54 protein-coding genes and 2 tRNA genes (2 of these 56 cut by a window edge) are annotated in these 55,763 nt (G+C 72.5%); 17 read left to right on the forward strand and 39 right to left on the reverse strand.

From position 1 onward, the window contains the following. The 6 genes from AB0B63_RS11145 to AB0B63_RS11170 all read right to left on the reverse strand — a co-directional run. Positions 1-2 (reverse strand) — tRNA-Glu (locus AB0B63_RS11145) (it extends 71 nt beyond the left edge of the window). 143 nt (positions 3-145) lie between these two features. Further along, on the reverse strand, positions 146-934 hold the full coding sequence (locus AB0B63_RS11150; RefSeq protein ID WP_208565367.1) for a polysaccharide deacetylase family protein: 789 nt from the start codon (positions 932-934) through the stop codon (positions 146-148). Between the two features lie 63 nt (positions 935-997). Continuing rightward, positions 998-1,936, reverse strand: a complete 939-nt coding sequence (locus AB0B63_RS11155; protein ID WP_208565368.1) for a MerR family transcriptional regulator — start codon at positions 1,934-1,936, stop codon at positions 998-1,000. After that, complete coding sequence (idi, locus tag AB0B63_RS11160; protein ID WP_357016946.1) at positions 1,926-2,612, reverse strand: isopentenyl-diphosphate Delta-isomerase; 687 nt, start codon at positions 2,610-2,612, stop codon at positions 1,926-1,928. The genes AB0B63_RS11155 and idi overlap by 11 nt, the downstream gene beginning before the upstream one ends. Before the next feature lie 4 nt (positions 2,613-2,616). Then, positions 2,617-4,098, reverse strand: coding sequence for a phytoene desaturase family protein (gene crtI / locus AB0B63_RS11165; protein ID WP_357016949.1), 1,482 nt, complete (start codon positions 4,096-4,098; stop codon positions 2,617-2,619). Between the two features lie 28 nt (positions 4,099-4,126). Further along, positions 4,127-5,281: a polyprenyl synthetase family protein gene (locus tag AB0B63_RS11170; RefSeq protein WP_357016952.1), complete on the reverse strand. Its 1,155-nt coding sequence runs from the start codon at positions 5,279-5,281 to the stop codon at positions 4,127-4,129. Positions 5,282-5,345: 64 nt separating this feature from the next. On the opposite strand from AB0B63_RS11170, the gene AB0B63_RS11175 reads away from it, so the two are divergent. After that, positions 5,346-6,257, forward strand: a complete 912-nt coding sequence (locus tag AB0B63_RS11175; RefSeq protein ID WP_357016955.1) for a phytoene/squalene synthase family protein — start codon at positions 5,346-5,348, stop codon at positions 6,255-6,257. After that, positions 6,254-7,576: a deoxyribodipyrimidine photo-lyase gene (locus tag AB0B63_RS11180; RefSeq protein WP_357016958.1), complete on the forward strand. Its 1,323-nt coding sequence runs from the start codon at positions 6,254-6,256 to the stop codon at positions 7,574-7,576. Before AB0B63_RS11175 ends, AB0B63_RS11180 begins: the two co-directional genes overlap by 4 nt. A gap of 25 nt (positions 7,577-7,601) precedes the next feature. Here the strand turns inward: AB0B63_RS11180 and AB0B63_RS11185 are convergent, their stop codons facing one another. After that, a complete protein-coding gene (locus AB0B63_RS11185; RefSeq protein ID WP_357016962.1) occupies positions 7,602-8,396 on the reverse strand; it encodes a hypothetical protein in 795 nt (264 codons plus the stop codon). A 215-nt stretch (positions 8,397-8,611) separates the two neighbouring features. On the opposite strand from AB0B63_RS11185, the gene AB0B63_RS11190 reads away from it, so the two are divergent. After that, on the forward strand, positions 8,612-10,099 hold the full coding sequence (locus tag AB0B63_RS11190) for an FAD-dependent oxidoreductase (RefSeq protein ID WP_357016965.1): 1,488 nt from the start codon (positions 8,612-8,614) through the stop codon (positions 10,097-10,099). 269 nt (positions 10,100-10,368) lie between these two features. On the opposite strand, the gene AB0B63_RS11195 is transcribed toward AB0B63_RS11190, so the two are convergent. The 3 genes from AB0B63_RS11195 to AB0B63_RS11205 all read right to left on the reverse strand — a co-directional run bounded on the left by AB0B63_RS11195 (position 10,369) and on the right by AB0B63_RS11205 (position 12,555). Continuing rightward, a complete protein-coding gene (locus AB0B63_RS11195) occupies positions 10,369-11,124 on the reverse strand; it encodes a crotonase/enoyl-CoA hydratase family protein (RefSeq protein WP_357016968.1) in 756 nt (251 codons plus the stop codon). Positions 11,125-11,605: 481 nt separating this feature from the next. After that, positions 11,606-11,797 (reverse strand): DUF397 domain-containing protein, encoded by a 192-nt coding sequence (locus AB0B63_RS11200; RefSeq protein ID WP_357016971.1) that lies wholly within the window; start codon positions 11,795-11,797, stop codon positions 11,606-11,608. Beyond that, the gene (locus tag AB0B63_RS11205) at positions 11,788-12,555 is read right to left on the reverse strand and encodes a helix-turn-helix transcriptional regulator (protein ID WP_357016974.1); all 768 of its coding nucleotides are present in this window, start codon (positions 12,553-12,555) and stop codon (positions 11,788-11,790) included. The genes AB0B63_RS11200 and AB0B63_RS11205 overlap by 10 nt, the downstream gene beginning before the upstream one ends. Positions 12,556-12,753: 198 nt before the next feature. On the opposite strand from AB0B63_RS11205, the gene AB0B63_RS11210 reads away from it, so the two are divergent. After that, positions 12,754-13,032, forward strand: a complete 279-nt coding sequence (locus AB0B63_RS11210) for a flavin reductase (RefSeq protein WP_357016977.1) — start codon at positions 12,754-12,756, stop codon at positions 13,030-13,032. A gap of 151 nt (positions 13,033-13,183) precedes the next feature. After that, on the forward strand, positions 13,184-14,035 hold the full coding sequence (locus tag AB0B63_RS11215) for a Rieske 2Fe-2S domain-containing protein (protein ID WP_357016980.1): 852 nt from the start codon (positions 13,184-13,186) through the stop codon (positions 14,033-14,035). A 397-nt stretch (positions 14,036-14,432) separates the two neighbouring features. On the opposite strand, the gene AB0B63_RS11220 is transcribed toward AB0B63_RS11215, so the two are convergent. The 12 genes from AB0B63_RS11220 to AB0B63_RS11275 form a co-directional block, all read right to left on the reverse strand. Next, positions 14,433-15,755 carry a LysM peptidoglycan-binding domain-containing protein gene (locus tag AB0B63_RS11220; protein WP_357016983.1) on the reverse strand — a complete coding sequence of 441 codons (1,323 nt, stop codon included), beginning with the start codon at positions 15,753-15,755 and terminating at the stop codon, positions 14,433-14,435. A gap of 131 nt (positions 15,756-15,886) precedes the next feature. Next, positions 15,887-16,261: a hypothetical protein gene (locus AB0B63_RS11225; protein WP_244251708.1), complete on the reverse strand. Its 375-nt coding sequence runs from the start codon at positions 16,259-16,261 to the stop codon at positions 15,887-15,889. Between the two features lie 53 nt (positions 16,262-16,314). Continuing rightward, a complete protein-coding gene (locus tag AB0B63_RS11230) occupies positions 16,315-16,785 on the reverse strand; it encodes a TadE/TadG family type IV pilus assembly protein (protein ID WP_357017124.1) in 471 nt (156 codons plus the stop codon). Positions 16,786-16,928: 143 nt separating this feature from the next. Further along, positions 16,929-17,450, reverse strand: a complete 522-nt coding sequence (locus tag AB0B63_RS11235) for a pilus assembly protein (protein ID WP_307798955.1) — start codon at positions 17,448-17,450, stop codon at positions 16,929-16,931. Further along, positions 17,447-17,638: a hypothetical protein gene (locus tag AB0B63_RS11240; protein ID WP_208565381.1), complete on the reverse strand. Its 192-nt coding sequence runs from the start codon at positions 17,636-17,638 to the stop codon at positions 17,447-17,449. The genes AB0B63_RS11235 and AB0B63_RS11240 overlap by 4 nt, the downstream gene beginning before the upstream one ends. 28 nt (positions 17,639-17,666) lie before the next feature. Next, positions 17,667-18,527: a type II secretion system F family protein gene (locus tag AB0B63_RS11245; RefSeq protein ID WP_357017127.1), complete on the reverse strand. Its 861-nt coding sequence runs from the start codon at positions 18,525-18,527 to the stop codon at positions 17,667-17,669. Continuing rightward, a complete protein-coding gene (locus AB0B63_RS11250) occupies positions 18,527-19,426 on the reverse strand; it encodes a type II secretion system F family protein (protein ID WP_208565382.1) in 900 nt (299 codons plus the stop codon). The genes AB0B63_RS11245 and AB0B63_RS11250 overlap by 1 nt, the downstream gene beginning before the upstream one ends. Beyond that, positions 19,423-20,976 carry a CpaF/VirB11 family protein gene (locus tag AB0B63_RS11255; RefSeq protein ID WP_357016988.1) on the reverse strand — a complete coding sequence of 518 codons (1,554 nt, stop codon included), beginning with the start codon at positions 20,974-20,976 and terminating at the stop codon, positions 19,423-19,425. Before AB0B63_RS11255 ends, AB0B63_RS11250 begins: the two co-directional genes overlap by 4 nt. After that, positions 20,966-21,769 (reverse strand): ParA family protein, encoded by an 804-nt coding sequence (locus AB0B63_RS11260; RefSeq protein ID WP_219465617.1) that lies wholly within the window; start codon positions 21,767-21,769, stop codon positions 20,966-20,968. The genes AB0B63_RS11255 and AB0B63_RS11260 overlap by 11 nt, the downstream gene beginning before the upstream one ends. A 2-nt stretch (positions 21,770-21,771) precedes the next feature. Continuing rightward, on the reverse strand, positions 21,772-22,422 hold the full coding sequence (locus AB0B63_RS11265) for an SAF domain-containing protein (protein WP_219465618.1): 651 nt from the start codon (positions 22,420-22,422) through the stop codon (positions 21,772-21,774). A gap of 172 nt (positions 22,423-22,594) precedes the next feature. Then, the gene (locus AB0B63_RS11270) at positions 22,595-23,515 is read right to left on the reverse strand and encodes a hypothetical protein (protein WP_357016993.1); all 921 of its coding nucleotides are present in this window, start codon (positions 23,513-23,515) and stop codon (positions 22,595-22,597) included. Beyond that, on the reverse strand, positions 23,509-24,072 hold the full coding sequence (locus AB0B63_RS11275) for a hypothetical protein (protein ID WP_357016995.1): 564 nt from the start codon (positions 24,070-24,072) through the stop codon (positions 23,509-23,511). The genes AB0B63_RS11270 and AB0B63_RS11275 overlap by 7 nt, the downstream gene beginning before the upstream one ends. A 545-nt stretch (positions 24,073-24,617) precedes the next feature. Between AB0B63_RS11275 and AB0B63_RS11280 the strand changes: the two genes are divergently transcribed. Then, complete coding sequence (locus AB0B63_RS11280) at positions 24,618-25,346, forward strand: A24 family peptidase (RefSeq protein ID WP_357016998.1); 729 nt, start codon at positions 24,618-24,620, stop codon at positions 25,344-25,346. Positions 25,347-25,369: 23 nt separating this feature from the next. Here AB0B63_RS11280 and AB0B63_RS11285 read toward each other — a convergent pair whose 3' ends face one another. Beyond that, positions 25,370-26,020, reverse strand: a complete 651-nt coding sequence (locus tag AB0B63_RS11285; RefSeq protein WP_357017000.1) for a phosphatase PAP2 family protein — start codon at positions 26,018-26,020, stop codon at positions 25,370-25,372. A gap of 173 nt (positions 26,021-26,193) precedes the next feature. Between AB0B63_RS11285 and AB0B63_RS11290 the strand changes: the two genes are divergently transcribed. After that, a complete protein-coding gene (locus AB0B63_RS11290) occupies positions 26,194-28,539 on the forward strand; it encodes a glycosyl hydrolase family 65 protein (RefSeq protein WP_357017130.1) in 2,346 nt (781 codons plus the stop codon). Here the strand turns inward: AB0B63_RS11290 and AB0B63_RS11295 are convergent. Further along, a complete protein-coding gene (locus AB0B63_RS11295; protein ID WP_208565389.1) occupies positions 28,504-28,989 on the reverse strand; it encodes a hypothetical protein in 486 nt (161 codons plus the stop codon). The two genes, AB0B63_RS11290 and AB0B63_RS11295, sit on opposite strands and share 36 nt — an antisense overlap. 183 nt (positions 28,990-29,172) lie before the next feature. Between AB0B63_RS11295 and AB0B63_RS11300 the strand changes: the two genes are divergently transcribed. Further along, entirely contained in the window at positions 29,173-29,955 is a 783-nt protein-coding gene (locus tag AB0B63_RS11300; protein WP_307798957.1) for an SAM-dependent methyltransferase, read from the forward strand. Here the strand turns inward: AB0B63_RS11300 and AB0B63_RS11305 are convergent. Both AB0B63_RS11305 and AB0B63_RS11310 read right to left on the reverse strand, forming a co-directional pair. Then, the gene (locus tag AB0B63_RS11305) at positions 29,928-31,166 is read right to left on the reverse strand and encodes an MFS transporter (protein WP_208565390.1); all 1,239 of its coding nucleotides are present in this window, start codon (positions 31,164-31,166) and stop codon (positions 29,928-29,930) included. The two genes, AB0B63_RS11300 and AB0B63_RS11305, sit on opposite strands and share 28 nt — an antisense overlap. A 203-nt stretch (positions 31,167-31,369) precedes the next feature. Next, a complete protein-coding gene (locus tag AB0B63_RS11310; RefSeq protein ID WP_208565391.1) occupies positions 31,370-31,843 on the reverse strand; it encodes an Rrf2 family transcriptional regulator in 474 nt (157 codons plus the stop codon). Positions 31,844-32,152: 309 nt separating this feature from the next. Between AB0B63_RS11310 and AB0B63_RS11315 the strand changes: the two genes are divergently transcribed. Then, positions 32,153-32,545, forward strand: coding sequence for a transcriptional repressor (locus tag AB0B63_RS11315; protein WP_208565392.1), 393 nt, complete (start codon positions 32,153-32,155; stop codon positions 32,543-32,545). A gap of 270 nt (positions 32,546-32,815) precedes the next feature. Here the strand turns inward: AB0B63_RS11315 and AB0B63_RS11320 are convergent, their stop codons facing one another. Continuing rightward, positions 32,816-33,208 carry an SCO5389 family protein gene (locus AB0B63_RS11320; RefSeq protein WP_208565393.1) on the reverse strand — a complete coding sequence of 131 codons (393 nt, stop codon included), beginning with the start codon at positions 33,206-33,208 and terminating at the stop codon, positions 32,816-32,818. Between the two features lie 172 nt (positions 33,209-33,380). Between AB0B63_RS11320 and AB0B63_RS11325 the strand changes: the two genes are divergently transcribed. The 3 genes from AB0B63_RS11325 to AB0B63_RS11335 all read left to right on the forward strand — a co-directional run bounded on the left by AB0B63_RS11325 (position 33,381) and on the right by AB0B63_RS11335 (position 35,961). Next, positions 33,381-33,455, forward strand: a tRNA-Lys gene (locus tag AB0B63_RS11325). 606 nt (positions 33,456-34,061) lie between these two features. Next, positions 34,062-34,643 (forward strand): TetR/AcrR family transcriptional regulator, encoded by a 582-nt coding sequence (locus AB0B63_RS11330; protein ID WP_208565394.1) that lies wholly within the window; start codon positions 34,062-34,064, stop codon positions 34,641-34,643. 454 nt (positions 34,644-35,097) lie between these two features. Continuing rightward, a complete protein-coding gene (locus AB0B63_RS11335) occupies positions 35,098-35,961 on the forward strand; it encodes a ParB N-terminal domain-containing protein (RefSeq protein ID WP_219465635.1) in 864 nt (287 codons plus the stop codon). Positions 35,962-36,015: 54 nt separating this feature from the next. On the opposite strand, the gene AB0B63_RS11340 is transcribed toward AB0B63_RS11335, so the two are convergent. The 9 genes from AB0B63_RS11340 to AB0B63_RS11380 all read right to left on the reverse strand — a co-directional run bounded on the left by AB0B63_RS11340 (position 36,016) and on the right by AB0B63_RS11380 (position 46,758). Beyond that, on the reverse strand, positions 36,016-37,377 hold the full coding sequence (locus AB0B63_RS11340) for an aminotransferase class V-fold PLP-dependent enzyme (RefSeq protein WP_208565396.1): 1,362 nt from the start codon (positions 37,375-37,377) through the stop codon (positions 36,016-36,018). A gap of 90 nt (positions 37,378-37,467) precedes the next feature. Next, positions 37,468-39,012, reverse strand: coding sequence for a GMC oxidoreductase (locus AB0B63_RS11345; RefSeq protein ID WP_357017009.1), 1,545 nt, complete (start codon positions 39,010-39,012; stop codon positions 37,468-37,470). Between the two features lie 37 nt (positions 39,013-39,049). After that, positions 39,050-40,222, reverse strand: a complete 1,173-nt coding sequence (locus tag AB0B63_RS11350; RefSeq protein ID WP_357017133.1) for an acyl-CoA dehydrogenase family protein — start codon at positions 40,220-40,222, stop codon at positions 39,050-39,052. Then, entirely contained in the window at positions 40,219-40,962 is a 744-nt protein-coding gene (locus AB0B63_RS11355) for a class II aldolase/adducin family protein (protein WP_357017012.1), read from the reverse strand. The genes AB0B63_RS11350 and AB0B63_RS11355 overlap by 4 nt, the downstream gene beginning before the upstream one ends. Then, positions 40,959-41,702 (reverse strand): dihydrodipicolinate reductase C-terminal domain-containing protein, encoded by a 744-nt coding sequence (locus tag AB0B63_RS11360; protein ID WP_208565399.1) that lies wholly within the window; start codon positions 41,700-41,702, stop codon positions 40,959-40,961. Before AB0B63_RS11360 ends, AB0B63_RS11355 begins: the two co-directional genes overlap by 4 nt. After that, positions 41,695-41,964 carry an acyl carrier protein gene (locus tag AB0B63_RS11365; protein ID WP_357017015.1) on the reverse strand — a complete coding sequence of 90 codons (270 nt, stop codon included), beginning with the start codon at positions 41,962-41,964 and terminating at the stop codon, positions 41,695-41,697. The genes AB0B63_RS11360 and AB0B63_RS11365 overlap by 8 nt, the downstream gene beginning before the upstream one ends. Before the next feature lie 47 nt (positions 41,965-42,011). Then, positions 42,012-43,439: a class I adenylate-forming enzyme family protein gene (locus tag AB0B63_RS11370; RefSeq protein WP_357017018.1), complete on the reverse strand. Its 1,428-nt coding sequence runs from the start codon at positions 43,437-43,439 to the stop codon at positions 42,012-42,014. A gap of 3 nt (positions 43,440-43,442) precedes the next feature. Further along, on the reverse strand, positions 43,443-44,924 hold the full coding sequence (locus tag AB0B63_RS11375; protein WP_357017021.1) for a nitroreductase family protein: 1,482 nt from the start codon (positions 44,922-44,924) through the stop codon (positions 43,443-43,445). A gap of 202 nt (positions 44,925-45,126) precedes the next feature. Further along, positions 45,127-46,758, reverse strand: coding sequence for an FAD-dependent monooxygenase (locus AB0B63_RS11380; protein ID WP_357017024.1), 1,632 nt, complete (start codon positions 46,756-46,758; stop codon positions 45,127-45,129). Positions 46,759-46,971: 213 nt separating this feature from the next. Between AB0B63_RS11380 and AB0B63_RS11385 the strand changes: the two genes are divergently transcribed. Both AB0B63_RS11385 and AB0B63_RS11390 read left to right on the forward strand, forming a co-directional pair. Further along, the gene (locus AB0B63_RS11385; protein ID WP_357017027.1) at positions 46,972-48,006 is read left to right on the forward strand and encodes a ketoacyl-ACP synthase III family protein; all 1,035 of its coding nucleotides are present in this window, start codon (positions 46,972-46,974) and stop codon (positions 48,004-48,006) included. Positions 48,007-48,040: 34 nt separating this feature from the next. Then, the gene (locus AB0B63_RS11390) at positions 48,041-49,183 is read left to right on the forward strand and encodes a ThiF family adenylyltransferase (protein WP_208565405.1); all 1,143 of its coding nucleotides are present in this window, start codon (positions 48,041-48,043) and stop codon (positions 49,181-49,183) included. Between the two features lie 88 nt (positions 49,184-49,271). On the opposite strand, the gene AB0B63_RS11395 is transcribed toward AB0B63_RS11390, so the two are convergent. After that, positions 49,272-49,772: an FBP domain-containing protein gene (locus AB0B63_RS11395; RefSeq protein ID WP_357017031.1), complete on the reverse strand. Its 501-nt coding sequence runs from the start codon at positions 49,770-49,772 to the stop codon at positions 49,272-49,274. 110 nt (positions 49,773-49,882) lie between these two features. Between AB0B63_RS11395 and AB0B63_RS11400 the strand changes: the two genes are divergently transcribed. Next, positions 49,883-51,304 (forward strand): MDR family MFS transporter, encoded by a 1,422-nt coding sequence (locus tag AB0B63_RS11400; protein ID WP_208565407.1) that lies wholly within the window; start codon positions 49,883-49,885, stop codon positions 51,302-51,304. 116 nt (positions 51,305-51,420) lie between these two features. On the opposite strand, the gene AB0B63_RS11405 is transcribed toward AB0B63_RS11400, so the two are convergent. Beyond that, on the reverse strand, positions 51,421-52,647 hold the full coding sequence (locus tag AB0B63_RS11405) for a 3-deoxy-7-phosphoheptulonate synthase (RefSeq protein WP_357017035.1): 1,227 nt from the start codon (positions 52,645-52,647) through the stop codon (positions 51,421-51,423). 291 nt (positions 52,648-52,938) lie between these two features. Continuing rightward, a complete protein-coding gene (rfbA, locus tag AB0B63_RS11410) occupies positions 52,939-53,832 on the reverse strand; it encodes a glucose-1-phosphate thymidylyltransferase RfbA (protein WP_357017038.1) in 894 nt (297 codons plus the stop codon). Between the two features lie 529 nt (positions 53,833-54,361). Here rfbA and AB0B63_RS11415 point away from each other — a divergent pair. Continuing rightward, entirely contained in the window at positions 54,362-55,231 is an 870-nt protein-coding gene (locus AB0B63_RS11415; RefSeq protein ID WP_357017041.1) for a helix-turn-helix transcriptional regulator, read from the forward strand. Between the two features lie 32 nt (positions 55,232-55,263). Continuing rightward, a protein-coding gene (locus AB0B63_RS11420) for an SDR family oxidoreductase (protein WP_208565411.1) crosses the window boundary here: on the forward strand, positions 55,264-55,763 show its 5' portion. The gene runs 265 nt beyond the window's last position; the window shows 500 of its 765 coding nt (coding positions 1-500); its start codon is at positions 55,264-55,266; its stop codon lies off the right edge, out of view.

Raw genomic sequence — 55,763 nt, forward strand, 5'->3', positions numbered from 1 at the left:
GCGGCCCCGCCATCATTGCACACTCGCAACTTCAAGCGGACTTGCTCCCATCCGGCCCCGCCGGAGGCATGAGAAGCATATGCCATGCCCCGGCGGTCGACCAAACCGGTATGCCCGCCGGGGTGCGGCCCGGCAAAGTAGCAGGTCAGCGAGGTGGTGCGATGCCGAAACGGCGCTTGAGGTCGCCGATGACCTGCGGCACGGCGCCCAGGGTGCGGCTCCGGTCACCCCCGCCGTCATGCATCAGCACCACCGCACCGGGGCGGGAGGCGCTCCTGATCCGCCCGGAGATCACCCCGGAAGTGGGCTTCGCCCAGTCCTGGGGGTCGACGGTCCAGTGCAGCGACCGCATGCCGAGTTCCTTGGCGACCTGCACCACCTCCGGCGTCCACCGGCCACCGGGCTGCCGGTAGAACGGCACCTTCGCGCCCGGGACCGCCTTGGTGATGGCCTGGTTGGTGCGCACCAGGTCGGCCCGGATGTCGGCGACCGGCCGGCGACCCAGGTCGACGTCGTGGTGCCAGCTGTGGTTGCAGAGCTGGTGCCCCTCGCGGACGATCCGGGCCACCAGCTCCGGGTGCTTGCGGACCTGGGTGCCGACCACGCAGAACGTCGCCTTGACCTTCGCCGCCCGGAGCTGGTTGAGCACCTTCGGCGTCCAGGTCGGGTCGGGTCCGTCGTCGAAGGTCAGCGCCACCGCGCGTACCCCGGTCGCCTTACGCAATCCGGCGGGCAGCGTCTTGGGCTTGGGCCGCAGCCGGGGCTTCGGCTTCTTGGTCGGCGGCGGCGTCGGCACCGGGGTCTGGGCCGGCTCGGGTGCGGAGGTCGTCGGGGCGGGCGCGGCGGCCGGCCGGACGTGCCGGGGCTTGTCTCCACAGCCGGCGACCAGCAGGAGCAGACCCAGGACAACCGCCAGGACGGGGCGTGAACGCATCGTCACTCCGAGGGATGGGGGTACGCGGACGGCCCCGACGGTAGTTCACGAAAGCGAAATATGTCAGGCCAGGTCGGTCCCGGTGGACTGGTCCAACGAATCCCGGACGGCCAGCGCGAGCGACACCGCCTCGGCCAGGTCGACCGGTCGGACCACTCCGGCGGGCAGGGTGTCGGCCCGCCAGCCCGGCCCGGCGGCGAGCACCAGCAGCGGTCGGCGGGGCACCGCGAGCAGGGCGGAGAGCTGCCCCGGATCGGCGGTGGGGCGGGTGTGCGACCAGACCACCACGGCCGCCGGCCCGGTCCGGTTGACCGCCTCGACCAGCGCGGCCACCGGCACCCGGGCGCCGAGCATCCGGTACGCCACCCCCGCCTCGGCCAGCGCCGCGGCGAGCGCCTCCAGGGGCAGGGTGTGCTGCTCCTCGTCGGCGCAGGACAGCAGGATGCGGGCCGGCCCGGTGGCCCGGCCGGAGCGGGCGACGGCGGCGAACGCCTCGGAGACGCACCGGGACATCAGGTGCTCCACGTCGATCAGGCCGGCGGTGGCCACGAACCGCTCACCGATGCCGGCCAGCACCGGCCGGAGCAGCCCCTCCCAGGTGGCGATCACCCCGTCGGTGGCCAGCGCCTGGGAGATGGTGTCGCCGATCGCCGCCGCGTCCAGTCGCATCGCGGCACGGGCCAGCCCCCGGGCCGCCGGTCCCGCCCGGCCGACGGGGATGGCCTGTCCGCCGCCGTCCCGGCTGGCCCCGGCCGGCAGGCGTACCGCGGTGCCGGGGCTCTGCTTCGCCCAGCGGGCCGCCTCCGCCGGGCTGACCCCCTCGGCGGTGAGCTTCCGCATGATCTCCAGGCGGGCCAGGTCGGCCGGGGTGTAGCGCCGGTGGTGACCGGGGACGTGCTCGCTCGGGCCGAGGCCGTAGCGCTGGTGCCAGGTACGCAGGGTGGTGACCGCCACGCCGAGCCGGCGTGCCACGGCCCCCGCGCTCAGCGGCTCAGCGACCACCCGACCGCTCCGACGCGTCGTCCACCCGGCGGCCGGACGGTATTGCGGAGCCGGCGGCGGGACCCCCGGCGGGAGCCTCGGGACCCCCGGCGGGAGCATCGGGGTCGGCGACGGCAGGAGCGTCGGGGCCGGTGGTGGTCGGGGCCGGCCGGAGCAGTCGGCTCACCACGCCACCGAGCCAGGGGGCGTACGGGCGCGGGTCGGCGTCGATCTCGGTCATCAACCGGGTCGGGTCGACCCAGCGCAGCTCGGCCACCTCGTCCGGGTCCGGCCGCAGGGTGAGTGCGGCCGGCACGTCGGCCCGCAGCACGTGGTCGTACTCGAACTCGACCCGACCGGTGGCCGGGTCCTCGGCGTAGTAGAGGTAGACGCCGACCTCGGTCAGCGACACCGGCCCGGCGCCCAGCTCCTCGGCGAGCCGGCGGTTGGCGGCCTCCGCCAGTGACTCGGCCGGCAGCGGGTGCCCACAGCACGAGTTGGCCCAGCGCAGCGGGAACCGGGTCTTGACCGGGGCCCGCTGTTGCAGGAGGACCCGGCCGTCCGGGTCGACCAACAGCACCGAGAAGGCCCGGTGCAGGCGACCGGGTGCCTGGTGGGCGGCGGCGACGGTGGTCTCGCCGAGCACCCGTCCGGTGTCGTCGACCAGCTCGACGAGGTGAGCCTCCCGGGATTTCACGCGGTCACCGACCCGCGCCGGTGATGCGGTTGGCGGCCAGCTTGCCGGAGATCAGCACCATCGGCACACCGACACCGGGCTGGGTGCCGGAGCCGGTGAAGACCACGTTGGGCAGGCTGCGGTGCAGATTGGACGGGCGGAACGGCCCGGTCTGGAAGAGGCTGTGCGCGGCGGCGAACGGCGTACCGGCGGCCATTCCCTGCTCCTCCCACTCGGCGGGGGTGATCGTACGCAACACCTCGATGCCGGCGCCGAACCCGACGTACCCGCGTTCCTCCAGCGTGGCGACGAGCTGGTCGGCGTAGCGCCGGCTCAGGTCGCCCCGCCAGTCGAACGGGGCCCGGTCGAGGTTGGGCACCGGGGCCAGCACGTAGTAGGTGTGCCGGCCGTCCGGGGCGACCGACGGGTCGGTCCGGCTCGGGTTGGTGACCAGCAGCGACGGGTCGCTCATCAGCTCGCCGCGCCTGATCACCTCGTCGAAGGTGCCTTTCCAGGACCGTCCGAAGTGGATGTTGTGATGAGCGATCTTCCCATACCCCTGCGTCGATCCGACGTGCAGGACCACGCAGGACGGCGAGTAGGTCAGCTTCCGCTGCCGCCCCTCGGGGAGCAGGTCGCGGTAGGCGACCGGCAGGTCCGGGTTGAGCACCACCACGTCGGCCGGGATCAGCTCGCCGTCGGCGGTGACCACGCCGGTGGCCCGGCCGTTGGCGGTCTCCACCCGGGCGACCGTGGTGTCGTAGCGGATCTGGACGCCGTGCTTCTCGGCCGCGCCGGCCATCCCCTTGGAGACCGCGTGGATGCCGCCGCGCGGGAAGTAGACCCCGGCCACCGAGTCGAGGTACGCGATGACGCTGTAGATGGCCAGCGCGTCGTGCGGCGAGAGCCCGGCGTACATCGCCTGGAAGGAGAAGATCCGCTGGGTACGCGGGTCGGAGAAGAACTGGTTGATCTTGGTTTGGAGTCGCCGGAACGCCCCGTTCGCCAGCAACTTCAGCAGGTTGCCGGTGAGCAGGTCGGTCGGGGCGTCCAGGTTGCGGTCGATGAAGTCGGCCCGTTCCCAGTTCCACAGGTTGCGGGCGTAGTCGACGAACCGGAGGTAGCCGTCGGCCTCGCGGGGGCCGCAGACCCGGGAGATCTCGGCCGCCATCCGGGTGGTGTCGGTGATCACGTCCAGGGTGGAGCCGTCCGGGTAGTAGGCCCGGTAGGCGGGGTCGACCGGGGTCAGGTCGAGCCAGTCGTGCAGCTCCTCGCCGACCGCACCGAGCGCCTCGGCGATCAGGTCGGGCATGGTGAGCACGGTGGGGCCGGTGTCGAACTCGTACCCGTCGACGCTGAGCCGACCGGCCCGTCCGCCCGGCACCGGCTCGCGTTCCAGCACGGTCACCTGCCGGCCGCTACCGGCCAGGTGCAGCGCACACGCCAGCCCGCCCAGGCCCGCGCCCACGACCACCACCCGGTCCGTACGTCCCGTCACGGTCCGCACGCGACCACCTCCTTCAGAAAGTTGCCCATCATGCCCGCCGCGTCGCGGCGGCGGTGGCGAGACCGGTCAGCGCGGTGCGCGCCGTCTCGTCGATCGACGCGGTCTCCAACGCGGCGAGCGCGTCGGTGACCCGGTCGGAGATCATGCGCTCGACCCGGCCGACCGCTCCGGTGTCGGCGACGATGTCGGCCAGCCGGGCGACCTCGCGGATGCCGACGGCGGTGCCGGCCCGCTCCAACGCCCGCCGCTGGCCGCCGGTGGCGAGTTGGCGGGCGAGCATCAGCAGCACCGTCGGCTTGCCGGTGCGCAGGTCGTCGCCGGCCGGCTTGCCGGTCGCCGCCGGGTCACCGTAGACGCCGAGCAGGTCGTCGCGGAGCTGGAACGCCTCGCCGACGGCCAGCCCGTAGCGGGTGTACGCGGCGATCAGCGGCGCGTCGGGCTCGGTGCCGGCCAGGCAGGCGCCGAAGAGCAGCGGACGCTGGACGGTGTAGCTGGCCGTCTTGTAGCGGGCCACCCGCAGCGCCCGGTCCACCGACCAGTTCGCCGCGTCGTTCTCGCCGAGCACGTCGAGGTACTGCCCGGCGATGGTCTCGACGCGCATCTGGTCGTAGCAGCGCCGCACCTCCAGCATCCGGGTCGGCGGCACGGTGGCGTGGGCGAGCAGCCGGTCCGCCCAGACCAGGCAGAGGTCGCCGATGAGGACGGCAACCGACTCACCGAACCGACCCGGATCGCCGGTGTGTCCGGCGGTGACGTGCCGGGCGGCGGCGGCCCGGTGCACGGTGGGCAGGCCCCGTCGGGTGTCCGAGGCGTCCATCACGTCGTCGTGCACCAGGGCGAAGGTGTGCAGCAGTTCCAGGGCGGCCAGCGCGGGCAGCACGGTGGGCAGTGGCGCGTCGCCGCCCACCACGCCCCGCCAGCCCCAGTAGGCGAAGGTCGGGCGGACCCGCTTGCCGCCGGCCAGCACGCAGTCGCGTGCCGTCGCGGCGAAACCGCCCATCGCTGCGTCGATCTCGGTCAGCGCGTCGACCTCGCGGGCGAGGAACGCCGCCAGGGTGCCGTCGACGTCGTCGACCAGGTCACGGGCGAAGGCGGCCAGTACGCCGTGGACCGGATCGTCCGTCGCTCCCGGCTGTGCCGGCGCGACGCGGAGCGCGTTACCCGCAACTGCGTCGTTGGCCATGGGGGCGAGCGTACCCTAGGGTTACGAGTTGCGTCGATTGCTGCGTCGAATCAGAGGAGGCCCGGTGGACACCGATCTCACCGCTGCCTATGCCCGCTGCCAGGAGCTGCACAGACACCACGGGCGCACCTACTATCTCGCCACCCGGCTGCTCCCCGCATGGAAACGCCGACACGTGCACGCCCTGTACGGGTTCACCCGCTACGCCGACGAGATCGTGGACCGCACCGAGGACCTGCCCCCCGCCGAGCGGGCCGCCCGGCTGGACGCCTGGGGTTCCCGCTTCGTCGCCGGCCTGCACGGTGCGCCGGTCGACGACCCGCTGCTGCCGGCGGTGCTGCACACCATCGCCGTGTTCGACCTGGACCGGACCGACTTCGCGTCGTTCCTGCGCAGCATGGCGATGGACCTGACCGTCATGTCGTACCCGACCTACGACGACCTGCTCGACTACATGGAGGGCTCGGCGGCGGTCATCGGCACCATGATGCTGCCCATCCTCGGCAGCTCCGACCCGGTCGCCGCCCGGGAACCGGCCCGGCAGCTCGGGTTCGCCTTCCAGCTGACCAACTTCATCCGGGACGTCGCCGAGGACCTCGACCGGGGCCGCACCTACCTGCCCGACGAGGACCTCGCCAAGTTCAACGTCACCCGCGAGGACCTGCTCGCCGCCCAGGCCGCCGGCCACAGCACCGACAAGATCCGCGACCTGATCGAGTACGAGGTGACCCGCGCCCAGGCCCACTACGCCGCCGCCGCGCCGGGCATCACCCTGCTCGCCCCCGCCTCCCAGGCGTGCATGCGCACCGCCTACGCCCTCTACGGCGGCATCCTCGACGAGGTCGCCGCCCAGGACTACGACGTGTTCGTGAAGCGGGCCGTGGTGCCCCAGCGGCGACGGCTGGCGGTGGCGGCGAAGGCTCTGCTGACCCGTACCGGCACCCCGGTCGTGGTGCCCGGCCCGGCCCTGACGTGAGCGGCCGTACGGCGGTGGTGTTGTTCACCCGCGACCTGCGGGTGCACGACCACCCGGCGCTGGCGACGGCCTGCGCCGCCTTCGACCGGGTGGTGCCGCTGTACGTCCTCGACCCGACGTTGGCCGACCACTCGCCCAACCGCACCCGGTTCCTGCACCAGTGCCTCGCCGAGCTGCGGGACACCCTGCGCGGGCTCGGCGGTGACCTGGTGATCCGCCGGGGTGACCCGGTGGCCGAGGCGGTCCGGGTGGCCCGGGAGATGGGTGCCGAGGGCATCGGCCTGTCCGCCGACGTCAGCCGCTACGCCCAGCGCCGGGAACGCCGGCTGCGCGCCGAGTGCGACCGGCACCGGCTCGCCCTGCGGCTCTTCCCCGGCGTCACGATCGTCGAGCCGGGGGCGCTGCGACCCGGCGGCGGCGACCACTACCGGGTGTTCACCCCCTACCACCGGGTCTGGTCGGCGGCGCAGTGGCGCGAGGAGCTGGCCGCGCCCCGGCGGGTCACCCTGCCCGACGGGGTTGCGGTCGGCCGGCTGCCGGCCCTGCCGAAGGGCGAGTCGCCGCAGGCCGCGGTCGGCGGCGAGACCGTCGGGCAGCGCCGGCTCACGCAGTGGTTGCCGACCCTGCGCCGGTACGACGACATCCACGACGACCTGGCCGGTGACGAGACCTCCCGGCTCAGCCCGTACCTGCGGTTCGGTTGCCTGTCCCCGCTGGCGGTGGCGAACCGGGCCGACGACCGGGGGCACCCGTTCGTCAGGCAGCTCTGCTGGCGGGACTTCTACCACCAGGTCACCGCCGCCTTCCCGGAGATCGCGGCGAAGGCGTACCGGCGCGGGGCCACCGAGGACTGGCGGTACGACGCGGCGGCGCTGACCGCCTGGACCGAGGGTCGGACCGGAATGCCGATCGTGGACGCCGGGATGCGCCAGCTGCACGCCGAGGGGTGGATGCACAACCGGGCCCGGCTGATCACCGCCGGCTACCTGACCAAGGTGCTCGGCCTGGACTGGCGGCCCGGTCTCGCGGTCTTCTCCCGCTGGCTGCTCGACGGGGACGTGCCCGACAACTCCGGCAACTGGCAGTGGGTGGCCGGCACCGGCAACGACAGCCGCCCCTACCGCGGGCTCAACCCGGTCCGCCAGGCCGAACGCTACGACCCCGACGGCGGGTACGTGCGTCGTTGGGTGCCCGAGCTGGCGGCGGTGGCCGGCAAGGCCGTGCACCAGCCGTGGCGGCTGCCCGTCGAGGTGCGCCGCACCCTCGACTACCCGCCGCCGCTGGAGGTGCCCGGCGCCGACCCGGTCTGGTTGCGCTGACCCCGTCCGGCGGCCCGGCCCACCGTCACCCGCGCCACACGGTGACCTTGATGATCAGACCGCCGTCGTCCAGCGTGTTTACCGCCTGCAACCAGCCGGGGTGCCCCTCCGAGGTGGTGAAGCAGTACTGCTGGTTGCCGCCGCCGATGTAGTGGTGCGCGAAGCTCTGCTGCCCGGCCTCCCGGTAGTCGCGGCAACGCGCGTCGGCGTCCTGCTCCGGCCCCTTGTTGCTGTCGTCGTACATCGCGCTGTGCCGGGCGCTGGAGTAGAGGATGTAGCCCCAGTCCAGATAGACGTCGACGTCGGCGTCCTGGGTGTTGCGGCGTTCGGCCCGGCCCCGGTCCAGCTCCACCCCGGTCTTCTTGCCGAGTTGCACCACGTCGCTGAAGAGGACAGTGGCGGGCGAGGCCGGCGCGGTGGCGGCCGGTGTGGCGGCGGCTGGCGCGGTCGTGGTCGGTGTGGTGGTGGTCGGGCCGGCTGCCGGGGCGGCCGTTGTCGACCCGGCGGTGGCGGCCCGGTGGTCGGGGCGGGTGACCGCCAGCAGGACGCCACCCCCGGCGAGGACCAGCAGCAGCCCGAGACTGACGGACGCCGCCAGCCAGCGGCGCTGCCGCAGCCGGTACGCCAGCAGCCCGATCAGGGCGAGCGCGGCGGTCAGGACCCACAGCGGCCACCACGGATCGGCCCGTAGCACCTGCACCAGACCGACGAGCCCGGCAGCGGCGGTGATCAGGTTGGCGGCCAGGCTGGACCGGTCGGGGGACCGGGCGGGCTCGGGCGTTCCCGGGGAGTGACCGGCGGCAGGAGCGTCGTGTTCCACGAGGAAGAAAGCGTACGCATGGTGCGCGATCGATGACAGTGCTCACGCCGTCAGCCGCCGGTCGTCTTTCCGTCACCACCGGGATACCGGAGGGGGTGCATGGTGCCGGGGCGGGTGCCGAGCGCGGCGGTACGCGGTGCTTCGTCGGCTCACCGGCGCGGGAATTCCGGGGCGGACCGGTGGTCGGGGGCGGGGCCGTGCGGAATGCTGGCGGGATGGCAGAGCCGGAACTGGTGGACGTGGTCGTGGTCGGGCTCGGCGTGGGCGGCGAGGAGGTGGCCGGGCGACTCGCCGAGGCCGGCCTCAGCGTCGTCGGCGTCGAACGGGACCTGGTCGGCGGGGAGTGCCCGTACTGGGGGTGCATCCCCAGCAAGATGATGATCCGGGCGGCGAACGCCCTGGCCGAGGCGCGACGGGTCGACGGGCTGGCCGGGTCGGCGCAGGTCCGGGCCGACTGGGCGCCGGTGGCGAAACGCATCCGGGAGGAGGCCACCGACACCTGGAACGACCGGGCCGCGGTGGACCGGTTCACCGGCAAGGGCGGGCGGTTCCTGCGCGGCAGCGGCCGACTCGACGGTCCCGGCCGGGTCCGGGTCGGTGACCAGGTGTTCCAGGCCCGGCGGGGGATCGTCCTCGGCACCGGTACCCGCCCGTCGATCCCGCCGATCGACGGGCTGGCGGGCACCCCGTACTGGACGAACCACCAGGCGATCGAGGTGGCGGAGCTGCCGGCGACCCTGCTGATCATCGGGGGTGGGGCGATCGGGCTGGAGCTGGCGCAGGTCTTCGCCCGGTTCGGGGTCGGGGTGACCGTGCTGGAGGCGTCCGGCCGGGTGCTCGCCCTCGAAGAGCCGGAGTCGTCCGAGGTGGCCGCCGCCGCGTTGCGTGCCGACGGGGTGGAGATCGCCACCGAGGTCAAGATCGAACGGGTCGGCCACGACGACGACACCTTCACCGTGTACGCCGCCGGTGACCGGTCGTTCAGCGCCGAGAAGCTGCTGGTGGTGACCGGTCGCCGGGCCCACCTGGACGAGTTGGGGTTGGACACCGTCGGGGTGGACGCCACCCAGCGCTACCTGCCGGTGGACGACCGGATGCACGTCACCGACGGGATCTGGGCGGTCGGCGACGTGACCGGCGAGGGCGCGTTCACCCACATCGCCATGTACCAGGCGTCGATCGTGGTCGCCGACGTGCTCGACCGCGCCCGGCGGGCCGAGGGCGGCCCCGACGCCAGCGGCACCGCCAGCGTGGTGGGCGGTGCGATGGGCGCGGCCAGCGCCGTCGGGGGTTCGATGGGCGCGGCCGGCCCGAGCGGCGCCGCCGGCACCGTCCCCCGCGCCGACTACCGGGCGCTGCCCCGGGTCACCTTCACCGACCCGGAGGTGGGCGCGGTCGGGCTCACCGAACGGCAGGCCCGCGAGCGGGGCATCAACGTGCAGGTCGGCTTCACCGAGCTGTCGTCGTCCACCCGGGGCTGGATCCACGGTGGCGAACCGGGCGGCTTCATCAAGGTGATCGCCGACGCCGACCAGGGGGTGCTGATCGGTGCGACGTCGGTCGGCCCGGCCGGGGGTGAGGTGCTGTCGGCGCTGGTCGTGGCGGTGCACGCGGCCGTCCCGGTCAGCCAGCTGAGGCACATGATCTATGCGTACCCGACGTTCCACCGGGCCATCCAGAGCGCCCTGAACGACCTGAGCTGAGCCCGGCGCACCGGCCCGGCGCGGCGCAACCGCCGCGTCGGCCGGTCCGGTCCGGCCTCGGAGCAGACCGGGCCAGGTTCCCGATCCGCGCCGGCCGGGCCGGGTTCCCGGTTCATGCCGGCCGGGCGGGGTGCGCGGTTCGTGCCGGCCGGGCGTGGTGCGCGGTTCGCGCCGCCGGGTGGGGTTCCCGGTTCGTGCCCCGGGCCGGGTTGGGTTCCCGGTTCGCACCGGCCAGGTGGGGTTCCCGGTTCGCGCCGGCCGGGCCGGAATTACTGTCCGTGCCGGCCGGCACCGGCGGCGAACCGGGCCGCGCCGGCGGTGGCGTCCGCCGCCAACGAGTCGATGCCGTAGGCGAACTCGGTGGCGAACGCCTCCGGCTCGGGCCGGCCGGCACCGGCCAGCACCGAAGCCCGGTCGTTGCGCAGGCAGGTCTGCGGATGCCGGGCGATCTCGGCGGCCAGCCGCTCGGCCGCCGTCCGCGCCTCACCCGGCGCGACCACCCGGTTGACCAGCCCCATCGCGTACGCCTCGTCGGCGGGCACCGGGCGGCCGGTGAGGATCAGGTCCATCGCCCGGCTCTGGCCGATCAGCCGGGGCAGTCGTACCGTGCCGCCGTCGATCAGCGGCACTCCCCAGCGTCGGCAGGACACCCCGAGCACCGCGTCCGACTCGGCGACCCGCAGATCGCACCAGAGCGCCAGCTCCAGGCCGCCGGCCACCGCGTACCCGGAGATCGCCGCGACGACCGGCTTGGACAGTGCCATCCGGGTCGGACCCATCGGGCCGTCGCCGTCGGGCTCGACCCGGTTGCCGCTCGGCGTGCCGATGGCCTTGAGGTCGGCACCCGAGCAGAACGTGCCGCCCGCGCCCCACAGCACCGCGACCCGGGCCTCCGGGTCGGCCTCGAACGCGCGGAACGCGTCGGCGAGCGCCCGCGCGGTCGGCCCGTCAACGGCGTTGCGCGACGCCGCCCGGTCGAGGATCACCGTGGTCACCGCCCTGTTCCGGGCAACATGCACCGCCATCCCCCCAGCATCCCCCGCCCACCCCCGCCCGGCCACCCCGCCTGCGCCCGCAGGCCCCGCCGGTTGCGCGGGGCTTGCGGGTGCGCTCCCCGCTCATCCCGCCTGTCCGCAGGCGCTGCCCGTTGCGCGGGGCTTGCGGTTGCCACCCCGCCTGTCCTTGCCTACACCCGCAGGCCCTGTTTGTTGTGCGGGGCTTGCGGGTGCGCTCCCCGCCCGCCCCGCCCGCCCGCAGGCCCTGCCTGTTGCGCGGGGCCTGCGGGTGCGCTCCCCGCCCCGCCTGCCCGCCCGCCCCGCCTGCCCGCCCGCCCCGTCTGCCCGCAGGCCCTGCCTGCTGTGCGGGGCTTGCGGGTTGCGCTGGGGCGGGGTCCCTTGGGGCTTGGGCGGCGCCATCGGCGCGACAATGGCGGGGATCTGCGTGGGCGGGTGGTGCCGGGGCGTGGTCGGCCGGTGCGGCCCGGTGTCACGCGGGCGCGGGCGGGGGTCAGCGGCGGTCGGTGATCCGGGTGAGGAAGGTCTGCCAGGCGGCGGGGGTGAAGGTCAGGGTGGGGCCGTCGGGGTCCTTGGAGTCGCGGACGGCGATCATCCCGGGCAGGTTGCCGGCCACCTCGACGCAGTTTCCGCCGTTTCCGCTGCTGCGGGTGCTCTTGCGCCAACGTGCGTGGTTCAGTTCCATGTCTGGGCCACCTTCGTGATCAGATCGACGGACTGCCAGTGGGACAACGCCTCGCCGCGCACGTTCTCCCACGCTGTCATCATGGCCGCGAGGTCATCGAGATCGCTAATCACCTGCCCCTGGAGTTGGTTGTCGAGATAGCCGGCCACCCGGTGATCCGGGTTCGTCGCGATCACGAAGGGACCGTTCAGGCCGGCGTACTCGCCGACGGTGGCCGGCACGACGTGCACCCGGACGTGCGGCTGTTCGCAGGCCGTGGCGAGGGTGAGCAGCTGCTCGTGCATGGTCCGTCGGCCGCCGACCGGCCGGCGCAGGACCGTCTCGTCGAGCACCGCCGTGAGCTGCGGCGGATCGTCACGCTTCAGGATGGACTGGCGGGCGAGCCGGGCCGCGAGGTGCCGGTCGACGTCACCCCGGGGCAGCGTGCCCGCACCGAGCAGGACGGCTCGGGCGTACGCCTCCGTCTGGAGCAGGCCGGGGACCACGGCGGACTCGAACGAGCGCAGCGACAGGGCATCGCGTTCGATCTCCTGCCAGGGACGGAACCACACCGGCTCACGACGTCTTGAAGTGTCCGGCCAAATGTCTACGATGTCCCGCCGCAGTGCCTCCGCTGCGGCCACCCGGTGCCGGGCATGCGGGATCCGCCCTTCACTCAGCCAGCGGCCCACCGTCTTGGGATCGACACCCACGCGCTCGGCGAGGGATTCGGTGGTGTAGCCGGTTTCGTTGAGTGCCGCGCGCAGCGCATCGTTCACGACTCCTCCATCGGACGTCTCGAATTTCTGGTCACCATACGCCTACGCGGTGTATCTGTCTGACCACACCGAGGCACGATCTGCTGGAGGGCGGCGCGACCGGTGGAGGCGAAGGAACCCGGCGGTCGACGTCCAGCCCGGGGCCGCCCCGCCGAGGACGGGTGGGGCGGCCCCGATCCACCCGGAAGGAGAACCACAGTGCGACACCGCTCCCTGCACCACACCCGACCACACCTGCCGATGCGTCCACTGTGGCGGTGTCGGGGCTGCGGTGCGGAGTGGCCGTGTCAGCCGGCCCGGCTCGCCCTGCTGGTGGAGTACCGCGAGGACCGCACCGGCCTGCTCGTCTACCTGAGCACCCTGATGGCCGAGGCGGGTACGCAACTGTCCCAGCTCAACGGGAACGTCGTACCCGAGAATCTGATGGGTCGTTTCCTCGGGTGGGCCCGAGCGCGCGGGTCGGACACCAGCCCCTGACCCCGGCCGGCGGGCCGCCCACCGGGGCGCTGGTGGGCGGGATGCCGCGGCCGGTCGGTATCCGCGTCCCGGCACGGCGTTGATCAGGGCAAAGGGCAGATTCGTCCCGGCCGCCCGGTTTGCGGCCCGGTCAGCCGGGAAGTCGGAGAACGTGCGAGCGTTGATGACGAAACTCGAACAGGCCGCCGCGTTGGACCAGGCCGGCGACCGGTTGCAGCGTGCCGTCCAGGCGGCCCTGCGCCCACAGCGGGTGCGTGACCTGCTGCACGGCGTCTTCCTGGGCCATCCGCTGCACCCCGCGATGGTGCAGGTGCCGGTGGGGGCCTGGATCAGCGCGGCAGTGGTCGACCTGCTTCCCGGCCAACGTCGAGCGGCCACCACACTGGTCGCGCTGGGCACCGTGAGCGCGCTACCCGCCGCCGTGGCCGGACTCAACGACTGGGCGGAACTCTCCCGGGACCAGCGGCGGGTGGGACTCGTCCACGCCGCCGCCAACACCGTCGGCCTCACCCTGTACGCCGGCTCCCTCGCCGCCCGGTTGACCGGTCGGCACGGCGTCGGCCGGGCGCTGGCCTACCTGGGGCTGGGTGCGGCGAGCGCCGGGGCGTACCTCGGTGGGCACCTGGCGTACAAGCAGGGCGCGCAGGTCAGTCAGAGCGTCTCGGAGCTGCACCGGATGAGCGACGGTTGGCATCCGGTGGCCGAGCTGGCCGCGCTGCCGCAGCGGAAGCTGGTGACCCGCGAGGTGGACGACGTCTCGGTCATCCTCTACCGGCACGGCGACGAGGTCACCGTCCTGCTGGAGCGCTGCCCGCACCAGAGCGGTCCGCTCGGTGAGGGCGAGGTGCAGGAGATCGACGGGCACGCCTGCGTGGTCTGCCCCTGGCACGGCTCGGCGTTCCGCCTCGACGGCGGCGAGGTCGTCCACGGTCCCTCCGCCACCGACCAGCAGACCCTCCCCACCCGCGTGGTCGACGGCACCCTCCAAACCCGCCTCCCCTAACCCGGAAGTACACCTACTTCCTCCAGACCAGGGCCCCTTCCTTCCTCCAGACCAGGGCCCCTTCGCGCAGCGGAGCGACAAGACCTAACCCCATCCCTCCAACCCACCTACCCCGTCTCTCCCCCCGCCCCGTTGATCAAGCGACTGAGGCCCAACATCCCCGTTGATCAAGAGGTTTGCGTCAAATCCCCCCGTTGATCAAGAGGTTTAGGTCAAAGTTGATCTCCAAATTGACGTAAACCTCTTGATCAACGGGGCGAGACCAGCCGGGCGAGGCCGGGTGGGCGAGGCCGGGTGGGGCCGGGTGGGCGAGGCCGGGTGGGGCCGGGTGGGCGAGGCCGGGTGGGGCCGGGTGGGCGAGGCCGGGTGGGGTGGGGTGGGTGGGTGGGGGCGGGGGTCAGTCGCGGCGGTGGCGGCCGGTTACCAGGTCTCGGGCGGCGGAGGCGCGGCTGCCCATCGAGCGGCCCGGGGTGCGGCCGGCGGTGCGGGTGGTGGACATGCGGGCGGCGGCGATCCGGGCGGCCGAGGTGCGGCCGGCGGTCACCCGGACGGGGCGGCGGCGCAGGCCGAGCACCGCACCGATCTGCGCGCCGACGATGCTCGCCACCGCCAGTACCGCCGACACGGCCAGCGGCCGGTTGATCGCGTCGGCCGGGGTGGCCCGGGACGCCCCGGCGGCCATCGCCGGTGGCACGCCGACCGGTCGCTCGGCGGGCGGTTGGGCGGTCTGCGGGGTGGCCGTCTGCGGCGTGGCCGGCCCGATCTTCCCCGGCTTCGGGGTGGCCGGACCGGTCGGCTTCGAGGCGGCGGGTCCGGTCGGCTTGCCCGGGGTGGCCGGTGAGCCGGGGGCACCCTGGTGTTGCGGGTCGGCCTGGCCGCCCGGCGTGGTGACCGGCGGGCGCGGGGACGGTTTGCGGGGCGTGTTGGGGACCAGGTGGCCGCTGGCGTGCCGGCGGGCACCGGTGTCGTCGGCCTCGGCGGGGAGTTTGATGAGCTGACCCGGCCGGATCCGGTCGGCGTCGCGCAGGTCGTTGAGCCGGGCCACTTCGGGATAGCGGTCGAAGTCGTCCAGGTAGCGTTCCGCGACCTCTCCCAGGTAGTCGCCCCGGGCCACCCGGTACATCGGCTTCGCCGTCGACTTCCCGTCCTCGACGCCGGTCCGGGGGACGGGACCGAGGCCGGAACCGGGGACCGCGCCGTGGGTGACACCGGCGCTGGCACCGAGGCCGGCGCTGGGGGCGGCACCGAGCCCGGTACGGGAGGTGTCCAGGGTGGTCGCCACGCCGGTGCCGGCGGCGGCCGGGAGCGGCTGGGCCAACGTCACGGCCGCGCTCGCCGCCGGGCTGGCCGCGAGGATCAGGGCGACCGAGCCCAGCAGGGCTGCTGCCGCCCGCTGCTGCCGGCTCATCCCGGGCAGCCGGGGCGTCTGCCGGCGGGTGATCTGGGCACCCATCTCCACCAGCACCGAGAAGGCGAACGTCGCCCAGCCGAACCAGCCGACCAGCGCCAGTGCCCGGATGAAGAGCTGGCCGTCGTCCCGGCTGGTCAGCACGGAGCCGACCTCGGTGAGGGTGGGCAGGTGGTCCGGCAGCGGGTTGCCGGCGAAGGCGAGCAGGGCGATCGGGGCGCCGACCAGCAACGCCACCAGCACCACCAGCGACCCGAAGCCGGTGAGCAACTGCCCGGTACGTCGGGCAGTGGAACCACGCGGTGTGGCCATGCTGCCCTCCTTCCTACGGTCTGCCGGTGCGGGGACACCGGATGGGTGGGCCTACGGTCTCGGTGCGGGACCCCGGTGAGCGGGCCTACGGTCTGGGTGCGCAACGGACGGAATCCGCCAGGTCGACGGGCTCATGGTCGGTCGGTGAGGGTGCGGGCGGTCGCCTCGCCGACGACGGTGACGGTGCGGTCCATGCCGATCAGGCCGAGCATGTGCCGGCGGTAGACGACGGTGACGCGTACCCGGATCTGTTTCTCGCCGGCCACCACCGGGAAGCTGACCTGCTGGCTGGTCACGTCGGAGTTGCCCCGCAGGTACTGGGTGACGGCCGCGCGGGCACCCGGCTCGTCGATCACCTTGGGCCGGCCCTCGATCGCGGCGGCCCGGTCGATCACCTGCCCGCCGCTGCGGGCCGCCTCGGCGGCCAGGTCGTCGGCGCGTTGCAGGGTACGCAGCTGACCCGCGCCGTCGTACGCGACGCCGATGATCGCCAGCACACCGATCATGGTGACGGCGAGGAAGAGGCTGATCCGGCCCTCGTCGCCGGTCGGACGCGCGGTCACTGCCGGGTCCGGTAACGGTCCAGGGGGGAGGCGAAGGTCGCCTCGACCCGCCGGTCACGCATCGGCAGCCCGGGGAAGCGCATGCCGGCGAAGGAGACCGTGCAGCTCACCCGGACCCAGATGCTCACCGGCTCGCCGAGCGGCCGCCGGAACGCCGTGCCCACCGAGGTGTGGTCGGAGTTGCGCGTCGAGCCCCAGACCGTGACCTGGGGTGCGCTCGTACAGTTGAGGCCACGCCAGTCGAGCTGCCGGCGGGCGGCCGTCCGGGCGGCGCTCTCCGCCGTGCCGGCGTCGCGGGCGATCGAGGCGGCCCGCGCGGCGTCGTGCGCCGCCGCCTCCACCGCCTCGTCGGCCACGGCAACCCGGCCGGCCACCCCGGCCAGCATCAGCAGCGCCAGGAACGCCGGGGTCAGCACCGCCACCTCCACCGACACCGATCCCCGGGTACGCTCCGCCGCCCGATTCACCGACACGTGGCCCGGGTGACACCCGACCACCTCGTCGGGGCTGCCGGATCGCGGGGCGTGGACCACGACCCGGTCGCCCCGGACACGTCGTCGGGCGGACCGGGTCAGCAGCTCGCGCCAGGTACGCCGGGGCGGGTGGGCGGTCACGGGTTGGTCCACCGTTCGGCCGTGCCGTGGGCGGTCTGCCGGACATCGAACCGGACGGCCGGGATGACGCTCAGGGACTTCCCGGTGACCGTGCAGGTCACCTCGGTGGCGGTGGCGGCGCAGGTGGTCTTCGCGCCGACCAGCCAGTCCCCGGCGGCACCCAGGAAGTGTTTGGCGCGGGCCTCACCCGCCCCGGCCGGCGCGTCGAGGACCCGTTGCGCGTTCACCCCGCTCTGGGCGGCGTGCATCGCCGTCGACCGGGCCACGAACCAGGCGGCGATCTGGACGGAGCTGAAGAGCAGCACCAGCACCGCCGGCATCACCACGGCCAGCTCCACGGGGTTGGCCCCCCGGTCCGTACCCCCGGCGGTGAGCCTGCGGTGGGCGGCCCGGCCTACGGCGCGGAGCCCGGTCGGGGCGTCCCGCCCGGCCGTGGACGCGCACGGGGGTGCGCACCGGGACCTGGCGGTGGGGGCCGTCCGGTCCCGGCGCGAGCCGGTCAGGGGGAGACTGGTCACGGGTTGTCGATGCTGTTCATCCAGTCGGTGGCCTTGGTCAGGACGATGCCGGTGACTGCGACCCCGGCCACCACCAGGCCGGCGATGATCACGGCGGTCGGGACCGGGCTGTCGCCCCGCTCCGCCTCGCGGCGTAGCTCGGCCAGGCGGGCCACGGTGGCCGCGTAGAGGAAGGTGACGAGGTGCATGGCGGGACTCCTTGGGGAGGTGGGTTACTCAGAGGCGGGCGATGAACGGATAGAGGACGAAGGCCAGCAGCACGAAGACCAGCAGCGAGCCGGGAATGTCCAGCCGACTGGTGACGCCCTCGGCGCGGGCCAGGTTGTCGGTGCGGATCTGGTCCCGGAGCGACTCGGCGCGGCTGCGCAGCGTCTCGTGCACCTGGGCACCCTCGCTGCCGGAGGACCGCATGATCGCCCCGACGTCACCCAGCTCCGGGATGCCGATCTTCTCGGCCAGCGCCTGCAACTCGTCCCAGGGCGAGTGCATCTGCATCTGGGCGATCCGCAGCGACTCCCTGATGCGGGCGAAGACCCAGCCGTCGCAGACCGCCGCCGCGCGTTCCAGCGACTGCACCGGGCCGTGCGCCGCCGACAGCTGCAGCGCCACCAGATCCAGGTAGGTGCAGACCGCCGCGCGGAACTCGTCCCGGGCGGTGTCCGCCTTGGCCAGCACCGTGTGGTGCGCGAGCAGTGCGCAGACCAGCGCCAACCCCAGACTGCCCAGCACCGGTACGGCCACCGGGATGCTCACCCCGGCGAGGAAGAGCAGGGCCCCCGCCACCGTCGGGGTGGCCAACCCGACCAGGGCGGAGAGCAGGATCGACATGGTGTACTGCTCGGGGGTCTGGTCGAGCAGGGCGAGCTGGCGGTGCGGCGGGCGCAGCCAACGGGCGACGCCCCCCAGCCAGTCCGGCCCATGTCCGGCGGCGACGGCGGTGCCCGCCGGTTGGTGCAGTCGACGCAGCGCCGGGCCGAGCGCCGGGGAGGCCGGCAACGCCTCCCGGACCAGCAGGAACACGCCGAGTCCGATGGCGGCCCCGCCGAGCACCGCGATGGTGAGCTGCCAGTTGAGCATCATGCGACCAGCTCCGCCGGGTCGGGTCGGGGCAGGAACCGGGGCGGCGGTGGGGGCTGGCTCATCGCGCGCACCCACACCAGCAGGGCGATGAACGCCGTCGCGAGCACCGCCATCAGCACCTGACCGAACAACGTCCCGTACGGCCGGACGTACTCGGTGTTGACCAGCCCGTACGCCAGCACGGCCAGGGTCATCCCGGTGAGGAAGCGGACCGCGAACCGGGGCTGGGTGCGTTTGGCCTCCACCTCGCGCCGGGTGGCGACCTCGGCGGAGGCGGCCGACGCGATGGAGCCGAGGACGTCGCCGAGGCGTTCCCCCCGGTCGGTCAGGTGCAGGATCAGCGCGGCGACCACCTGGTCGCAGACCGGGTCACCGATCTCGTCGGCGAACGCCAGCAGGGCGGACCGGGCCGTCCAACCGGCCTGGAGACGGGCGGCGAGCAGCCGTACCTCCTCCTGGATCTGGTCCGGGACGGTGGCGATGGTGACGATGATCGCCTGCTGGAGGCCCTGCCCGGTGTTGGAGACGTCCTTGAGTCGGCGGGTCCACTCGCCGACGGCCTCGATCCGGGTGATGGCCCGTTCCTCGGCCCGGCCCACCGCGAACAACCAGGGCACCCCCGGCACCGCCACCGCCACGATCAGCCCCACCACCGGAAGCCCGGTCAGCAGGAACGCCAGTGCCCCCGCCACCGCCGCCGCACCGAGCGTCATCTGGTGGGCCCGCTGGTCCCGCCGGTTGGTGCCCGAACCGAGCCAGAGCCGACGCAGCCCGGTGGTCGAGGTGCGGGTCGGGCGGGTGGGCTTGGTGGTGCCGAACAACGCCACCACGGCCAGCACCATTCCGCCGACACAGGCCGCCCCGGAGACCACGGCGAGCAGTTCGATGGTGCTCATCGGCGCACCACCGGGGCGAGGCGGCTGTGCCGGGGGCGACGCCACGCGCCCGCCCCGGCCTCGATGAAACGGGACAGCAGCCGGGCGTCGTAGCCGACCCGCAGCAGCTGGCCGCGAACCCGTTCCGGCAGGTGGCGGGGGATGGCCCGACCGTCCGGGCCGGGCCCGAACACGGTGGTGGTGGTGATCCGGTTGGCGTCGCCGACGCCGATCACCTCCTCGACGTGGGAGACGAACCGGTGCTTGCGTCCGCCGATCGCGGTCTCGTCCTCGACGGTGACGTAGACGATCAGGTCGAGGGCGTTGCCGGCCATCCGGCGGGCCTGGTCGACGGTCATCTCCCGGCCGTGCGCCAGCGCCAGCTCGATGATCCGCTCGCTCACCCCGCCCGGGGTACGGGCGTGGATGGTGCACATCGATCCCCGGCTGGTGGTCATCGCCTGGAGCATCGGCACGATCTCCCGGGACCGGACCTCGCCGACGATGATCCGCAGTACGCCCATCCGCAGCGACACCGGGATCAGGTCGGCGATGCTCACCTCACCGGCCGGTCGACCGTCCAGGCCACGTTCGCCGTGCCCCTCCCGGGATTCGAAGCTCATCACCGCCCGGTGCTTTTCGCCGCGTCGGGCCGGCAGCAGTTCCCGGCTCTCCTCCAGCAGCACGTACGGTTCGTCGGGCGGGATCTCGTCCATCAGCGCCCGGATGACCGTGGTCTTGCCGGCCCCGGCCAGCCCGGCGACCATGATGTTCAACCCGGCCCGCATGGACGCCCGCAGGAAGTCACGCAGCAGCGGGTCGATCATCTCGTCCAGGTCGGGGCGGCTGCCGGCCAGGTCGTCGAGGCTGACGTCCAACGTGTTGTGCTTGCGGATCACCGCGTAGGGGCGGTGGCTGACCAGGAACACCGCCGCCAACCGGCTGCCGTCGGGCAGTTGCAGGTCAAGCGTCGGCTTCGAGGTGGACAACGACCGTTCGGTGGCCCCGGCCCGCCGGGCCGCCGCCTGGAGGATCTCCACCAGCTCGTCGTCGCTGTCGGCGATCGGCTCACCCCAGTCGACGCCGCCGCCGTGGCGGGTGATGCGCACCTGGTCGCAGCCGAGGATGTGCACCTCCTCGATGGTGTCGTCGACCAGCAGGGTCTGTAGCCGGCCCAGCCCGACCAGCTCGGCGGTCACCTGGTCGAGCAGGGTCCGTTCCTCGTCGGCGCTGAGCGGGGTGCCGGCCCGGCGTACCGCGTCGGCGTAGCCGGAGACCACGGCCACGGCGAGCCGGGCCCGCTCGACCTCCTCGGCGTCGGCGTCGAACTCCCGGCCGCGCTGCCACTGGGTGAGTCGTTCGCTCAGCTCCCGGCGCAGCTCGCGGACCACCGCGAAGTCCACCTTCGGCCGGGGTGGCGCGGTCGGCGCGGGTGCCGGCGGTGCGGCGGCCGGTGGCGTCGCCGGGGCGGTGGCGTGGTGCCGGCCGTTCACCGGGGCCAGCGGCGGCATGGTGGAGGTGACCCCGGGCGGCGGGGTGCGGGGGTCGTGGGAGACCGGCTCAAACCGCATCCGGCACCCCCTGCGCCGGGGTCGGCCAGGCCAACCGGGCCCGCCGCTGCTCCAGCAGCTCCCGCACCGGGGTCTCCAACGCGGCCGCCGCGCGCATCAGCGGCCGTCCGGCGCGGATCGTGCCGCCGAAGCTGAGCGCCTGCGCGGTACGCGGGTCCTGCGGCAACCGGGCGATCACCGGCACCCCCAGGGCCTTGCCGATCTCGCCGGTGCCGTGCCCGTCGCCGACCACCACCAGTCGCAGCGTGCCGGGGGGCACCCGGTGGTTGGTGAAGTCCCGTTCGATCGCCCGGATCATCGACCGGGTGCCGGAGAGGCCGGGCAGCTGCGCCCGGGTCACCAGCAGCACCACGTCGGCGGCGCGCAGCAGCGGCCACGGCGGCCCGAAGACCTGCAGGCGTCCGCAGTCGACGATCACGTCGTAACCGGGCCGGCCCTTCTCCAGGGTGTGGAAGTAGTCGGCGAACCGTTGCCACAGCGGGGCGACGCTGCCGGCCTGCGCCGGATCGACCACACCGGGCAGCAGCAGCCGTTCCCGCCTCGGCGCGTCCAGGTCGACCAGTTGGGACCAGAACGTCGACTCCAGGCTGCCGTCGCGCAGCTCGCCCACGGCCAGCTCACCGATGCCGCGTGGCCCGTCGAGGGCACCGCCCAGGTAGCCGGCGAGCACCGAGCCGCCGGCCGGGTCGCACTCGGCGAGCACCAGCCGCCGGTGCCAGCTCAGGGTGCAGGCCAGCGCCGTGGTGGTGACGCCGGGCGAGCCCTTCGCGGAGACCAGCGCGATGATGGCCATGGTCAGGCCGCCTCGGTCAGCACGAGGGCGATCCGGTCCTGCGCGGCCAGCACCACCACCGCCGGGACGTCGCGTACGGCGAGTGCCAGATAGATCACCACGTCGTCGTTCTCGGGGACGACGGCGTCGATCACCGTGGCGGTGAACCGGGTGGCCGACGGCTGGTTGTCGGCATCCTCGTCCGGGGTGCTGACCAGCAGCACCTTGTCACCGGGGTGCAGTTTGCGGGCCGGCACCTTGCTCGGTTCGAGGCCCAACGCGATCTGCTGCTGCCCCTGGCCGAGCAGCGGGGCGTCGGTGAGCTGGGCCATGGTGAGCAGCGAGCCGGGGACCAGGGACACGGCGGCCCGCTTGCCGACCACCTCGTCCCGCTTCTTCGCCGGCACCGGGGACAGCCCCGCGCCCCCGGAGACCTGCACACTGACCAGGTCGTCGGCGGTCAGGATGCGGCCCACCTCGACCGGGCGGGCGACCGCCAGGTAGCTGCCGGTGGCCCGCACCGAGGTGACCGCGAAGGCCGCGCCGAGCCCACCCAACGCGATCAGCAGCACGGCGAGCCCGAGCAGACCGGGCCGGGTACGGCGCTGCCGGACCACCTTGGGTGGGGCGACCGGCGCGTCCACCGGACCGCTGTTACGGGTGGCCAGACTCACTGGGACATCTCCGTTCGCGACTGCGGGGCTCGCAAAACCGGCTCACTCCTCGCGCTCACCGGACCACTCTCCGTTCGTGGCTGCGGGGCTCGCAAGATCGGCTCACTCCTCGCGCTCACCGGACAACTCTCCGTTCGTGGCTGCGGGGCTCGCAGGATCGAGCGGTGGGCGCTCATCGGGTCACCACCTGGAGTTCCTTGATCTGGATCTCGACGACGCCGCTGGTGCGGGTCTGCGCGATGTCACCGCTGCGGCCACCGCCGACCCAGTGCACGTTCCAGAAGGTGGTGGCGCTGACCCGGTAGTTGTTGGCCTTGGGGTAGCCGTCGTATCCGCAGGTGGGCGACTTCTTGCCGGCGTTCGGGCCGGTCGTCTTGTAGGGCGTGCCCGGGCCGGTGCAGGTGACCTTCTTGCCGTTGCCCATGGTCCACACGGTCCGTTGGACCTTGGCGGTGATGGTGACGGTCAGCCCCCGGTCGCTGGCCGAGGCGGTGAGCGGGCCGAAGTAGTTCTGGCCGGGGCTGGCCCACATCCAGACCGGCAGGCCGACCAGGCCGGGGCCGACGCTGCGCCGGGGCGCCACCGAGGCCCGGGGCGGCAGCAGGCTGATCGAGGCGAGCGCCCGGCGGGCCAGCTCCTCCGGGTCGGGCGGGGTGCCGAACCCGGGCGGCGGCCCGTCGAGCAGCACCATCGACTGGTCGCCCAGGTCCCCGCCGTTGCAGGTCCGGACGTACCACACCTTGCCATCGGCAGCGTCGGGCTGCGGCTCGGCCACCTTGTAGTAGCAGCCGCTGGCGTTGTCGAACCAGCCGAGCAACGGGTTGTAGCAGGGCAGCGGCTTGCCGTTCCACTGGCATTTCGGGGTGGCGCCGGGGCTGTTCGGGCCGCCCGGTCCGTCGCCGCCGCCGGGATCACCGGGGGTGCCCGGCTCGTCGTCCCAGACACTGCAGTCGTTCTGCCCCGGCGGGCACTCCACCCCCGGGCCGGCGGCCTGCGCCCGGGCCGGCGCGGCGAACCCGGCCGCGAGCACGGCCACCAGCAGGCCGGCCAGCACCCGACGGATGGGGAGACGTTCGGTGCTCCGTGTCAACATGGCTGGTCCTCGTGTGCCGCGCCGGCGCTGATCAGCCACCGGCCGTCCGGGTAGCGGGTCGCGGTGGCGGTCGCCAGGTGCCGGCTTCCGCCGGAACCTGGCACCACCCGCTTGTCCTTGACATAGACCAGCCGGTAGCCGGTGGCGTCCAGGCAGTCCTGGATCTCCACGGTCGGTGGGTCGCCGTCCAGGCTGACGGAGGTGACGGTGGGTGCGGACTTGAGCGTCCCGGTGCGTACCGCGCCGTGCCGGCGGGTGTCGTCGATGGCGACCCGGACCCGGGTGAGCAGCGGGTCGGCCAGGAACCGGGTCAGCTTCGGGTGGCGGGGGTCGCTGTCCCGGCTCGCCTCACGGGAGGCGTCGAGATAGCCGGCGTACGCCGCCAGCGCGGCCCGCTCGGCGGCCCGTTCCGCCTCGGTCGGCTGGCGGATGTCGCTCGCGGGCCGGGGTGCGGGCGCGGTGGTCGTCTCCGGTGAGTCGCCGCAGCCGGCGGCGGAGCCGGCCACCACGGCGACGACCAGGCAGGTGGTCCAGCGGCGGGAATGCCGAGTACGCATTGCCGTGCCCCTCCTCGGTATCACCCGGCGGCGGCGGTCGTGGCGGCCTCCGGGCATGCGGCGGTACGCCGGGATGATGTCGATCGGACATGTCCGGGTGCTGTCGCATTTACCTGTGCGGATCTTCTGCCAACTGTGGAGCGTCGTGTCCGGTGTGGGCGGTGACGCGGCTGCGCGGGGTTGCGTCCCACCCAAGGGGCGAGCATAGGCTGACGTGCGCCGATGCAACAGAGGCAATTCAACTGCGCACTCTCGGTGATGGGCAGGAGTGACGACACGTGGGCGATGTCCAGGGGGGCCGGCCGGGGCGACCGGTGCCGGCCGAACGAGGGCCGGTGCCCGTCGACCGGCCCGGCCCGGCCGTCGAACCGTCCGCGCCACCGGGGGATTTGGGGTGGGTCGAGGCGGCCGGTCCGATCCGTTCCCCGGCCGTCACGGCCACCACCGCCCAACCGTCCGGACGGGCGAGGGCGGTTCCCGGCTCCACCGCCGCCGGCGAGCTGATACCGGACCGTTACGTCGGCCCGGACGGGAAGTCACCCTCCGTGTTTTTTCTGCGGCGGCTGGCGGGGGTCCTGGCGGTCGTACCGGTCCTGCGGCTCGCGGTCGCCCGGTACGCCGTACCCCCGGGGGTGGTGGAACGGGCCGGGTGCGACGGCTGCGGCGCCCCGATCGGGCTGGACCGGCCGCTGCCGGCGCTCGGGCCGGTGGCCCGCTGCCCGGCCTGCCGGGGGCGGATCGGCGCGACGCCGCTCGCGGTCGAGGCGCTGTTGCTGGCGGCCGTGGCGGTGCTGGTGCTGGTCGACGGTCCGCTGGCCGAGCGGGCCGCGCTGGCCTGGTGGCTCGGCTGGGCGATCCCGCTGGTCCTGGTGGACCTGGCGGTGCACCGGCTGCCGGACCGGCTCACCTGGCCCGCCGCCGTCGGCACCTGGGCGTTGCTCGGGGTGGCCGCGCTGACCGGGGCGGGTGCCGGGCCGTGGCTGCGCGCGATGGCGGCCGGCGCGGCGCTCGGTCTGGCCTTCGCCACCACCACGCTGCTGCTCGGCCGGCGCGGCTTCGGGCTCGGCGACGCCAAGCTGGCGCTGGGGGTGGGGGCACTGCTCGGTTGGCAGGGCTGGGGCCTGCTGGTGACCGGCCTGGTGCTGACGTTCCTGCTGTCGGCACTGGTCAGCGTGGCGCTGTTGGCGAGTCGTCGGATCGGCTGGTCCAGCCACCTACCCTTCGGCCCGTTCCTGGTCGCCGGCACCTGCGCCGCCCTCCTGCTGACCGGCTGAGCAGACCCGGCCGCTGACCCCGCTCAGTGGCCGGCCCGATCCCGCTCAGCGGCGGGCCCGGGGGCGGTGGGGACCGGTTCCCGCCCGGCCGGGACGCCACGACGGCGCAGCGTCCCGGCGACGGCGCGGGCCGTCAACGGGGCGAGCAGCAGGGTCACCGCCACGCCGAGGAGCAGGCCGGCGAGGACGTCGTGCGGGTAGTGCACGCCGACGAACACCCGGGAGAGCGCGGCGAGCAGGGCCAGCGGCACGGCGAGCAGACCCCACCGGGGGGACAGCAGCAGCACTGCGGTGGCCAGCGCCCCGGCGATGGTGGCGTGGTTGCTCGGGAACGACCAGTCGCCCACCGGCGGGCACTGCCCGGCCAGGATGGCCACCGCACCCCGGCAGGGCCGGTCCTCGTCCACCAGTGACTTGAGCACCTCGCTGCACCCGTACGCCAGGACGACGGCGGCCGGCGCGACCAGCGCCAGGGCCCGGCCCCACGGGTCGGCGTGGCGCAGCCGGGACACGGCGACCGCCACCAGCAGCAGGCCGAGCAGCAGGATCACCCCCTCGGTGAAGTGCACCGCGAACCACTGCACCGGGGTCGGGGCGGAGTCGGCCACGTCGACGACGTCGCGGTACCACTGCTCGCTGATGTCAGGAATGTCTGCGGTAAAAGTCTTTTCCATCACTCACCTCACTAAAGTGTCATACCGCTTTCAGTACCACCGAGGTGGAGGAAACCGGTGGAACCGTTACATGCTGCGGGATGCGACGGCGGTTCGCCGCCCGCGTCACAGCGAGTTCACAGCGCCCCCGCGATTGGCCGCCCACCGCCGCCGGGTACCTCCCCACCGTGCAGATGGACGAGACCTGGCAGATCCGGCGGACCGCCACCGACCTGGACCGACTCAGCGAGACCGAGTCGGTCTTCGCCCTGTCCAACGGCTGGGTGGGCTGGCGGGGCACCCTCGACGAGGGCCAGCCCTACGGCATGCCGGGCAGCTACCTCAACGGGTTCCACGAACGGCGGCGACAGAGCTACCCCGAGGACGGGTACGCCTTCCCGCAGGAGAGCGACACCGTGATCAGCGCGCCCAACGCCGCCCTGATCCGGCTCTGGGTGGCCGGCGAACCCCTCGACCTGCGCACCGGGACCGTCCGCGCCCACGAGCGCACCCTCGACCTGCGGGCCGGCGTGGTACGCCGACACACCGAGTGGATCTCACCGGCCGGGCACGGGGTACGCGTCCGCAGCACCCGGCTGGTCTCCCTGCCCCGGCACGCCGTCGCCGCCGTCGACTACCAGGTCGAACCGCTCGACGACCGGCCGGTCGAGATCCGGGTCTGCTCGGACGTGCTCGCCAACGAGCCGGTGCCCGAACGGGCCGACGACCCCCGGGCCGCCTCGATCGTGCCCGACCCGCTCGACGCCGAGCTGCACCGCCCCGACGGCCACCGGGGCGTGCTGGTGCACCGCACCGACCGCAGCGCCCAACGGGTCGCCGTCGCGGTGACCCACGAGACGGACGTGCCGGCGGGGTTCACCGACGGCGACGACCACACCCCGGACCGGCTGCGCACGACCCTCGAAGGGCGGCTCGTCCCCGGGCAGCGGCTCCGACTGACCAAGTACGCCGCGTACGAGTGCACCCCGGTCGACGGCGGCACCCCCGACGAGCTGGCCGACCTGGTCACCGCCGAGGCCGACGCCGCCCACCGGCACGGGTTCGACGCGCTCCTGGCCGACCAGCGGGCCACCCTCGACGAGCGGTGGCGCACCGCCGACGTGGAGATCGACGGCGACCCGGAACTCCAGCAGGCCGTCCGGTTCTCCGTGTTCCACCTGCTCCAGGCGGGCCGGGTCGACGGCGACCGGACCATCGCGGCGAAGGGACTCACCGGCAACGGCTACGACGGGCACGTGCTGTGGGACACCGAGAGCTACGTGCTGCCGGTGCTGACGTACCTGCTGCCCGGGGTGGCCCGGGGGGCGCTGCGCTGGCGGCACGACCACCTGCCGCAGGCCCGGGGCCGGGCCGCCGAGCTGCGGCTCACCGGGGCCACCTTCCCGTGGCGCACCATCGGCGGCCGGGAGTGCTCCGGCTACTGGCCGGCCGGCACCGCCGCCCTGCACGTCAACGCCGACATCGCCGACGCGGTGCTGCGCTACGTCACGGTCACCGGGGACCAGGAGTTCCTCGCCGACACCGGGCTGGAACTGCTGGTGGAGACGGCCCGGCTGTGGGCCGGCTACGGCCACTGGTCCGACGACGGCGCGTTCCACGTCACCGGGATCACCGGCCCCGACGAGTACGCCGCCCTGGTCGACGACAACGTCTTCACCAACCTGATGGTCCGGCGCAACCTGCGGGGCGCCGCCGACGCCGCCGGCCGGCACCCGGAGCGGGCCACCGCGCTCGGTGTCGACCCGGCGGAGATCGCCGGCTGGCGGGCCGCCGCCGACGCGGTGCACCTGCCCTACGACCGCAAGCGCGGGGTGCACCAGCAGGCGGCGGGCTTCACCGAGCAACCCGAGTGGGACTTCGCGGCGATGACCGACGACGACTACCCGCTGCTGCTGCACTACCCCTACCTGGAGCTGTACCGGCGGCAGGTGGTCAAGCAGGCCGACCTGGTGCTCGCCATGCAACGCTTCCCGGGGGAGTTCACCGCCGAGGAGAAGGCCCGCAACTTCGCCTACTACCAGGCCCGCACCGTCCGCGACTCGTCGCTGTCCGCCGGCTCCCAGGCGGTGCTCGCCGCCGAACTGGGTCACCTCGACCTGGCGTACGACCTGTTCGCCGAGGCGGCCCTGCACGACCTCGCCGACCTCGGCGACAAGACCGGCGACGGGCTGCACCTGGCGGCCCTGGCCGGGGCGTGGACGGCGGTGGTGGAGGGCTTCGGCGGGTTGCGCGACGACACCGGGGTGCTCTCGTTCGACCCCCGGCTGCCGGCCCGGATCGACCGGCTCGCCTTCCACCTGCGCTGGCACGGGCACCGGCTACGGGTCACCCTGACCCGCGACGGGGCCCGCTACGAGCTGCCCGACGCCGACCCGGAGACGACGGTCGACCTGCGGCACGCCGGGGAGCCGGTGACGGTCACCGGCGCCGCGGCGGTCACCCGGCCCCTGCCGCAGGTGCCCGACCCGGGGCCGGAACCGCCGTCACCGCACGGCCGGCGGCCGGCCCGCCGGGCCTGACCCGCCCCGCATCCGCTCCCGCACCACCGCCAGCTCCTCGAAGGCGTACGCCCAGTTGTGGCACTTGAAGCTGCGCAGGCCGGTGATCGGGGTGTGGCAGTCGAGGCAGTGCACCCCGGCGATCGCGTCCGGCACCTCGGTGTTGACGTAGCGGCGGTCACCGAGGATCACCGTGGCGATCATCAGCGGGTCGTGCACCCCCTTGAGGGCCGAGGCGACGATGTCCAGCCAGGTGGTCCGGCGTCCGCACTTGGGGCAGTCCGGTTCGTCGCCGCTGACCCACAGGGGTGCGCCGATGCTCTGCGCCGGCATCCCGAGCAGCTTCTCCAACCGGCGTACGTCGTGTTCCGGGGTGGTCCAGCGGTGCCGCCCCGGCAGCGAGGCGGGTGAGTCGTACACGGCCCGGAACAGGGCCGGGTCCACCTCCACGGTCTCCCGGTCAGTGTTCATCGGATGCCTCCTCGCCGACAGTCGGTGTCACCGTCATACCGGCCCGGGGCGGTCCCGTGCTGCCGGCTCGCCGACACGGCGGGTCAACATGTCGTCGCCCGGGGTGCTAGACATCAGGTCGCGACGTGCCCGCCGCCCGGCGGTGGGTCGTCCCGCAGCGACGTGAGGGGAAAGGGAGGGCCGGTGACCGCGCCGACCGACGCCGAGATGGGGCCGAACGTGGCCCGGATGTACGACTACTACCTCGGCGGGTGCCACAACTTCGCCGCCGACCGGGCCGCCGCCGAGCAGATCCTGCGGATCTTCCCGGACACCGGGATCGCCGCGCAGGCCAACCGGCACTTCCTGCGCCGGGCCGTGCGGCACGCCGCCGAGCTGGGCGTACGCCAGTTCCTCGACATCGGTGCCGGGCTGCCCACCCAGGGCAACGTGCACGAGATCGTCCGCCGGGTCGCCCCCGAATCGACTGTGGTCTACGTCGACTACGACGACGTCGCCGTCACCCACGCCCGGCGGCTGCTGCCGGCCGACGGGCGGACCAGCGTGGTCCGGGGCGACCTGCGCCGGCCGGACGAGTTGCTGGCCCACCCCGACGTGCGGGCGGCGATCGACTTCGGTCGCCCGGTGGCCGTGCTGCTGGTGGCGGTGCTGCACTTCGTCACCGACGCCGAGCAGCCGTGGGACGCCGTCGTCCGGCTGCGGGAGGCGACGGTTCCCGGCAGCCCGCTGGTCGTGTCCCACCTCACCACCGACGGTGCCCCGCCGCTGCCCACCCGGCAGGGGCAGGCGGTCTACCAGCGCAGCAGTGCCCCGCTGGTGCCCCGCCCGCACGCCGACGTGCTGCGTTTCCTCGACGGGTACGACCTGGTCGATCCGGGGCTGGTCCGGGTGGCCGAGTGGCGGCCCGACGGGGAACCCCGGGAACGGATCTCCCACGGCTACGCGGGGATGGGCCTGCGCCGCTGACCGTCGCGCCGGGTGATCCGCTGTCCGAGGTGGAGCACCAGCAGGGCGACCACGGCACCGGCCGCGCCGAGGGCGTACATGGTGGGCACGCCGGAGGGCAGCGTCGCGCCGCCGACGGCGGTGCCCAGGCCGATCCCGAGATAGATGGCGGACGAGTTCAGCGACACCACCAGGGGGGCCTGCTGCGGCGCGGCGGCGATCAACCGGTGCTGCTGTGCCGGGGTCTGACACCAGCTCGCCGCGCCCCACGCGCCGACCAGCAGCGCCACCAGCACCGTCGGGGCGGACCCGGCGGTGCTGAGCGCACCGAGCACGCCCAGCGCGACGGCCAGCGCGGCATAGCCCGTCGCCAGCACCGGCACCGCACCCCACCGGTCGGTGGCGTACCCGGCGGCGACGTTGCCGACGACCGCCCCCACGCCGTAGAGCAGCAACATCAGGTTGACCTGGTACGCGTCGACGTCGAGCGCGCCGAGGGTCGGCACCGCGAAGGCGTACACGGTGTAGCAGGCGGCCATCCCGATCACGGTGAGCGGCAGGACGGCGAGCACGGCCGGTCGGCGCAGCGCCGTCAGCCGGGCGCGCAACGGGACCGCCGGGCCGCCGGGCAGCGCGGGCATGGCCAGCCGGACGGCCGCCGCGACGGCGAGCGCCAGCAGGGCGACCGCGACGAGGGCGGCCCGCCAGCCGAGCCACCGCCCGGTCAGCCCGCCGAGCGGCACGCCCAGCGCGGTGGCGACGGTGAGCCCGCCGATCACCACGGCCAGGGCCCGGCCCCGTTGCGCGGGCGGCACCAGCGAGGCGCCCACGGCACCGGCGTTGGGGGTGTACGCGGCGGCGCCGGCGGCGGCGACGATCCGGCCGAGGAGCAGCACCGGCAGCGTCTCGGCAGCCGCCGCGACGAGGTTTCCGGCGGCGAGCACCAGCAGCGCGGCGACGAGCAGGCGACGGCGTGGCAGCCGGGCGGCCAGCGTGGACAGCAGTGGGGCGAGGATCGCGTAGGAGATCGCGAACACCGTCACCGACTGCCCGGCGGCGGTGGTGGTGGTCCGCAGTGCGGCGGCCATGTCGGGCAGCAGCCCGGCGACGACGAACGCGTCGGTGCCGACGGCGAAGGTGCCGGCGGCGAGGATCAGGGTGAACCGTAGGCCGCGCCCGGGTCCGGCGGTGGTGGCCGGCCCCGGGCCGGTACGGGTGTGCGGGTGGGACATGAGGTCTCCGGTTGGCGGGACGGCGTGCGGCGGCACGGCGGGCCGTGCCGGGCACGGGGACTCGGGGGTGGACGGTCGTCGGGGCCGGCGGGTGCGCCGGCCGGGGTCGCCGGTCGGGCGCGGGTGGGCCTGCGGGTGGTGGCGGGGTGCGCCACCGGTCGGTGCGACCGTGGGTCGGGGGTCGCGGAGGTCGCGGGCGGGCGTCAGCCGCGCAGTTGCGCGTAACGGCGACGGGTGCGCTCGGCTGCGCCCGCCGGAGCGGATTCGAGCAGGTCGGCCAGGGTGTGGCTGGCCAGCTCGCGACGCCAGGCCAGGTCGGCGCGGTGCATCACGGTGCTGATGGCACACGGGGTGCGGAACTCCGGCGCGGAGGGGTCCACCCCCGCGCCCCGCTGGCGGATCTCGGTGCACCGGAACGGGTTGTCGGGTCCGTCGACCGCCACCAGCACGTCCATCACCGTCACGTCCGCCGGTCGGCGGGCGAGTCGGAACCCGCCGCGCGCGCCGGGTACGGACTGGAGGATGCCGGCCCGGGTCAGGGCCTGGAGGCACTTGGTGAGGTACGCCGGGGGCAGCTCGAACCAGTCGGCGAGCCGGGCGGCGGGCATCGGGTGTTCGTCGCCGATCCAGGCGAGCGTGAGGCAGCAGTGCAACCCCCACTCGACCTGCTCGCTCATCCGCATAACCAGGATATTAGCTGTCCTGATTATGCGGCGGGGGGCGACACCGACGGCCGGTTACCCCGCGCGCCGGGTCCGGTGCGGGACCAGGGCGGTCGGCCGGCCGGAACCCCGGTCACGGCCGTCGCGCGTGCCGGTGCCGGGTGGGGCGGTCGCCGTGGGCGTGGACACGGGCCGTGGCGTGCTCATATGCGCAGCGCATAATGGTTACGGTCTCCGCGCTGTCCGGTGGAGGCGAGGGGCAGCGACGGCCGCCGGTCGGGGGTCGGGGCGACGAGCGGAGACGGCGGTACGGTGACCCAGGCGATGCCGAACGTGACCCGGAACACGCGTCAGCGCGGCGAGGTGCTGGCGTTGCTGCGTGAGGTCGACGGTTTCCACACCGCGCAGCAACTGCACCAGATGCTGGTGGCCCGCAAGGCGCGGGTGGGCCTGACCACGGTCTACCGCACCCTGCAACTGCTCGTCGACGCCCAGGAGATCGACTCCACCCGGCTGCCCGGCGGTGAACAGCTGTTCCGCCGGTGCAGCCAGAGCCGGCACCATCACCACCTGGTCTGCCGCCGGTGCGGCAGCACGGTGGAGGTGGCCGGGCCGGCGGTCGAACGGTGGGCCGACCAGGTCGCCGCCCAGCACGGCTTCACCGAGGTCGGGCACACCTTCGAGATCTTCGGCACCTGCGCGCAGTGCGCCCGTTGACCCGCAGCACACCGCACCGCCCCCGGCGATAACCGGACCCCCGTCGTCGGCGGGCCGCCGCCCGTGTCCGACCGTCGGGCACCGTCCGGTTGTCACCCGCGTCCGCTCGTCCGGCACCCGCTCGGGTTGTCGCCCGTATCCGGTTGTCGGGCACCGTTCGGGTGGTCGCCTGCGTCCCCGCTGCCCGGCCCCGCTCGGGTTGCCGCGTGTGCGGTGCCGTCCGGTGTGCCGGACCGCAGTGGCGTCCTCCGGTCCGGCACACCGGTGCGGTCAGCAGTTGCGCAGCTCGGGTGACTGGTTCAGGAGCTGACCACGGGTGGAGATGAAGCGGCGGTAGGGCTCCGAGTCCACCGCCGCGGGGCGGAACGCGGCGACCCGGTGGCAGTTCTGGAACGCCAGCTTCACGCCGAAGTGGCGCTCCAGGCTGGCGCGGATGGCGTCGCTGGCCAGTGCGCGCAGCAACTGCCCCCGCTCCGCCTCGCCGGGCGGGGGTACGGAGTTGTCCGCCCGCTCCGCGCCCGACGACTCCAGGTCGGCGACGACCCGGCTCACGGTCTGCCAGGCGTACGGCAGGGATTCCCGAACGCAGGCGACGAAGTCCCGGTCGTCGACCGGGCCCGCTTCGGCGGCTTCCAGCAGGGCGGGTGACACGGTGAGAGACATGATCCTCCTCAACTGATAATGATAACGATTGTCGTTAGCGCTAACCCCGTGAGCACACCACGTCACTCCGCCCGCGTCAAACACCGACACTCCCGACGGTGCGCACGCAGCGGAGGGTGGGTCTCAGGTGGACCCGACCCGGCGGGCGTGGTCGGGTAACCTGTGGCTCAGCGGGCCGTTAGCTCAATGGCAGAGCTGAGGACTTTTAATCCTTAGGTTCTGGGTTCGAGTCCCAGGCGGCCCACCAGCAATCGCAGCCGAGCTGCGGAAATGCCTGACGAACATCAGCAGGCACCACCAGGGCGGCAGTTTGGCCCCGCTCCTGGTCCGCACGCAGATCCTGCCGAGCGTCGCCCGCGTCCGGTAAGGGTCGGCCGGTCACCTCGCACCAGCCCGCCCGCGACTGCGACCGGCAGGTGTCGACCCGTGCCGCTGGTACGCGCGGGACCCGGCAGCATCGGTGCGGGTTCCACCCCGTTGCCGGGGTCGTCGGCAGGGGACAACGGGCGTCGGTCGAGCCTGAGAATTTTTGATCATAATTATGGTGATTTTGCATACAGCAAGTGCGGCAATATGTCGTCATTTCGGGTCAGTATCGGCATTTCGCGCCGGGGGCCGAGGCATAAATCAGCTTCTACCGGCGCTAAGATGGAGCAAACGTGGTGCGGGCTTCTCCGGTTGCGGCTCGCGACCTTGAGGTTGCGGGGTGGCCGTGTGTGCTCTGCCGCCCTGCGTGTGCTATGAAGGTACGGCGACTTCCTATGACCCATAGGTTGCAGCCGGTGGCTCGTTGCATGACTGGTCGCTTGAGTTGGTGCCTCCAGGACGAGGCTGAGGGATCAGGGAGGCAAGGGTGGCCCGAGTCGGATTGGTGGCGTCGCGGGTGACGACGGCCGCAGCCGACCTGGCTGACAAGGTCGGCTTCGACAAGGTCACCCTCTCGGCCGTGGCTCGCATCCTCGGCATCGCCGAGCCCAGCATGTACTCGCACGTCCGTAGCGTCGCGGAGCTGCGTAAGGGTGTCGCCGTGCTCGCCGCCACCGAGTTGGCGGACTGCATCGGGGAAGCGCTCGCGGGTCGGGCCGGCAAGGACGCGTTGGTGGCGTTCTCCAATGCCTACCGGGAGTTCGCCCGCACCTGTCCGGGCCGGTACACCGCCACCCACATCCAGCTCACCGAGGAGGAGCTGTCCCGGTCGACGGGCCACCAGCGCATCTTTGCGATGACGATGGCGATGTTCCGCGCCTACGACCTGAGCGAGGGTGAATTGACCGACGCGGTCCGGCTCGTTCGGAGTTCTCTGCACGGCTTCGTCTCACTGGAGTCGATCGGTGGTTTCGGGCATCCCCGGGACGTGCAGAAATCTTGGGAAAATGGCATCGAAGCAATTCACGTGATGCTCACCGAGTGGCCCTCGTCCGGCGCTGCGCGATAGGCGACCCCCGGCGGTAGTCCGCCGCCAGCAAGCGCGCTCCCCCGGCCGCGCATTTAATGCCTGGGGTAACTCTTCATTCCCGTTTTCCGGGTGCCGTCGTACGCCTCACTATCACTCTGAGTAATTGTAGAGTGACCCGTTGCGTCCGGGCATACACATTGATAGATTTGCACTGATGTTTACATGTGTAACAGCGCCCGACCCGGCGCGAGGGAGGCTTCAACGGGTCAATCACTCCGCACTGCACCGTGATTTTATTGTGGAGGCAAAGATGACTACGGGGACGACAGATTCGACGAGCGATGACGTGAATTATTCGGGGGATTCGAGGCACCACCGGGTCGAGGGGGGCGAGACCAGCCCGACCGTGGAACAGGTTCCCCTCCACGAGCTCAGCGGGTCCTGCTCGCCGAGAATCGCCGGAGCGGACGGATCCCACGTACAGACGCTCGCGGTGTGCGCCGGGCAACTACCGCCGATCATCGTGCACCGGCAGACCATGCGGGTGGTGGACGGCTGGCACCGGTTGCAGGCCGCCGGCATCCGGGGGGACGCCACCATCCCGGTCCGGTTCTTCGACGGAAACGAGCAGGACGCCTTCGTCCTGGCCGTACGACTGAACGCCAAACACGGTCTGCCGCTCTCGGCCGCCGACCGGCGGGCCGCCGCCGAACGTATCGTCGCCTCCCATCCGAGCTGGTCCAACCGGGCCATCGCCGCCGTGGTCGGCATCGCCGACAAGACCGTCGCCTCCATCCGACGGCAGCGCAACGAAGGCGTCGCCTCGGAGGTGAGCCGGGTCGGCCTCGACGGCCGGACCCGGCCGGTCTCCAGCGCCGACGGACGCCGACGTGCCGGTGAGTTCATCGCGCGGCATCCGGACGCGTCGCTGCGGGAGATCGCCCGCAGCGTCGGCATCTCACCCGGAACCGCCCGCGACGTCCGGACCCGCCTGGAGCGTGGCGAGGACCCGGTCGCCACGAAGCAACGAGACACCGACGCCAGGCAGGACACGGCACCGGTCCGCCAGGTGACGCGACCGCCCCGGGACGATCTCGCCGCCCGGCGCACCAGCGTCGAGCAGCCGACGCCGGTGTTGGACCTCCGGCGGGACCCCCGGCTCCGCTTCACCGACGCCGGCCGCCTCCTGCTGCGGTTCCTGGAGTTCCGTGCCCTCGACGAACTGCAACGGCGACGGCTGGTGGAGGCCGTGCCGACCTACCAGTCGGGCGCGGTGGCACGCATCGCCCGGGAATGCGCGCGGAGCTGGCAGATGTTCGCCGATCAGCTGGAACGGCGGGAACGCTACTCCGCGTGACACCGGCACCAACGGCGCCGCCGGGCGGAGATCCGGCGGCGTCGTTCGTGCCGGTCACCGGACGGGGGCACAGCGCTCCCCGTCGTTGCGGTACTCGTGCCGCGTGCCCTCGTGGACGATCGACGACACCGCGTCCACCAACCGATCGACGTGTTCCACCGGAGTCCCCGCGCCGAAGCTCGCGCGTATCGCGTGCTGGCTGCGCCCCTGCGGCCGGGAGTCCCGCCCAGAAGCGGGACCCTGGTGCACGGCACCGACCAGCACACGCATCAGGGGATGGGCGCAGAACAGGCCGTCCCGCACGCCGATCCCGTGCTCGGCTGAGAGCGCTGCCGCCACCTGCGAACTCCTCCACCCCTCGATCACGAAGCTGACCACGCCCACCCGTGGTGCCCCGTCGCCCAGCAGGGAGAGCAACGTGACACCCGGAATGGCGGCCAGGCCGCCCGTCAGCCGGCGCAACAAGGCGTCCTCCCGCTCCACGAGAGCGCTGAACCCCGCCTCGGCCAACGCCCGGCAGGCCGACGCCACGGCGTACGCACCCACGACGTTGGGCGACCCGGCCTCGTGCCGGGTGCTGCCGCCGTGCCACTGCACGTCGAGGGTGCCCGCCGCCGTCACCTCCACCCGCCGGCTCGCCCCGCCGCCGGCCAGGTAGGGCCGTGCCGCACCCAGCCAGTCGGCCCGACCGGCCAGGACACCGGCCCCGAACGGGGCGTACATCTTGTGACCGGAGAACGCCACGTAGTCGACGCCCAGGGCGCCGACGTCGATCGGTCGGTGCGGTGCCAGCTGGGCGGCGTCGAGCACCAGGCGGGCACCGGCGGCGTGGGCCACCGAGGCCAGCTCCGCCACCGGCCACAGTTCGCCGGTCACGTTCGACGCCCCGGTCACACAGACCAGCCCCGGTCGTCCCCGGCTTCGTCCGGCCAGCGCCGCGGTCAACCGGTCGACCGCGTCCTGCGCCGAGCACGGTGCGGCAAGGACGGTGGTCGCACCGTCGTGCCACGGCAGCAACGCGGCGTGGTGCTCGGTCTCGAAGACATACACCTCGGTGTCCCCCGGAAGGGCCCCGGCGAGCAGGTTGAGCGAGTCGGTCGTCGAGCGGGTGAACAGGACCTCGTCGTCGGGCCGGACACCGAGATGCTGGCGGACCGTGTCCCTGCTGCGCTCAAGCAGCGCGGTGGACAGCTGCGAGAGATAGCCCGCGCCGCGGTGCACGCTCCCGTAGTACGGCAGGAAAGCCGCGACGTCGTCCCACACCCGTTCCAGGGCAGGGGCGCTCGCCGCGTAGTCCAGCGCCGCGTACGTCACGTGGCCGCCGGTGACCAGCGGCACCGTGACGTCGCGACCCAGGACCGGCAAGGGTGCGCGAAGCGCCGGATCGATCGGCGCAGAGGTGGAAGTGGCCGGCATGGAGGACCTCCTGTTCCTGGGTGCACGCCCGACGGGCACGGACTGGTTCCCTCGACACGGTGAGCGCGGGCCCCGGGCCGGAGAGCCGGTTCACCTCACCGCCGCGGACGCGGCCCCCGAGGCGGCGCCGACGACTGCCGGCCGCCCCAGCCGGTCGCACAGATCCCGCGCTCCCAGCACGGCCAGAGCCATGCTGGTGAGGGTCGGATTGCACGCCGTACGCGTCGGGATGACACCGTTGCCGGCCACGTACAGCCCGCGCACACCCCAGACCTGCGAAACCGGGTCACAGACACTGGTGCCGTCGTCCGAGACTCCCATCCGTACGGTGCCCTGGTAGTGCAGGGAGCTGCCGGGCGGATGCACCCAGGGCACCTCGCCCTCGACCGGCCGGCCGAGCAGCCGGCTCAGCCGCAGCACCGCCTCCCGCGCCGCCCCGATCGTGGCCCCGTCTGCCGGGCTCGGCCGGTGACGCAGCCGCATCACCGGCAGGCCGGCCCAGTCACGCTCGTCATCGCTGAAGGTCACCCGGTTGCCCGCAGCCACGTCCTGCGGCACGAAGAGGTGCACCGCGGCCCACGGGTGCGGGGCAGGGACCGGCAAGGTGGTCGGATCGAGGGGAGTCACCATCCCGTGGAACGGGAAGGTCAGGTCGTCGTAGGGAATCCAGGTGACGCCCCGGGCCGGGCCGGCCGGCACCTCACCGGCGAAACCGTGCAGCTCGGCGGCGAGCGACACCTGAGCGTGCTCGTTGAGGTACCGACCCAGCGCCGGTGGTCGGATGCCCGAGGCGAACAGCAGTTGCGGGGTACGCAGCGAGTCTGCGGCGACCACCACGTGCCCGGTGCGCACGGTGGAGACCGATCCGGTGGCGAGATCGCGCAGCTCCACCCCGGTCACGCCACCGTCGTCGGTCAGGACCCGGCTGCACAGGGTCCGGGTACGCAACACGACGTGGCGGCGCCGGTCGCCGAGCAGCCCGCCGAGGACCACGTCGACACCGGCCCGCCGTACCGACCCGTTCTCGACGGTCAGCGCCATGGGCAACGGCTGAACGCGCCGGTGCGCAGCGCGGCCGTCGTCGAGTGCGGCACCCAACCGTCGCCGTATCCGTGACTCGACGGGCGAGTCGGCGAACTGCCGCGCCGAGACGCGCAGCAGACGTTCGGCGACCCCGAGCGCCCCGTCGAGCACGGCCGGGTCGAGAAAGTCGATGCGCTCGGCACCGCCGGGCCGTGGGCAGGCTGCGAACCACTGGGTGGCCATGCCGCCGACGTTGCAGGCGGCCTGCGCGGCGGGGAGGGAGCCGCCCGGGTCCACCGGGAACAGGCCCGGACGGCTGAGAAAAGCACCGTCACGTTGACCGCGCGGAACGTTGTGGGCGATGCCGGAGGCGACCGTCGTGCCATGCCGGACCCGCAGCGGCCCCTGTGACGCGACCTGGGCCCGGTCGAGTTCCCCCGGATCCGTGACGTGACTCAGATGCCGGCCCGGTGGCTCGGTCACCGCCGGACCAGCCTCGACGATCAGGATGCGCACGGCCGGTACGGTGTCCGCGACCAGCCGCGCGTAGACGGCACCGGTGAGGCCGCTGCCGACGATGACGACGTCCGCGACGTCGGTGGACTCGCTCATCTGTGCTCCTCAGCCGGAGTCGAGGTGCGGACCGCGGTCACAGTGACCGTGCGATCACGACGCGCTGTATCTGGTTCGTCCCCTCGATGATCTGCAGCAGCTTGGCCTCCCGCATCCAGCGCTCGACCGGATGGTCCCGGACGTAGCCGTACGCGCCGAGCACCTGGACGGCGTCGGTGGTCGCCCGCATCGCCACGTCGGTGGCGAAGAGCTTGGCCCGGGCGGCCATCGCCGTGACGACGCCGTCCGGCTGGCCCTCGTCCAGGGCCCGGGCGGCCTCCCGGACCAGGGCCCGCGCCGCGGCGACCTCCGTCGACATGTCCGCCAACAGGAACGCCACACCCTGGAAGTCGGTGATCGGACGATCGAACTGCCGCCGGTGCCTGGCATAGGCGGTGGCGTACTCCAGGGCTGCCTGGGCGAGCCCGACGGCACAGGAGGCGATGCCGAGGCGGCCCCGGTCGAAGAGCCCGGCCGCGATGAGGAAGCCCTTGCCGCGTCGGCCGATCAGCCGGTCGGCCGGCACCCGCGCGGCATCCAGCACGACGGAGGCGGTCGGCGACGACTGCACCCCCATCTTCCGTTCCGGCCGCTGCGGCGAGACACCCGGCGTGTCGGCGGGGGCGAGCAACACCGACAGTCCCCGTACGCCCTCGCCACCGGTGCGGCAGAAGACGTTGTAGTAGTCGGCGACGCCGGCATGGCTCGTCCAGGCCTTCGTGCCGTCCACGACGTAGACGCCCGCGGCCTCGTCCAGGCGGGCCGCGCAGGCGATCGCGCCGACGTCCGACCCGGCCGCCGGCTCGGAGATGCAGTTGGCACCGAGCAGGTCACCGCCGAGCATGTCGGGCAACCAACGGCTGCGCTGCTCCGGGCTGCCCCACCGGGCCAACGGGTAGCACGACAACACGTGGATGTTGACGGACTGCGCCACCGCCAGCCAACGGCTCGCGAGTGTCTCCAACACGCTCAGGTAGACCTCGTACCGCTGACCGCCACCCCCGTACTCGACCGGGTAGGGCAGGCCCAGCAGGCCCACCCGGCCCAGCGTGCGGAGCAGGTCCCGGGGAAAACTGCCGCGTGCCTCGAACTCGTCGACGAGGGGCGACAGCTCCTTGTCGGCCAGTTCCCGGGCCAGCGACAGCAGGTCCCGGACCTCCGTCGCCTCCGCCGTCCCCGGAGGTGCTCCCTGCGGGGTCCGCCCCGTCACCACCGGGTCGCCGCCGGCCACGTCGCGTCGACCCGGCGGACCGCGTACTCCCAGTACGACCGGATGGACAGATCGGCGTAGATGAAGTCGCGTTTGAGCTGGACGTCCTCGTCGGAGGCCCAGACGTACGGCACGCCGGTCTGCTCGGCCAGCAGTTGCAGGCGGCACGCCCGCTCCAGGACCTGCGCGAGCACCGCGGCGTGCCGGACGCTCCGACCGACCACCACCCCGCCGTGGTTGCGCAGCAGCAGACCCTCGCCACTGCCGAGGCTCTTGGCGATCGCCTCGCCGGTCGACTGGTCGAGCACCGTGTTGCTGGTCTGCGTGAACAGCCCGAGCCGGCCGGTGAAGTAGGAACCGTCGTGCGAGAGGGGCCGCAGGTGCAGATCGGTGGCGCCGAAAACGAGCGTGTACGGCGCATGGCTGTGCACGATCCCGTTGACGTCCGGGCGGGCCCGGTAGATGGCCTGGTGCAGCGGCAGCTCGGGGGGCGCCAACGGGTCCACCGGAGCGTGCGGGTCCGTCGACGCGGCCACCACCTGGGCCGGGGTCGCCTCGTCGAAGCCGCAGAGGGCGTTCTTGATGAAGAACACGTCCGAGCCGGGCCTACGTGCCGAGATCTGACCCTGGTTGAAGTCGTCGTGACCGTCGAGCGACAGCATGCGTGCGCCGTACGCGATCTGCCTGCTCAGGTGCGCCGGACCCGGACGAGGAGTCACCTGGTCGGCCTCGGGGCTCATCGTTGGTCCTTTCCGCCGTCGCCGCCCATGACGGCCAGCATCTGGTCGAAGACGTCGTGTGCGTGGTGCACGCCCACCGGCAGACTGGTGGCCGCGGCAGCGATACCGATCGCCCCGGCGGCGGCGGTCCGGATGGACCCCACCGTGTGCACCAGGGCGAGCGACTGCCCGTCCCAGCCGAGTCGCAGCTCGTGGTCGCTGACCGCGTCACCCGCGCGTAGCGAGGCCACGTCGCTGACCTCGTGCTCGGTCAGCGACGTCCACAACCGGCTCAGCTGAACCGCCGTGGTGCTGGGCCGGTGCGCCTTGCGGGCCGGGTGACGCTCGAAGACGGCGGCCTCGGGGACCGCACCGGTGACGCCGGCCCGGGCCATGGTCGTCACCACCTCGGCGACGCACCGCACCGCCCTGCTCAGCAGGTAGTTTCCCAGGGTCAGGTTGGGGGCGGCCACCACGGCGACGGACCGGCCCAGCCGGCCCAGCACGGCCTGCTGCTGCTCGTCCAGTCCCGAGACGCACTGGACCAGCGGGCGACGCCAGTGGTGACAGAGTTCGGCGACGCCGGTCAACGCCGCGGGCGCGGAGCAGTCGACGACGACGTCGGGTGCCGTCTCGGTGCGTGGATCGGGCAGGGCGCGGGAGGCGTAGACGCGTACCTCGTGCCCCTCGGCCCGGGCCAGGTCGCGCACCGCGGTGCCGAGTCGGCCCCGGCCGACCACTCCCACTACCGGCTCAGACATGCGCCGACTCGTCCTGTGCCGCGACCAGGGCGACGATGCCGTCGACCGACCGAAGTCGATCATCCTCCTCGTCCTGGTCGATCTCGATGCCGAAGGTGTTCTCGATCGCGTCGATCATGCGGATGTAGGACAGCGACGAGTACCCCAGCGCCGGAAGCGATCCGCCCGCCCGGTCGAGGTCCGCCTCGCTGAGCCCGCCCTCGGCCGACTCGGTGATGATGCGCGCGACTTTCTGTCGAATTCTGGTGTCGCTTTCCGACATGACCATCTCCTTGCACGTTGCGGCTATCGGGATCGATACGTGGCGTCTCAGCCGTCGGTGCGGTCGACGGCGAACAGTCCTTCGAGGGCCGCCATCGCCGGCTTGCCGGCGGACCCCCGGGGGATCTCGGGGACGACACGGACCAGGCTGGGAATCTTGTACGGTGCGAGCCGGTCGGCCAGGAAGCGTCGTGGCCCCGAGGGGTCCAGCGAGTCGTCGGCGGCCAGCACGGCAGCCAGGGCGGGCACGCCGTGCCGGTCCAACACCTGGAGCACCACGGCGTCGCGGACACCGGCAGCCGCCCGCAGGGCCTCCACCACCTCGGTGGCATCGATCTTCCGGCCGCCCACGTTGATCACCCGGTGGCTGCGTCCACTCAGGAACAGGCTGCCGTCGGCCAGGTAACCGCGGTCACCCGTGCGGTAGTAACCGTCGTCGGTCATCCGGCTCTCCAACAGCCCCGGGGCGTTGAGGTAGCGGGTGCCCATGGACTCGCTGCGTACCTCGACGGGACCCGGGTTCGCCCTGGTCCCCGCGCGCAGCAGTACGCCCGGCAGCGGCCCACCGAGGCCCAGGTCGGTCAGTGGATCGGTGGCGAAGGTGAGCGGGCCGGCCTCCGCGGCGCCGAAGTAGTTCCGCAACGGCACCCCGGTCGCCTCGACGAACCGGTGTTTCGTGCCGGGATCGAGCGGCGCCGCCGACGAGATGGCCATGCGTAGCCGGCCGAACGAGCCGTCGGTCACCGGTCGGCGTACCAGCGAGTCGTAGAGGGCGGGAAAGCCGACCAGCCGGGTGGCGGCGCACGCCGCGACCGCCCGGCCCACCGCACTGCCGGACGGCAGACCGTTGGGCAGGTGCAACCGGGCACCCACCAGGAACGCCGACAGCAGCGAGGTGTTGAAGGCGAGGCCGTTCGACAGGGACGCGAAGCAGGCGATGCTGTCCTCGGCGTCCAGGCCCGTCCCCGTCGCCCAGTTGACTGCGGCCCGGTGCACCGCCTGCCCGCGGAACTCGATGCAGTGGGGCCGCCCCGTCGAGCCGGAGGTGAAACGGCAGACCTCGGTCTGCGGGTCGAGTGCGGCGCGACCGGCGGACGGGGCGCCGGTGACGGTCAGGGTGCCCAACTCACCACGCGGGGTGCCCCAGCCGGGCGCGGGGGAGTCGTGCACCAGGAGGTCGAGGCCGCAGTCCTCCCGGATCGCCGCTGTCTCCTGCACCCCGCTGACCCGGTCGATGAGGAAGGGGACCGCGCCGCAGCGGAGGGCGGCCAGGTAGGCGACCACGTAGGCGACACCGTTGCCGGCCCGGATTCCGATGCGGCCACGGTCTCCTCCCGGCAGCAACCCGGCCAACGTGTCGGCCCAGACCGCACTCGACCGGATGAGCTCACGGTAGGTCAGTGTGGTCTGCCGGTCGGAGACCGCCGGCCGGTCGCCGTGCCGTCGGGCGGCGTCGTCGATCACCTCGATCAGCATGTCTCAGGCCTCGTCATGGGCGTAGGCGCGTTGCAGCCGGTCGAGCTTGACCGCCACGACGCCGGCCTGACCGACCAGGGCCACGTACAGGGCTTCGTCCCTCTGCGGCAGCGCACTGAGCCGGTGCCAACCGGCGGCGTCGAACCCGCCGATGGTGGTGATCGCCAGTCCCGCGTCGGCGGCACCCAGACACAGCAGGTGGGCCAGTACGCCCGCCCGGAACAGGGCCGCGTCCACGCCGTCGATGCCGAGCTGGAAGATGGCGTCCCGGGGGGCATGGAAGACCACCGCCGCAGCGGCATGTCGGAGGTGCTCCTGACCCATGCAGATACGCACCAGTTCGTCACCGTCGACCACGTGCTCCGCCACCGGCTCCGGGGCGAGCGTCCCGTCGTACACCCGGTAGGCCCCGGCCGCCAACCCCGCCACCCGGCGGGCGAGCACGGTGATACCGAACGTGCCGGTCACGGGAAGGTCCCACGGCAGGCGGGTCCCCGTGGCCCTCAGCGCCCGGCGGACGTCGCCCACCGGCACCGTCTCGCCGGTGAAGTCCTTGGCGGAGCGTCGTCGCGGCGCCGCCACGGCCAACGGTTCGGCGACCGGGCCGGCAGCCGCCACCCGGGCCGCGGTGAACGACCCGGTGCCGCTGTCCGCGACGGGCGTTCCCGGCTGCGGTCGGGCCGGAAGACGTTGCCAGCACTGCTGTTCGGGGTGCTCGGGCAGCGTCTGCCTCAGCGGGGCCCGGTGCTGGTCGACGCAGGCCCAGCTCTCCCGAGGTGCGGACGACGGAGCGGTCGGCGAGTCCAGCCACAGTGCGCTGTGGACGAAGCGGCAGCGGCCCGGCAACCCCAACACCTGATCCAGCGGGCGCACCTCGCGTGCTGTCAGGCCGCGTGTCCGCTCGAAGCGCGACTGGGCGAGACAGAGCAGATGTGTGCTCAGGTGGGCGGCGTCCAGGTGCGCGTAGAGGTAACCGCGGTCGCCGTACTTCCGCATCGACAGCCACGGGCGCACGTTGGTGAGCAGCAGGGTCCTGCCGGGCCCCGGCAGCGGCAGGCCACCAGGCCACTCGGCTGGTCCGATGCGGCACTGCAGATGGACCGACCGGCGTGCGGCGTCCACCGCGAAGACCGCCAGTTCCCCGGCGTGCTCCGCGACGACCGCGTGCTCGTACGGGTAGAGCGCCCCGGCCGAGGGCACCGAGATCCCACCGTGCCGGGATCCCCGGCAGGCCACCTCGAGGAGTTGCAGCACCGGATGGAGCTCGGCCGGTACCGGGATGCGCCCGGGGCGTGGCGCGTCGGCGGCCGGCGCCGCGAGCGCCATCCGGTGCCAGAAGGCGACGACGTCCGGCTCGGCCTCGGTGGAATGGCGGGCCAGCGACGCCGGGATGCCCCGGTCGCCGTCGAGACCGTCGGCGAGACCCCCGGACACATCTTCGCGAGTGTTCCAGGAATTGTGGTACGCGACCGAAGATCGATCCATCAGCAGTCCGCTTCTCGTCTGCCGGCGCCACAATTCAACCATGCCGCAGGAGTGGCGGATGGTGTGCGCCGAGATGCGTGTGGAATTGCTTGTCGGCCGACCGCTGAAACAGGTCCGGCGCGAAATCAACCATGCCAGACCAGCTATTGGCGGTCCAGCCCGGCAACTGCGGGATTCCGCAGTTGTACGGATGCGGTCGCGGTCAGTGGGCCCGCGACAGGATCGTGAGCAGTGCCTTCTCCAGGTCATCGGCTGAGGCGGGCCCGATACGCCGGGCCCGCCACGCGACGAAGTCGTCCGGGCGCACCAACAGGACGCCGGACCCGTCGATCCCCACCGAGGCGGCCCACGAACCTTCCTGGTCCCCGCCGGACGTCTGGTCGATGCAGTGCACCGCCAGCCGCAGACCGAGCCGTCGGCTGACCTCGTCCGCCACGGCGTGCCAGGCCTGACCCTGCGGGCCGGCGAACAGGGTGAGCCGGTAGTCGACCAGGTCGAGGGTCGACACGGTGGCACCGTCGTGCCGCAACCAGCGGTGCGGCAGGCGGGAACCGGGTGCGCCGTCCAGGTCGAGCTCGACCTCCTCGGTCGAGGGCAGCGCCGGCACCGGATCCAGCACCGCTGTCGACGCGTACCGGTAGCCGAGGTGCACCACGGGCGCGTGCAGGGCACCGGCGTCGGCGCGACGTCGCGCCCCGGCGCTGCCCGTGGCCCAGTGCAGGGACGGGTCCGCCAGGCGGAGCGTCGACTGTTCCAGGGCCGTCCGGGCGACCGGGCGGCGCTCCGCCTCGTAGGTGGCCAGCAGGTCGGGTCCGGCTGATCCGGCCAGCACGTGTGCGATCTTCCAGGCGAGGTTGTGCGCGTCGGCCACCCCGGTGTTCATGCCGAACGCGCCGACCGGCGGCACGACGTGCGCGGCGTCGCCGGCCAGGAAGACGCGGGCGGCGCGGAACCGATCGGCCAGCGCGGCCCGTACCTGCCAGGTCAGCGTGCTGATCACCGCCACCGGGAGGTCGGCGCGGCCGACTGCGGCGCGGATCAGGCTCCGACACCGTTCGGGCGTGAAGTCCTCGGCGTGCTGGCCGGCGGTGGGCGAGTACCGCACGACGTAGAGCCACTCGCCCCGCCCGTCCACGGGCAGCAGGCCACCGGCCGCCTCCGGGGTGGTGATGTCGCACATGACGAACGGTTGGCCCTGCGTGAACTCGTCGAGGTCCGCCTGGAACAGCACGCTGACCAGCGGATCGCCGATGGCGCCCCGGCCGGTCACGCCGATGCCGAGGGCCTCTCGCACGCCGCTGCGCGCGCCGTCGGCGGCGACGAGGTAGTCGCAGGTCACCTCGTACGGCCCCGGCGGGCCGGTCAGGCTCACGGTGACCCCGTCCGGCCCCTGCTCGAAACCGGTGAGCTCGGTCGAGAACTCGAGGCGGGCTCCCAGCGCCCTGGCGCGGTCGATGACCACGCGGTCGAGCCGTCCCTGCGGGCAGGTGCCCCGCAGGATCTGCGGCGTCGTCCGCCGGAACGGCTCGGCGCGGGGGGGTGCCTGCCGGGCCAGCGCGGGCAGGTCCGCTTCGGCCAGGGTCGGTGTGCTGATCATCTCCAGGTTGCCACCCGACATGTCCACGCACAGGCGGTCCACCTCGTCGGCGATCCCGGCGGTCCGCAGCAGCTCCACCGTCCGGGGCCCGATGCCCATGGCGCGGGGGTGACGCAGCGGTGCGGGATGCCGTTCGACGAGGAGCGTCGAGACCCCCGACCGGGCCAGGAACATCGCGGTGAACAACCCGACGGTGCTGCCTCCGACGATCACGACATCAGTTTTCCGAGGTGCCACGGGATCTCCTTCTCCGAGTCCATGCGGTTGCCTTGCCGTGCCAGCGATAGCCGTTTTCGCGGGGCGCGTCAACTGGTGTTCAAAATTGCGTGCGGGTGATCCGGACAGGTATTTCCGGCTGTTACGGTGCCCCTGCGTTCGGCGCGAACGTCAGCCCGATCCCCCGCCCTTGCGGCTGCTGTCCCTCTTTCCGCGGAAGGACCATTCGCCTTGATGATGAACGAGGTCTACTTCGACTCGGTCGGCGTCCGTCTCGGCCGTAGGCTGGACCTCCGCGAGGCGGTCGCGGACGGCCGCTACCCGGACGCCGAGTACGTGGGCAACGCGCTGCTCGCGGTGTGCGTGTCGGACGACGAGTTCGCACCCGACCTGGCCGTCGTGGCCGCACGGCAGGCCCTGGAACGGCGTCAGCCGTCCGCTGCGGACGTCCGGCTCCTGCTGCACCACGGCACGTACTTCCAGGGGCAGGACGTGTGGACGCCGTCCTCGTACGTGCAACAGCAGACGATCGGCGGCAGCGCTCCGGCGATGGAGATCGACCAGAAGTCCAACGGAGGTCTGGCCGGTCTGTTGATCGGCGCGTCCTTCCTGTCCGCCTGTCCGGACGACGCCACGGTGCTGATGACCACCGGCGAACGATTCTGCCTCCCCGGTTTCGACCGATTTCGTACGGAGAGCGGGACGGTGATGGCGGACGGTGGCACCGCGCTCCTGCTCAGCTCCCGGCCCGGCTTCGCCCGGGTGCTGTCCTGTGTGCTCAACGCCGACCCGTCGCTGGAGGCGATGTATCGGGGCACCCGGCTCAAGGACGCGCCGCACGCCGGGGACAAGCCCCTCGACCTGCGGGGCCGCAAGGCCCGGTTCATGCGCAAGAACCTCGACGATCTCGAGGACATCTCCCAGCGGATCGCCAGCGGGTTCTGCGACACGATCGGTCAGGCGTTGGACGAGGCCAAGGTCGCCGCGGCCGACGTGCGGCGCTTCGTCCTGCCCAACAACGGTCGCACGGTCCGCTGGTGGACGATGCTGGCCGAGATGGGTGTCCCGGACGACCGGACCACCTGGGAGTTCGGGCGTCGGGTGGGACACCTCGGCGCGGGGGACCAGGTGGCCGGTCTGGAGCATCTGCTGACCACCGGGTGCCTGGCCGTGGGTGACCACGTCGTCCTGGCCGGGAGTGGCTACGGCTTCAACTGGGGCGCGGCCGTCCTGGAGATCGTGACGATTCCGGACTGGGCCCGAGCCTGACCGTCCGGCATGCCTGCCTTTCGAAAGGAGCACCATGTCTTTTCCAGCCCTGGTCGAGCCTGCGGCCGCCCTTCCTGACGGCGAGGCCGCTCGGCAGGCGCACCAGCTGATCCTCGGCGGCTTCGGATCGACCGGTCAGCGACGGCTGGCGGCCGGCCGCGTTCTCGTCGTGGGCGCGGACGAGGTCGGTGGGCTCGTCGCCGCCCACCTCGCCGACTCGGGCGTCGGTGTCATCGGCGTCGTCGATGCCGCGCCCCCACAGCCCTGGGACGATCACCTCGGCATTCCGGACGGCGGCTGCGCCACCCGCGCCGAGGCGTGGGTGACCGCTCTGCGGCGGACGCGTCCCGCCCTGCGGGCCGAGGTGGTGCCCGGGCGCTTCGACCTCGCGAGCGCCGAGTCCATGGTCGACTCGTACCACCTGGTTGTCTGTGCGGGCGAGGACGCCGCCCGTTGCCAGCTCGTCGACGACGTGTGCGCCCGGGCCGGGATCCCCTTCGTGTGGGGCGAGCTGGACGGCGGCCGGGCTCGCCTGTCGGTGTTCTGGGACGGGCAGGGGCCGGGCTTCCGCGATCTGCACCACGAGCGGCCAGGCGCCTATTTCCGGGGCATGTCGGGGACGCTGCGGCTGTGGGGCGGGTGGTTGGCCGCGGCCATGAGCATGGAGGTGGTCAAGCTGCTCACCGGCACCGGTGAGCCGCTGGTGGGTCGTGTGATGACGTACGACGCGACGCTGGGTGAATGCTCGGTCCGGCCGTACGAACGCCGGCCCGGTGTGGACCGGCCGGCCGAACTGACTGCGGCGGAGCCGTTCTTCGGTCTGTTGTCACCGGCGGCGGCCGAAGCAGCCCGGGGCGGGACCATCTCGGTGCTCGCCCTGCGCGACCTGGTGGCAGGCGGCGAGAAGTTCGCGTTGGTGGACGTACGGGAGCCCGAGGAGTACGACTACGTGCACCTGCCCGGCTCGACGTTGATCCCCAAGGGCGAGTTCTTCAGCGGGGACGCCACCGAGCGCCTTCCGCGCGACCGCCGGGTCGTGTTGATCTGCCGGTCGGGGATCAGGTCGGCGGAGGTGCTGGCCCTCGTGCACCGCAGCGGTCTCCCGGACGCCGTCCACGTCGGAGGCGGGATCCTCGCGTGGGCGCACCAGCTGGATCCCTCCATGCCGGTCTACTGAGGGCGGTCGAGCCGCTGCTCTGCTGAGGGCGGTCGCGCCGCTGCGCCCGGGTTCACCGTCCGGGCGCAGCGGCGCGCGTCGACCAGGGTTACGTGCTGGCGACCTGCTGGATGAACGCCGCCACCCGACTCTTGATGCGCTCCACCTTTTCCGGCACCGTGAGCGTCTCCTCCATCCGCAACCCCGGCGGGAGGGCTTTGAGCCCCCGCACGTAGAGGGAGCAGTTCAGGTCGGCGCACATGTACAGCCCGACGGTGTCGCCCTTGCGTCCGGCCGGGCCGGACTTGCGCGCTGCCATCAGCGTGACACCACCCGAGCCGTGGGTGGTGAGGCACAGCGAACACATGTTGCGCTGCAGGCCCGGCAGCCTGTCCGGGTTTCGCAGCATCACGCCGATCGGCGCGTCGTCCTCGCCCTGCTGCCAGACGAGGTAGCTGCGTTCGGGTGCCCGTGGGTCGGTCCACCCGAGGAAGTCGAGGTGCTTCCACGGAAGCTCCTCCACCTCCCGCGGTAGCGAGATGCGTCGTGACTCTCCCTTTGAGCAGTTTATGAAGGAATCGCGGATCGCGGCCTCAGCCAGCTGCTTCATGGAGCGACTGTAACAACACAAATCACCTAAGGCAAACGGCTATATGCTATAGGTAGAGAGGTGAAGAAGACCTTCATCCGGCAGGTCACCCGTCCCGACGAGGAGACACGATGAGTACGGACCAGGCAACGACAGATCAGAGCCCGCCACCGAGCCTGGACCGGGCGCTACTGGGCAAGGTGATGCTCCTGGCCCTCGGAGGATTCGTCGGGCTGCTGGACAGCACCATCATCGGGGTGGCCGTACACAGCCTGTCGGCTGCGTTCTCCGCCACCCTGGCCCAGACGCAGTGGGCCTCCACGGCCTATCTGCTGGCGATGGCGGTCGTCATCCCCGCCACCGGGTGGGCGACACAGCGCTTCGGTTCGGCAGCGACCTGGGTCGCCTCGCTGAGCGTCTTCCTGGTCGGCTCGCTGGCCTGCGGGCTGGCCTGGTCGCTGGGCAGCCTCATCCTCTTCCGCGTGGTGCAGGGCCTGGGCGCGGGCATGCTGTTCCCGCTCATGCGCATCCTCGTGGTGGAGATCGCCGGACGGGAGCGGATGGGCCGCGCCATGGCCGTCATCGCCATTCCGGTGCAGATGGCACCCATTCTGGGGCCCGTGGTGGGCGGGGTCCTGATCGAGAGCCTGTCGTGGCGCTGGGCCTTCCTGGTCAACGTGCCGATCGTGCTGGTCGCCGTGATCCTGTCCGCCCGCCACCTGCCCAACCGCAAGGGGCAGGACGCGCCACGACTCGACGTCTTCGGCCTCGTCACGATGGGTCTGGGCATTGCCGGGTTGCTCTACGGGCTGAGCATGCTCGTCGACGGAACCCCACCCACCGCCGTGCGGGTCTGGGCACCGCTGCTGCTGAGCGTGGTCTCGCTGGCCTGGCACGGCATCCGGGCGAGCCGCGCCACGCGTACCGGAGTCGTCGAGTTCGACCTGTTCCGGGATCGCGCCTTCACCGCCTCGACGGCGATCACCCTGCTCAACAACGCGGCCCTGTTCGCCGTCGTCTTCCTCGTCCCGTTGCTCCTGCAGGAGGGCGACGGCCGTGGTGCGGTCGACGCCGGCCTGGCGCTCGCTCCACAAGGCGCCGGGATGCTGGTCGCCGTGCTGGTCGTCGGCAAGATGGTGGACCTGAAGCACAACTCCCGGGTGATGGTCCTCGGCGGGCTGGCGGTGGTCGCGGTGACCACCGTCCCCCTGGCCTTCGCCGAACCCGGATCGGCGCAGTGGCTGATCGTCGCCGCGCTGTTCGTCCGTGGTATCGGCCTGGCCTTCGTGGTGTCACCCACCATGCTGACGCTCTATCACTCCCTGAGCCAGGAGCGCGTCCCGGCCGCCACCACGGCGAATGCGATCATCCAGCAGATCGGGGGCGCGGTGGGCACCGCGGCAGTCGCGCTGCTGCTGCAACCGCTGACCCGGCAGCAGGGCAGTGAGCTCGGCGGCTTCCACGCCACCTTCTGGGTGGTCGTCGGGGTCGTGGTGCTGACCGCGGTGCCCGCGGTGTTCCTCCCGGCACGGCGCAAGCCGGTCGTGAGCTGAGCCGGGCGGCCGGGTGGCGCAGCCGGTCACCGGTGTCCACGGACACCGGACCGGCTGCCCACCCGGTGCCGCGACGAGCAGGCCCGGCTGCGGAGCCGGATGGGCGTACGCGGTCCTCAGGCGTGCCAGGCGGACACCACCCGGGCGGCCTGGTCCCCGTTGAGCCGTGGATCGCAGAGGGTCGTGAACGGACCAGCCGGTTCGTTGCCGGCGACCGGCACGCACTCGGCGACGGTGTTGGGTGTCGTCTCCAGGTGGAGTCCCCCGGGTACGCCCTTCCCGGCGAGGACCGCCAGCTGAAAGCGTTCGACCTCGGCGACCACGTCGGCCACGGAGCGCGTCTTGCGACCGCTGGGGCTACGGATGGTGTTGCCGTGCATCGGATCGCAGAGCCAGATTGCCGGATGCCCCGCCCGGCGTACGGCTCGGACCAGCGGCGGCAGTGTGTCGGTCACCCGGCCCGCCCCGAGCCGCGCGATCAGCGTGAGCCGGCCCGGACGGCGCTGCGGGTCGAGCTTCGCGCACAGCTCGAGCAGTTCACCGGCGCTGATTCCCGGGCCGACCTTGCATGCCACCGGGTTGTCGATGGCCGCCATCACCTGGACGTGGGCCCCGTCATGACGCCGGGTGCGCTCACCGATCCAGGGCCAGTGCGTCGAGGTCAGCAACGAACTGCCGCCGGGGGCCCGCCGCAGGAGGGGAATCTCGTAGTCGAGCAGCAGCGCCTCGTGACTCGTCCACACCGGGTCGACGCCCGCCTGCCCGGGGTGGCGGCCCAGCAACTCCAGATGCGCCAGCACGGCGCGAGACATCCGATATCCGTGGTACAACCGCACCGGGTCCGGGGAGCGGTCCGCCATGGTGTGCCCGGGACGATTCACCAGCGCCCCGCGGAAGGCGGGCAGGTCCACACCGTTCACCCGCTCGAACGGCTCGGAGCGGGGCTTGGCCAGTTGACCTGCCAGTCGTCCGACCCGCAGGACCGGTAGCCCGGAACCAGCCGTCATCAGGGCGGCGAGTTCGTCGATCAGACGGATCCGGTCGCGGACGTGCGTGGCCGTGGCCTCCCGGGGATCCTCGACGCAGTCACCGCACTGCAGGACGCGACGCCGGCCGTCGGCGACCTCGGCCAGCAGGCGACTCAGCTCTTCGACCTCGGGCGAGGTGACCAGCGGTGCGCTCCAGGCCAGGGTGGCGCGGGCCCACTCGAGCAGGTGGCGGTTGCGCCAGACCGGTTGCTGGTGCGGCGGTTCCTTGAATCCCCGCCACACGTCGCGCAATCCGTCCGGCACGCGGATCTCGTCGTCGGCGAGGACGTCGTACCGGAATGCCTTCTCGGTCACGGCAGACTCCTTTCAGTTGCTGAACGTCGTGCTGATCGCCGTCGTCGAGCGATCGATGACAGGACTCTTCGGGTGCGCGAGTGCGTAGTTCCGCACTTGGACGTGCGCGGTGGACGGTCTGCCCGGGTCGGGCCGGGATGTTCGCCGGCCGGCTGCGCTTCGGCCTGGCCGGCTGCGCTCCCGCCGTGCCGGCTGCGCTCCCGCCGGGCCGGCTGCCGGGCGGGCGGTGGCGGCGGCGCCGGGGTCGCCCCGACGTCCCCACGCACCAGCAGCGGCGGGGCGTGCCGCCGGTCAGGCGAAGGCCTCGAAGCCGAGAGGTTCCCGGGCGAGCAGCCCTGCCAGGTAGGTGGCCACCGCACTGCCCTCGGGATAGTTCCTCGTCAACCGGACCATCTGCCGGGTACTGATGAAACCCATTCGCCAGGCGATCGCCTCCAGGCAGGCGACGGGCTCGTTGCGGTGCTGGAGCAACTGCACGACGTTCCCGGCGGCCAGGAGGCTGTCGTGCGTGCCGGTGTCCAACCAGACCGTTTCCGGTCCGAGACCGACGATTCTGGCGCGACCCTCACCGAGGTAACGATTGTTGAGATCGGTTATCTCCAGTTCACCGCGGGCGGAGGGTGCGAGTGCCCGCGCGTGATCCACGACGTCGGGAGTGTAGAGATAAAGGCCGGTGACCGCCTGGTTCGATGACGGGGAAATCGGCTTCTCCGCCAGTCGGACCAGGCGCCCGTCGCGGTCGAGTTCGGCGATTCCGTACCGGGTGGGATCGGAGACGGGGTAGGTGAACAACGTGCAGCCCGACACCTGCTCGGCTTCTGCCCGAAGCAGCGGGCCCAGGTCGGTGCCGTGGAATATGTTGTCGCCCAGCACCAGGCAGACGTTCTCGTCGCCGATGAAGTCGGCGCCCAGGAGAAATGCCTCCGCCAAGCCGCCCGGCCTTTCCTGGACGGCGTACTCGATATTCAGTCCGAGTTCCGCTCCCGTCTCGAAGAGTTGTTGGTAGAGCGACAGGTGGTCAGGGGTGGAGATGATCAGGACGTCCCGGATGCCGGTAAGCATGAGAACGGACAGCGGGTAGTAGATCATGGGTTTGTCGTAGACCGGCAGCAGCTGTTTGGACAGGGCCTTCGTTGCGGGCCTCAGCCGCGTACCCGAGCCGCCGGCGAGAACGATACCGCGCATATTTCAACCTCTCCAGGAGAAGATGTTCGGTGGTGGATCACCACCAGTCGTTTCCGCCGGCACCGACTCTGCCGGCACCATTTCGACCGTTTCGGTGGGGCTGTTTCGCACCCGTTCTCGTCGCGGGTCACGTGATCGAGGTAAGTCGATCTGGCGTGGCCCGACGTCCGCCGTGGCTCCGGTGGTCCCGACACCCGGTGCGCCCTCGCCGGGGTGCGTGGGACCAGTGCGGGTTCGGTCAACGGCGATTGGTCGGCGTCACTGCCGGACAGCCGGGTCCCGGGTGGCTGTTGAACATCGACGTGCTTCGGGCAAGGTGATTTCGATCATGGCCCGAGTGGATTGCCTGATGCGGCGGAGTTCTTCGCCAACTGCACCGTACCGACTCTTCTCGGCGGTGTCCTCCAGCCGTTGACGACAGCTTGTCAAAGTTGCAGCGACTCATGTAGACCAATTTGTGGCCCGTAGCGGCCGTGGCCCCGGGCGGACAATGGAACGAGGAAGAGGTGGCTCGATGTGCCCTCTCACCGTGAAGGACGATCGACGTCCTTTGGAGGCCCTGCTGGACCTGCTGGAACGGCACGAAGAGGCGCAGGTCGGGGCGGCGGCTGCGATCCGGTCGGTCCGGGCGAAGGTCGCGGCCCTGGCGACATGTGGATGGCCGGTCACGGCGGGCGCCACCGGTATAGAAGAGGTGGCGAGCTGGTCGCGGATGGAAGAGCTGCTCAAGAACGCTGCGGTTCACGCCGCCGGTGAGATGATGTGGATGGATCCGCCGGCACCGGCCCAGCAGATTGTCACCGACGCCGTGAATCGCCACCGTACGGGCATCGACGCCGGTCTGGTGATCCGAGTGATCCGACAGAATGCCTCCGTCGGCGCCGCACGGATCGCGGGACCATTGCAGAAAATGGCTTCGGTCAGCGTGCAGGTGCGCAGCACACAGCTCGTTCCGTTCCGTTTCCTGGTCGTCGACGACGATCTTGCCCTGATCTGGCCGACCGGCCCGGGCAATAGGATTTCCGGCCACCTGCTCGTACGACAGGAAACTGTCGTCGCGCTGCTGCGACGCGTCTTCGAGTTCTGCTGGAGTACCACCACGGAAAGCCCCACGGCCATGACGCCGGGCGTCGCACCCGACGATCGGGACCCGATCGTCCGGTACACCTCCACCGACCTCGTCGACAGCCCGTTGCGCCTGACGGAGCAGCAACTGATGATCCTGCGGCTGTGGGCACGTGGCCGGCCAGACACCGCGATCGCCCGTGAGCTGCAACTGTCGGCCCGCACCCTGCGGCGGCTCGTCTCCGCGCTGCTGCGGAGGCTGGGCACCAGCAGCCGCTTCGAGGCCGGAGTGGTGGCCGGCCGCATCGAGGGCCTGTTGGACTTTCCGTCGTAACCGATCGTCGACGACAGCTCTGGGGAGCAGACATGGACAGAGGTACCACGCGCGCTGTGCTCGTCACCGGCGCCAGTCGCGGGATCGGCCGGACCATCGCCGTACGGCTCGCAACCGCGTCGACCGTGGTCGCCGTCCACTACCGTCGCGACGACGCGATGGCTGCGGAGACGGTGGACCTGATACGTGCCCGGGGTGGGACGGCGTTCGCCGTCCGTGCCGACTTCGCCGACGACTCGGGTCTGGACGTGCTCCTCGACGGACTGGCAGCGGGTCTCCGACACCACACCGGCGACACCACGCTCGACGTGCTGGTCAACAACGCCGGGGTGGGCTGCCGGGCGGATGTCGCCAAACTCGTCCCGGAACAGCTCGACCGGGTGTTCGCGATCAACGTGTGTCTCCCGGTGTTCCTGGCGCAGCGGGCCCTTCCCCTGATGCGCGACGGGGGTCGGATCGTCAACATCTCCTCGCTGGCCACCCGGGTGGCGCACCCCGAGATCGTCGGTTATGCGATGAGCAAGGGGGCACT

Origin of the sequence: Micromonospora sp. NPDC049081 (assembly GCF_040648835.1) — a bacterium.
Lineage (GTDB): Bacteria > Actinomycetota > Actinomycetes > Mycobacteriales > Micromonosporaceae > Micromonospora > Micromonospora antibiotica.

What these genes read in the sequence shown, in the direction of transcription:
- AB0B63_RS11355 (WP_357017012.1), bottom strand. Translation starts at nt 40,962, where the DNA reads ATGAGCCCCGAGGCCGACCAGGTGACTCCTCGTCCGGGTCCGGCGCAC.
- AB0B63_RS11195 (WP_357016968.1), bottom strand. Translation starts at nt 11,124, where the DNA reads ATGGCGGTGCATGTTGCCCGGAACAGGGCGGTGACCACGGTGATCCTC.
- AB0B63_RS11170 (WP_357016952.1), bottom strand. Translation starts at nt 5,281, where the DNA reads ATGGCCAACGACGCAGTTGCGGGTAACGCGCTCCGCGTCGCGCCGGCA.
- AB0B63_RS11315 (WP_208565392.1), top strand. Translation starts at nt 32,153, where the DNA reads ATGCCGAACGTGACCCGGAACACGCGTCAGCGCGGCGAGGTGCTGGCG.
- AB0B63_RS11250 (WP_208565382.1), bottom strand. Translation starts at nt 19,426, where the DNA reads ATGAGCACCATCGAACTGCTCGCCGTGGTCTCCGGGGCGGCCTGTGTC.
- AB0B63_RS11270 (WP_357016993.1), bottom strand. Translation starts at nt 23,515, where the DNA reads ATGTTGACACGGAGCACCGAACGTCTCCCCATCCGTCGGGTGCTGGCC.
- AB0B63_RS11365 (WP_357017015.1), bottom strand. Translation starts at nt 41,964, where the DNA reads ATGTCGGAAAGCGACACCAGAATTCGACAGAAAGTCGCGCGCATCATC.
- AB0B63_RS11290 (WP_357017130.1), top strand. Translation starts at nt 26,194, where the DNA reads ATGGACGAGACCTGGCAGATCCGGCGGACCGCCACCGACCTGGACCGA.
- AB0B63_RS11260 (WP_219465617.1), bottom strand. Translation starts at nt 21,769, where the DNA reads ATGGCCATCATCGCGCTGGTCTCCGCGAAGGGCTCGCCCGGCGTCACC.
- AB0B63_RS11390 (WP_208565405.1), top strand. Translation starts at nt 48,041, where the DNA reads ATGTCTTTTCCAGCCCTGGTCGAGCCTGCGGCCGCCCTTCCTGACGGC.
- AB0B63_RS11400 (WP_208565407.1), top strand. Translation starts at nt 49,883, where the DNA reads ATGAGTACGGACCAGGCAACGACAGATCAGAGCCCGCCACCGAGCCTG.
- AB0B63_RS11200 (WP_357016971.1), bottom strand. Translation starts at nt 11,797, where the DNA reads ATGGAACTGAACCACGCACGTTGGCGCAAGAGCACCCGCAGCAGCGGA.
- AB0B63_RS11225 (WP_244251708.1), bottom strand. Translation starts at nt 16,261, where the DNA reads ATGATCGGTGTGCTGGCGATCATCGGCGTCGCGTACGACGGCGCGGGT.
- AB0B63_RS11305 (WP_208565390.1), bottom strand. Translation starts at nt 31,166, where the DNA reads ATGTCCCACCCGCACACCCGTACCGGCCCGGGGCCGGCCACCACCGCC.
- AB0B63_RS11375 (WP_357017021.1), bottom strand. Translation starts at nt 44,924, where the DNA reads ATGGATCGATCTTCGGTCGCGTACCACAATTCCTGGAACACTCGCGAA.
- AB0B63_RS11340 (WP_208565396.1), bottom strand. Translation starts at nt 37,377, where the DNA reads ATGCCGGCCACTTCCACCTCTGCGCCGATCGATCCGGCGCTTCGCGCA.
- AB0B63_RS11220 (WP_357016983.1), bottom strand. Translation starts at nt 15,755, where the DNA reads ATGGCCACACCGCGTGGTTCCACTGCCCGACGTACCGGGCAGTTGCTC.
- AB0B63_RS11345 (WP_357017009.1), bottom strand. Translation starts at nt 39,012, where the DNA reads ATGAGCGAGTCCACCGACGTCGCGGACGTCGTCATCGTCGGCAGCGGC.
- rfbA (WP_357017038.1), bottom strand. Translation starts at nt 53,832, where the DNA reads ATGCGCGGTATCGTTCTCGCCGGCGGCTCGGGTACGCGGCTGAGGCCC.
- AB0B63_RS11360 (WP_208565399.1), bottom strand. Translation starts at nt 41,702, where the DNA reads ATGTCTGAGCCGGTAGTGGGAGTGGTCGGCCGGGGCCGACTCGGCACC.
- AB0B63_RS11275 (WP_357016995.1), bottom strand. Translation starts at nt 24,072, where the DNA reads ATGCGTACTCGGCATTCCCGCCGCTGGACCACCTGCCTGGTCGTCGCC.
- AB0B63_RS11385 (WP_357017027.1), top strand. Translation starts at nt 46,972, where the DNA reads ATGATGAACGAGGTCTACTTCGACTCGGTCGGCGTCCGTCTCGGCCGT.
- AB0B63_RS11240 (WP_208565381.1), bottom strand. Translation starts at nt 17,638, where the DNA reads ATGCACCTCGTCACCTTCCTCTACGCGGCCACCGTGGCCCGCCTGGCC.
- AB0B63_RS11190 (WP_357016965.1), top strand. Translation starts at nt 8,612, where the DNA reads ATGGCAGAGCCGGAACTGGTGGACGTGGTCGTGGTCGGGCTCGGCGTG.
- AB0B63_RS11295 (WP_208565389.1), bottom strand. Translation starts at nt 28,989, where the DNA reads ATGAACACTGACCGGGAGACCGTGGAGGTGGACCCGGCCCTGTTCCGG.
- AB0B63_RS11255 (WP_357016988.1), bottom strand. Translation starts at nt 20,976, where the DNA reads ATGCGGTTTGAGCCGGTCTCCCACGACCCCCGCACCCCGCCGCCCGGG.
- AB0B63_RS11245 (WP_357017127.1), bottom strand. Translation starts at nt 18,527, where the DNA reads ATGCTCAACTGGCAGCTCACCATCGCGGTGCTCGGCGGGGCCGCCATC.
- AB0B63_RS11310 (WP_208565391.1), bottom strand. Translation starts at nt 31,843, where the DNA reads ATGAGCGAGCAGGTCGAGTGGGGGTTGCACTGCTGCCTCACGCTCGCC.
- AB0B63_RS11370 (WP_357017018.1), bottom strand. Translation starts at nt 43,439, where the DNA reads ATGCTGATCGAGGTGATCGACGACGCCGCCCGACGGCACGGCGACCGG.
- AB0B63_RS11150 (WP_208565367.1), bottom strand. Translation starts at nt 934, where the DNA reads ATGCGTTCACGCCCCGTCCTGGCGGTTGTCCTGGGTCTGCTCCTGCTG.
- AB0B63_RS11285 (WP_357017000.1), bottom strand. Translation starts at nt 26,020, where the DNA reads ATGGAAAAGACTTTTACCGCAGACATTCCTGACATCAGCGAGCAGTGG.
- AB0B63_RS11320 (WP_208565393.1), bottom strand. Translation starts at nt 33,208, where the DNA reads ATGTCTCTCACCGTGTCACCCGCCCTGCTGGAAGCCGCCGAAGCGGGC.
- AB0B63_RS11395 (WP_357017031.1), bottom strand. Translation starts at nt 49,772, where the DNA reads ATGAAGCAGCTGGCTGAGGCCGCGATCCGCGATTCCTTCATAAACTGC.